56 protein-coding genes and 2 pseudogenes (2 of these 58 running past the window's edge) are annotated in these 55501 nt (G+C 71.4%); 32 read left to right on the forward strand and 26 right to left on the reverse strand.

The features are described 5' to 3' along the window. Positions 1-2623 carry the 5' portion of a bifunctional nitrate reductase/sulfite reductase flavoprotein subunit alpha gene (locus tag OG417_RS29135; protein ID WP_329235134.1) on the reverse strand. It extends 1451 nt beyond the left edge of the window, so the window shows 2623 of its 4074 coding nt (coding positions 1-2623); the start codon lies at positions 2621-2623; the stop codon falls past the left edge of the window. Positions 2624-2852: 229 nt separating this feature from the next. Next, positions 2853-3773 (reverse strand): LysR family transcriptional regulator, encoded by a 921-nt coding sequence (locus OG417_RS29140; protein WP_329235137.1) that lies wholly within the window; start codon positions 3771-3773, stop codon positions 2853-2855. Between the two features lie 70 nt (positions 3774-3843). On the opposite strand from OG417_RS29140, the gene OG417_RS29145 reads away from it, so the two are divergent. The 4 genes from OG417_RS29145 (at position 3844) to rph (ending at position 8763) form a co-directional block, all read left to right on the forward strand. Continuing rightward, entirely contained in the window at positions 3844-4161 is a 318-nt protein-coding gene (locus tag OG417_RS29145; protein WP_329235140.1) for a hypothetical protein, read from the forward strand. After that, entirely contained in the window at positions 4158-4910 is a 753-nt protein-coding gene (locus OG417_RS29150) for an SDR family NAD(P)-dependent oxidoreductase (protein WP_329235142.1), read from the forward strand. The genes OG417_RS29145 and OG417_RS29150 overlap by 4 nt, the downstream gene beginning before the upstream one ends. Then, positions 4907-5902 (forward strand): amidohydrolase family protein, encoded by a 996-nt coding sequence (locus OG417_RS29155; RefSeq protein ID WP_329235145.1) that lies wholly within the window; start codon positions 4907-4909, stop codon positions 5900-5902. The genes OG417_RS29150 and OG417_RS29155 overlap by 4 nt, the downstream gene beginning before the upstream one ends. Positions 5903-6165: 263 nt before the next feature. Continuing rightward, entirely contained in the window at positions 6166-8763 is a 2598-nt protein-coding gene (gene rph / locus OG417_RS29160) for a rifamycin-inactivating phosphotransferase (RefSeq protein ID WP_329262686.1), read from the forward strand. Positions 8764-8844: 81 nt separating this feature from the next. Here the strand turns inward: rph and OG417_RS29165 are convergent, their stop codons facing one another. Next, entirely contained in the window at positions 8845-10092 is a 1248-nt protein-coding gene (locus OG417_RS29165; RefSeq protein ID WP_329235148.1) for an MFS transporter, read from the reverse strand. 102 nt (positions 10093-10194) lie between these two features. On the opposite strand from OG417_RS29165, the gene OG417_RS29170 reads away from it, so the two are divergent. Both OG417_RS29170 and OG417_RS29175 read left to right on the forward strand, forming a co-directional pair. Continuing rightward, complete coding sequence (locus OG417_RS29170; protein WP_329235150.1) at positions 10195-11280, forward strand: helix-turn-helix domain-containing protein; 1086 nt, start codon at positions 10195-10197, stop codon at positions 11278-11280. A 101-nt stretch (positions 11281-11381) separates the two neighbouring features. After that, a complete protein-coding gene (locus tag OG417_RS29175) occupies positions 11382-11999 on the forward strand; it encodes a LysR substrate-binding domain-containing protein (protein WP_329262690.1) in 618 nt (205 codons plus the stop codon). An 82-nt stretch (positions 12000-12081) separates the two neighbouring features. On the opposite strand, the gene OG417_RS29180 is transcribed toward OG417_RS29175, so the two are convergent. Then, entirely contained in the window at positions 12082-12450 is a 369-nt protein-coding gene (locus OG417_RS29180) for a hypothetical protein (protein WP_329235154.1), read from the reverse strand. A 121-nt stretch (positions 12451-12571) separates the two neighbouring features. After that, positions 12572-13480, reverse strand: coding sequence for a LysR family transcriptional regulator (locus OG417_RS29185; protein WP_329235157.1), 909 nt, complete (start codon positions 13478-13480; stop codon positions 12572-12574). A 182-nt stretch (positions 13481-13662) separates the two neighbouring features. On the opposite strand from OG417_RS29185, the gene OG417_RS29190 reads away from it, so the two are divergent. Then, positions 13663-14784, forward strand: a complete 1122-nt coding sequence (locus tag OG417_RS29190; RefSeq protein WP_329235160.1) for an FAD-dependent monooxygenase — start codon at positions 13663-13665, stop codon at positions 14782-14784. 321 nt (positions 14785-15105) lie between these two features. Here the strand turns inward: OG417_RS29190 and OG417_RS29195 are convergent, their stop codons facing one another. After that, positions 15106-15732, reverse strand: a complete 627-nt coding sequence (locus OG417_RS29195) for a TetR/AcrR family transcriptional regulator (RefSeq protein WP_329235163.1) — start codon at positions 15730-15732, stop codon at positions 15106-15108. Between the two features lie 69 nt (positions 15733-15801). On the opposite strand from OG417_RS29195, the gene OG417_RS29200 reads away from it, so the two are divergent. Further along, complete coding sequence (locus tag OG417_RS29200) at positions 15802-17220, forward strand: MDR family MFS transporter (RefSeq protein WP_329235165.1); 1419 nt, start codon at positions 15802-15804, stop codon at positions 17218-17220. Here OG417_RS29200 and OG417_RS29205 read toward each other — a convergent pair whose 3' ends face one another. Both OG417_RS29205 and OG417_RS29210 read right to left on the reverse strand, forming a co-directional pair. After that, a complete protein-coding gene (locus OG417_RS29205) occupies positions 17221-17589 on the reverse strand; it encodes a VOC family protein (RefSeq protein ID WP_329235168.1) in 369 nt (122 codons plus the stop codon). Positions 17590-17657: 68 nt separating this feature from the next. Continuing rightward, positions 17658-18281: an IMPACT family protein gene (locus tag OG417_RS29210; RefSeq protein ID WP_329235171.1), complete on the reverse strand. Its 624-nt coding sequence runs from the start codon at positions 18279-18281 to the stop codon at positions 17658-17660. A 46-nt stretch (positions 18282-18327) separates the two neighbouring features. Here OG417_RS29210 and OG417_RS29215 point away from each other — a divergent pair, with 46 nt between their 5' ends. Continuing rightward, positions 18328-19614 (forward strand): MFS transporter, encoded by a 1287-nt coding sequence (locus OG417_RS29215; protein ID WP_329235174.1) that lies wholly within the window; start codon positions 18328-18330, stop codon positions 19612-19614. A gap of 20 nt (positions 19615-19634) precedes the next feature. Here the strand turns inward: OG417_RS29215 and OG417_RS29220 are convergent, their stop codons facing one another. Genes OG417_RS29220 through OG417_RS29230 form a run of 3 tightly spaced genes read right to left on the reverse strand, consistent with a single transcriptional unit; the run spans position 19635 to position 21886 of the window. Next, positions 19635-20312, reverse strand: a complete 678-nt coding sequence (locus OG417_RS29220) for an SDR family NAD(P)-dependent oxidoreductase (protein ID WP_329235177.1) — start codon at positions 20310-20312, stop codon at positions 19635-19637. Further along, on the reverse strand, positions 20309-21085 hold the full coding sequence (locus OG417_RS29225; protein WP_329235180.1) for an SDR family NAD(P)-dependent oxidoreductase: 777 nt from the start codon (positions 21083-21085) through the stop codon (positions 20309-20311). The genes OG417_RS29220 and OG417_RS29225 overlap by 4 nt, the downstream gene beginning before the upstream one ends. Before the next feature lie 33 nt (positions 21086-21118). After that, complete coding sequence (locus OG417_RS29230; RefSeq protein ID WP_329235183.1) at positions 21119-21886, reverse strand: SDR family oxidoreductase; 768 nt, start codon at positions 21884-21886, stop codon at positions 21119-21121. Positions 21887-21987: 101 nt separating this feature from the next. On the opposite strand from OG417_RS29230, the gene OG417_RS29235 reads away from it, so the two are divergent. Continuing rightward, complete coding sequence (locus OG417_RS29235) at positions 21988-22818, forward strand: helix-turn-helix transcriptional regulator (protein WP_329235186.1); 831 nt, start codon at positions 21988-21990, stop codon at positions 22816-22818. 8 nt (positions 22819-22826) lie between these two features. Here OG417_RS29235 and OG417_RS29240 read toward each other — a convergent pair whose 3' ends face one another. Next, a complete protein-coding gene (locus tag OG417_RS29240) occupies positions 22827-23468 on the reverse strand; it encodes a hypothetical protein (protein WP_329235189.1) in 642 nt (213 codons plus the stop codon). A gap of 10 nt (positions 23469-23478) precedes the next feature. Next, complete coding sequence (locus OG417_RS29245) at positions 23479-24567, reverse strand: DNA polymerase III subunit beta family protein (protein ID WP_329235191.1); 1089 nt, start codon at positions 24565-24567, stop codon at positions 23479-23481. A 112-nt stretch (positions 24568-24679) separates the two neighbouring features. Between OG417_RS29245 and OG417_RS29250 the strand changes: the two genes are divergently transcribed. Continuing rightward, positions 24680-25264 (forward strand): helix-turn-helix domain-containing protein, encoded by a 585-nt coding sequence (locus OG417_RS29250; protein WP_329235193.1) that lies wholly within the window; start codon positions 24680-24682, stop codon positions 25262-25264. Here the strand turns inward: OG417_RS29250 and pip are convergent. Both pip and OG417_RS29260 read right to left on the reverse strand, forming a co-directional pair. Next, the gene (pip, locus tag OG417_RS29255; RefSeq protein ID WP_329235196.1) at positions 25249-26271 is read right to left on the reverse strand and encodes a prolyl aminopeptidase; all 1023 of its coding nucleotides are present in this window, start codon (positions 26269-26271) and stop codon (positions 25249-25251) included. The genes OG417_RS29250 and pip overlap by 16 nt on opposite strands. 57 nt (positions 26272-26328) lie before the next feature. After that, positions 26329-27327 carry a helix-turn-helix transcriptional regulator gene (locus tag OG417_RS29260; protein ID WP_329235198.1) on the reverse strand — a complete coding sequence of 333 codons (999 nt, stop codon included), beginning with the start codon at positions 27325-27327 and terminating at the stop codon, positions 26329-26331. A 151-nt stretch (positions 27328-27478) separates the two neighbouring features. Here OG417_RS29260 and OG417_RS29265 point away from each other — a divergent pair, with 151 nt between their 5' ends. Further along, positions 27479-27940, forward strand: a complete 462-nt coding sequence (locus OG417_RS29265; RefSeq protein ID WP_329235200.1) for a VOC family protein — start codon at positions 27479-27481, stop codon at positions 27938-27940. 68 nt (positions 27941-28008) lie between these two features. Beyond that, entirely contained in the window at positions 28009-28320 is a 312-nt protein-coding gene (locus OG417_RS29270; protein WP_329235203.1) for a hypothetical protein, read from the forward strand. Positions 28321-28366: 46 nt separating this feature from the next. Here the strand turns inward: OG417_RS29270 and OG417_RS29275 are convergent, their stop codons facing one another. The 3 genes from OG417_RS29275 to OG417_RS29285 all read right to left on the reverse strand — a co-directional run bounded on the left by OG417_RS29275 (position 28367) and on the right by OG417_RS29285 (position 30752). Further along, positions 28367-29542 carry a GDSL-type esterase/lipase family protein gene (locus OG417_RS29275; protein ID WP_329235206.1) on the reverse strand — a complete coding sequence of 392 codons (1176 nt, stop codon included), beginning with the start codon at positions 29540-29542 and terminating at the stop codon, positions 28367-28369. Positions 29543-29607: 65 nt separating this feature from the next. Continuing rightward, a complete protein-coding gene (locus OG417_RS29280) occupies positions 29608-30177 on the reverse strand; it encodes a TetR/AcrR family transcriptional regulator (protein ID WP_329235209.1) in 570 nt (189 codons plus the stop codon). 389 nt (positions 30178-30566) lie between these two features. Beyond that, positions 30567-30752, reverse strand: coding sequence for a hypothetical protein (locus OG417_RS29285; protein ID WP_329235212.1), 186 nt, complete (start codon positions 30750-30752; stop codon positions 30567-30569). A gap of 12 nt (positions 30753-30764) precedes the next feature. Between OG417_RS29285 and OG417_RS29290 the strand changes: the two genes are divergently transcribed. The 3 genes from OG417_RS29290 to OG417_RS29300 all read left to right on the forward strand — a co-directional run bounded on the left by OG417_RS29290 (position 30765) and on the right by OG417_RS29300 (position 33322). Next, positions 30765-30947, forward strand: coding sequence for a hypothetical protein (locus OG417_RS29290; RefSeq protein ID WP_329235215.1), 183 nt, complete (start codon positions 30765-30767; stop codon positions 30945-30947). Positions 30948-31226: 279 nt separating this feature from the next. Then, positions 31227-31865 (forward strand): TetR/AcrR family transcriptional regulator, encoded by a 639-nt coding sequence (locus tag OG417_RS29295; RefSeq protein WP_329235217.1) that lies wholly within the window; start codon positions 31227-31229, stop codon positions 31863-31865. After that, positions 31862-33322: an MFS transporter gene (locus OG417_RS29300; protein ID WP_329235220.1), complete on the forward strand. Its 1461-nt coding sequence runs from the start codon at positions 31862-31864 to the stop codon at positions 33320-33322. Before OG417_RS29295 ends, OG417_RS29300 begins: the two co-directional genes overlap by 4 nt. Here the strand turns inward: OG417_RS29300 and OG417_RS29305 are convergent. After that, the gene (locus tag OG417_RS29305; protein ID WP_329235223.1) at positions 33285-33746 is read right to left on the reverse strand and encodes a MarR family winged helix-turn-helix transcriptional regulator; all 462 of its coding nucleotides are present in this window, start codon (positions 33744-33746) and stop codon (positions 33285-33287) included. The genes OG417_RS29300 and OG417_RS29305 overlap by 38 nt on opposite strands. Positions 33747-33915: 169 nt before the next feature. Between OG417_RS29305 and OG417_RS29310 the strand changes: the two genes are divergently transcribed. Continuing rightward, positions 33916-34593, forward strand: coding sequence for a hypothetical protein (locus tag OG417_RS29310; protein WP_329235226.1), 678 nt, complete (start codon positions 33916-33918; stop codon positions 34591-34593). Positions 34594-34604: 11 nt separating this feature from the next. Then, positions 34605-36077 carry an MFS transporter gene (locus tag OG417_RS29315; RefSeq protein ID WP_329235229.1) on the forward strand — a complete coding sequence of 491 codons (1473 nt, stop codon included), beginning with the start codon at positions 34605-34607 and terminating at the stop codon, positions 36075-36077. Positions 36078-36248: 171 nt separating this feature from the next. On the opposite strand, the gene OG417_RS29320 is transcribed toward OG417_RS29315, so the two are convergent. Then, positions 36249-37112: a DMT family transporter gene (locus OG417_RS29320; protein ID WP_329235232.1), complete on the reverse strand. Its 864-nt coding sequence runs from the start codon at positions 37110-37112 to the stop codon at positions 36249-36251. Positions 37113-37163: 51 nt separating this feature from the next. On the opposite strand from OG417_RS29320, the gene OG417_RS29325 reads away from it, so the two are divergent. Beyond that, positions 37164-38051 (forward strand): MurR/RpiR family transcriptional regulator, encoded by an 888-nt coding sequence (locus tag OG417_RS29325; protein WP_329235235.1) that lies wholly within the window; start codon positions 37164-37166, stop codon positions 38049-38051. Here OG417_RS29325 and OG417_RS29330 read toward each other — a convergent pair. Next, complete coding sequence (locus OG417_RS29330; protein WP_329235238.1) at positions 38031-38849, reverse strand: alpha/beta fold hydrolase; 819 nt, start codon at positions 38847-38849, stop codon at positions 38031-38033. The two genes, OG417_RS29325 and OG417_RS29330, sit on opposite strands and share 21 nt — an antisense overlap. A gap of 142 nt (positions 38850-38991) precedes the next feature. Between OG417_RS29330 and OG417_RS29335 the strand changes: the two genes are divergently transcribed. Next, positions 38992-39867: an AraC family transcriptional regulator gene (locus OG417_RS29335; protein WP_329235240.1), complete on the forward strand. Its 876-nt coding sequence runs from the start codon at positions 38992-38994 to the stop codon at positions 39865-39867. A 91-nt stretch (positions 39868-39958) separates the two neighbouring features. On the opposite strand, the gene OG417_RS29340 is transcribed toward OG417_RS29335, so the two are convergent. After that, entirely contained in the window at positions 39959-40333 is a 375-nt protein-coding gene (locus OG417_RS29340; protein ID WP_329262693.1) for a VOC family protein, read from the reverse strand. 155 nt (positions 40334-40488) lie between these two features. On the opposite strand from OG417_RS29340, the gene OG417_RS29345 reads away from it, so the two are divergent. From OG417_RS29345 to OG417_RS29360, 4 genes and pseudogenes are all read left to right on the forward strand, one after another. Continuing rightward, complete coding sequence (locus OG417_RS29345; protein ID WP_329235242.1) at positions 40489-40926, forward strand: hypothetical protein; 438 nt, start codon at positions 40489-40491, stop codon at positions 40924-40926. 19 nt (positions 40927-40945) lie between these two features. Next, entirely contained in the window at positions 40946-41194 is a 249-nt protein-coding gene (locus tag OG417_RS29350; protein WP_329262696.1) for a MarR family transcriptional regulator, read from the forward strand. 221 nt (positions 41195-41415) lie between these two features. Beyond that, a pseudogene (locus OG417_RS29355) lies at positions 41416-42456 on the forward strand (LLM class flavin-dependent oxidoreductase). Next, entirely contained in the window at positions 42453-43055 is a 603-nt protein-coding gene (locus tag OG417_RS29360) for an NAD(P)H-dependent oxidoreductase (protein WP_329235246.1), read from the forward strand. The pseudogene OG417_RS29355 and the gene OG417_RS29360 overlap by 4 nt, the downstream one beginning before the upstream one ends. A 94-nt stretch (positions 43056-43149) precedes the next feature. On the opposite strand, the gene OG417_RS29365 is transcribed toward OG417_RS29360, so the two are convergent. Both OG417_RS29365 and OG417_RS29370 read right to left on the reverse strand, forming a co-directional pair. After that, the gene (locus OG417_RS29365; protein ID WP_329235249.1) at positions 43150-43560 is read right to left on the reverse strand and encodes a phage holin family protein; all 411 of its coding nucleotides are present in this window, start codon (positions 43558-43560) and stop codon (positions 43150-43152) included. Between the two features lie 82 nt (positions 43561-43642). Further along, positions 43643-44080 (reverse strand): SPW repeat protein, encoded by a 438-nt coding sequence (locus tag OG417_RS29370; RefSeq protein WP_329235252.1) that lies wholly within the window; start codon positions 44078-44080, stop codon positions 43643-43645. 258 nt (positions 44081-44338) lie between these two features. Here OG417_RS29370 and OG417_RS29375 point away from each other — a divergent pair, with 258 nt between their 5' ends. From OG417_RS29375 to qcrB, 4 genes and pseudogenes are all read left to right on the forward strand, one after another. Next, on the forward strand, positions 44339-45400 hold the full coding sequence (locus tag OG417_RS29375) for a YVTN family beta-propeller repeat protein (RefSeq protein WP_329235255.1): 1062 nt from the start codon (positions 44339-44341) through the stop codon (positions 45398-45400). 12 nt (positions 45401-45412) lie between these two features. After that, a pseudogene (locus tag OG417_RS29380) lies at positions 45413-45733 on the forward strand (TlpA family protein disulfide reductase); the annotation flags it as partial. Between the two features lie 249 nt (positions 45734-45982). Further along, positions 45983-47506: a hopanoid C-3 methylase HpnR gene (gene hpnR / locus OG417_RS29385; protein WP_329235258.1), complete on the forward strand. Its 1524-nt coding sequence runs from the start codon at positions 45983-45985 to the stop codon at positions 47504-47506. After that, a complete protein-coding gene (gene qcrB, locus OG417_RS29390) occupies positions 47503-49095 on the forward strand; it encodes a cytochrome bc1 complex cytochrome b subunit (RefSeq protein WP_329235261.1) in 1593 nt (530 codons plus the stop codon). The genes hpnR and qcrB overlap by 4 nt, the downstream gene beginning before the upstream one ends. 58 nt (positions 49096-49153) lie before the next feature. Here qcrB and ctaD read toward each other — a convergent pair whose 3' ends face one another. Continuing rightward, positions 49154-50812, reverse strand: coding sequence for an aa3-type cytochrome oxidase subunit I (gene ctaD, locus OG417_RS29395; protein ID WP_329235267.1), 1659 nt, complete (start codon positions 50810-50812; stop codon positions 49154-49156). Between the two features lie 159 nt (positions 50813-50971). Here ctaD and OG417_RS29400 point away from each other — a divergent pair, with 159 nt between their 5' ends. Both OG417_RS29400 and OG417_RS29405 read left to right on the forward strand, forming a co-directional pair. Further along, on the forward strand, positions 50972-51859 hold the full coding sequence (locus tag OG417_RS29400) for an alpha/beta fold hydrolase (RefSeq protein WP_329235270.1): 888 nt from the start codon (positions 50972-50974) through the stop codon (positions 51857-51859). 22 nt (positions 51860-51881) lie between these two features. Further along, on the forward strand, positions 51882-52682 hold the full coding sequence (locus OG417_RS29405) for a MerR family transcriptional regulator (protein ID WP_329235274.1): 801 nt from the start codon (positions 51882-51884) through the stop codon (positions 52680-52682). 58 nt (positions 52683-52740) lie between these two features. Here OG417_RS29405 and OG417_RS29410 read toward each other — a convergent pair whose 3' ends face one another. Then, entirely contained in the window at positions 52741-53151 is a 411-nt protein-coding gene (locus OG417_RS29410; protein WP_329235279.1) for a phage holin family protein, read from the reverse strand. Positions 53152-53500: 349 nt separating this feature from the next. Here OG417_RS29410 and OG417_RS29415 point away from each other — a divergent pair, with 349 nt between their 5' ends. After that, on the forward strand, positions 53501-54010 hold the full coding sequence (locus tag OG417_RS29415) for a DMT family transporter (RefSeq protein WP_329235281.1): 510 nt from the start codon (positions 53501-53503) through the stop codon (positions 54008-54010). Between the two features lie 59 nt (positions 54011-54069). After that, positions 54070-55501: the 5' portion of an MFS transporter gene (locus OG417_RS29420; protein WP_329235283.1), read on the forward strand. Its footprint extends 95 nt past the window's final position; the window shows 1432 of its 1527 coding nt (coding positions 1-1432); it begins with the start codon at positions 54070-54072; the stop codon falls past the right edge of the window.

Genomic DNA, 55501 nt, shown 5'->3' on the forward strand with positions numbered 1-55501 from the left:
ACGTGCTGCTGATCAGCAGCACGTCGGCGGCCGGCAGCGTACGCGGCTCGGCCTCGTCCATGCACAGCAGGGTGACCCGGTGCCCGGCCGCGGTGAGACGCTCGGCCGTCGTGGCGGCGAACCCCTCGGCGTTGCCCGTCTGGGACGCCCACAGCACGGCGATCTCCCGGCCGGTGTCCCCGGCGCCCGCCGGCCGCGGAACCCGCGAGCGCAGACCGGCCAGGACACCGTTCACCCACAGGGCGTGCTCCGGGCTGAACGGCGCCGTCGCCGGCAGGACGGGGACACCCGGCGCCCCCGAGTCCAGACCCTCCAGGAAACCGGCCAGGTAACGGCGCTCGGGCTCGGTCAGAACGGGCCGGGACACCTCCGGCAACCCGAAGACGGCCGCGGCCGAGGCAGCCTCCGCCGAGGCCGGCCCCGCCGCCACGAGCGTCCTGGCGTCACCGTGGGCCGGGCCCGCGGGCGGGGCGGCGACCTTGGCCAGCGACACCGCGCACACCTTGAACTCCGGCTGCAGGGACAGGGGGTCGACCGCGTCGCTGGTCACGGCGTTGATGCTCAGGTACTCCCCGAACAGGTCGTTCCAGTGGAACGGCGCGAAGCAGCACCCGGGCCGCACGCGTTCGGTCACCACCGCCGGCAGCACGGCCCGGCCACGCCGGGAGGCGACCTCCACCTGGTCGCCCTCGCCGATGCCCAGCTCCCGCGCGTCCCGCGGATGCACCTCCACGAACGGGGCCGGATCCAGCTTGTTGAGCCGGGCGACCCTGCCGGTCTTGGTGAGGGTGTGCCACTGGTGCTGCACCCGCCCGGTGCCCAGGACGAACGGGAAGGCCTCGTCGGGCATCTCGGCCGCGGGCATGTGCGGGCGGGCGAAGAACACCGCCCGGCCGCCGGCGGTCGGGAACACCGGCCCGTCACCGTCGCGGTCCAGGTACCGGATCGGGTTGCGGTCGGGGCCGGCGGGGTCCGGGGCGGGCCACTGGACCGGGCCGGCGCGCAGCCGCCGGTAGGTCACCCCGCGCAGGTCATAGCCGGTCGCGGGGTTCCAGGCCCGTTTGATCTCCTCGAAGATCTCCTCGGGGCCGGAGTAGGAGAAGGCGTCCTGGTACCCCATCGCGCAGGCGACCCGCGCGATGATCTGCCAGTCCGGCAGCGCCTCACCGGGCGGGTCGGCGGCCCGCTGCGCCAAGGTGAGGTTCCGCTCGCTGTTGACCAGCACACCCTCGGCCTCGGTCCACAGGGCGGCGGGCAGCACCACGTCGGCGTAGGCGTTGGTCTCGGTGTCGGCGAAGGCGTCCTGGGTCACCACGAACTCGGCCGCCTCCAGCCCGTCGATGACGGTCCTGCGGTTCGCGACCGAGGCGACCGGGTTGGTGCAGATGATCCAGCAGGCCTTGATGTCCCCGCCGGCCATGCGCCGGAACATCTCCACGGTGCCCTGCCCGGCGCCGTCCTCGCGGATGGTGCCCGGCGCCAGCCCCCACAGCCGTTCGGTGAACGCGCGGTCCTCCTCCACCAGCACCGAACGCTGCCCGGGCAGGCCGGGACCCATGTAGCCCATCTCCCGGCCGCCCATGGCGTTGGGCTGGCCGGTCAGGGAGAACGGCCCGCTGCCCGGCCGGCAGATCGCGCCGGTGGCCAGGTGCAGGTTGATCAGGGCGTTGGTGTTCCAGGTGCCGTGGGTGCTCTGGTTCAACCCCATCGTCCAGCAGCTCATCCACGCGCCGGCGGTGCCGATCCACTCGGCCGCGGTGCGGATGTCGCTCTCGGGAATGCCGGTGATCTCGGCGACGGTGGCCGGCGGATAGCCGGCCAGCAGCTCGGGCATCGCCTCCCAGCCCTCGGTACGGTCGGCGATGAAGGCGGTGTCGATGTGCCCGCCCTCGACCAGCAGGTGCAGCAGGCCGTTGAGCAACGCCAGGTCCGTTCCCGGTCTGATCTGCAGGAACAGGTCCGCCTTGTCGGCGGTCGCGGTACGCCGCGGGTCGACCACGATCAGCCTGGCGCCCGCCTTCACCCGCTCCATCAGCCGCAGGAACAACACCGGGTGACAGTCGGCCATGTTGGAGCCGATGACGAGGAAGACGTCGGCCTCATCGAAGTCCTGGTAGGACCCGGGCGGCCCGTCGGCGCCCAGCGATAGCTTGTAGCCGGTGCCCGCGCTGGCCATGCACAGCCGCGAGTTCGACTCGATCTGGTTCGTGCCGATGAAACCCTTGGCGAGCTTGTTGGCCAGGTACTGCGCCTCCAGGCTCAGCTGCCCCGACACGTACAGCGCGACCGCGTCCGGGCCGTGCCGGTCGATCACGGCCCGCAGCCGCCCGGCCGTCGCGGTGATCGCCGCGTCCACCGCGGCCGGAACGGGCTCGGCGCCGCGCTCGGGGCGCACCAGTGCGGTGGTGAGCCTGCCGGGCGCGGCCAGCATGTCCGCGGTCGTGGCGCCCTTGGTGCACAGGCGCCCGGAGTTGGCCGGATGGGACCTGTCACCGGACGCCTTGACCACCGTGCGGCGGCCGTCGGCGCCCGTCGCGACGTCCAGCACCAGGCCGCAGCCGACCCCGCAGTACGAGCAGACCGTCCGCACCTTCGTCGTGGCCTGCGGGTCCCTCCCGGTCAACGATCGGCCCCCTCGTCTCGTCCGACAGCGCGCCGAACGTACGAAACGCCGGTTAACCTCATGTGACGCCGGATGCCGCGAGCCGTTACATCCCGCACACACCCGACGCGCGGCCGATGTGAGAACCGCTGATGACCAGGCGTCCGATGCCCTGAAGGCGGGACCGGTCAGCGGGGATCGAAGGCCTGCCGGTAACGGGCCGAGTTCATTGAGCGTGCCTCGTCCGCCGTCACCGAGCCGCCTCTGCCGGGAGGCGCTCGCCCTGAGGTCCTGGCGGCGCTTCGGGTGCGTCGAGGTCCGCTCGGGTCTCGTGCCGGCGCTGCCTGAGCGCGGCGGTCACGAACGAGGCGACCAGCGGGCGGCGATCCCGTTCGTTCCAGGCGAGTACGAGGCGGCTGGGCGGCGCGTCGGTCACCGGGACGCAGACCACGCCGTCCGGGACCGGTTCGGCCAGCGAGCGGGGCAGTACCCCGATCATCCGGCCCACCCTGATCATGTGGAGCAACTGGACCGCGTCGGCGACCTCGGGTCCGGTGCCGTCGCCCCCGGGGACTCCCTTCCAGCGCGGCAGCGTCTCGCCCTCCAGATCCGACATGCGCGCCGACGCGTGCGCGGCCAGCCGGTGCCCGGACGGGACGATGACCACACGGTCCTCGACGTGCAGCGTCTCGTGGTCCAGGCCGTCGAGATCGTCGAACGGCGCGTAGAGCAGGCCGACGTCGGCACGGCCGTCGCGCAGGAAGTCCGAACGGTCGGCGGGGCCGCTGAACAGGATGTCGACCCGGCGGGCGTCGGGCTGGTGGGCGTACTCGGCCAAGATTCCCGACAGCAGGCCGGCGTCGCCGCCGGGCTTGAGCACGAGCCGCAAGTGGTCCTCGGCGTCGGCGGCGCGCCGGGCGTTCCGGACCGCGGCGCTGACCGCGTTGAGCGCGTGCCGCCCGTGTTCCTGCAACGCCTTTCCGGCCGGGGTGAGCTCGACGTGCCGGCTCGAACGGACGAACAGCGGGACGCCGAGCCGGGCCTCGATCCGCCGGATCGCCTTCGACAGCGCCGGCTGGGCGATCGAGAGCCGGACGGCGGCCCGGCCGAAGTGCAGCTCCTCGGCGACCGCGATGAAGTACTCCAGCTCACGAGTCTCCAGTTCAACCATGCCTGTAGGTTATCGCCGAAGATCGAACCGATCTTGGACACCGGCGGCGTACGCGGCCGAGAATCGCAGCATGATCAACCACACGATGATCGTTTCCTTCGACCAGCCGCTGCCCGACACCGAGCTCGACCAATATCTCGCGGACATCGAACGGGTGATGCTCGACACCGGTTCGGTGCAGTCGGTCCGGACCGGACGCCACATCCCCATCCCCGGGGAGGAGGCCATCCCGGCGCTGATCGCGACCGCGATCGTGCAGGTCACCGTCGCCGACATCGACGCGCTGGCGAAGGGGTTCAGCGCGCCCGGCGTGCACGAGGTCATCGACCGCTGGCAGTCGCGGTACCCGTACAAGGTCGCCTGGGCCAACCACGAGCCGCTGGCATGAACGAAATATCGCGAAAGGTGGGGCTGGTCACCGGCGCCGGCAGCGGGATCGGCCGCGCGACGGCACTGGAGTTCGCCCGACAAGGCGCCGCGGTCGCCGTGCTCGACATCGACGAGAGCACGGCGGCCGAGACCACCGAGCTGATCAGGAAAGACGGCGGGGAAGCGCTGACCGTCACGGTCGACATCGCCGACGAACGCTCCGTGCAGGCCGCCGTCGAGGGCACGGTCACCGCGTACGGCGGCCTGGACTTCGCCGTGAACAACGCCGGCCTGGCCTCGCACCACCGGCGACTCGACCAGATGACTCTGGAGGAGTTCGAGCGCGTCGTCCGCGTCAACCTGGCCGGGACCTTCCTGTGCATGAAATACGAGCTGACCGCCCTGCGACGGCGAGGCGGCGGCGCGATCGTCAACATCGCCTCCAACGGAGGCCTGTACGCGATCCCGACCGCCCCCGCCTACGTGGCCGCCAAGCATGGCGTCGTCGGGCTCACCAAGGTCGCCGCGGTCGACCACGCACCGGACGGCGTCCGGGTCAACGCCGTCTGCCCCGGCCCGACCCTCACTCCCGGGTTCGAGGAGGTGGCGGCCGGCACCGACATGATCGCGCGGCAGACGGCCATCACACCGCTCGGCCGGCTCGCCGCCCCGGAGGAGGCCGCCGCGGCGGCGGTCTGGCTCTGCTCGGACGCCGCCTCCTACATCACCGGAATCGCGATGTCGGTCGACGGCGGGCGGCGGGCATGAGGGTCATCGCGATCGAGGAGCACATGGCGACCGAGGAGTTCCTGCGCGTCGCGCACGGCCTGGACGTCGTGCCGGGCGACGAGACCGAGATGGACCTGATGCGCACCGTGGAAGGTTCTCCTGCGTTTCACGCCCGGCTCGTCGATCTCGATGCCCGGCTGCGGGAGATGGACGCACTCGGGCAGGACATGGCGGTGCTCAGCCTCAACCCGCCCGGCGTCCAGCCCTATCCGGCGGCCGACGCGGTGCCGCTGGCCCGGGAGTTCAACGACGCGCTGGCCGCGATCGTAGAGCGGCGCCCCGGCCGGTTCGGCGGGCTGGCCACGGTACCGCCGCAGGACCCGGCCGCCGCCGCGGCCGAGATCGAGCGGGCCATGGGCCCGCTCGGGCTCAACGGCATCATGATCTGCTCCCACACCGGCGGGCGGTACCTGGACGAGCCGCGGTTCGCGCCGCTGCTGGAGGCGGCCGAGACACACCGGGCACCGATCTACCTGCACCCGCGAGCGCCGAGCATGCTCGCCGCCTACCGCGACTACGGGCTGCCCGGAGCCATCTGGGGTTTCCAGGCCGAGGCCGGGCTGCACGCCATGCGGCTCATCCTCAGCGGCACGCTGGACCGCCACCCCGGGCTGACCATCGTGCTCGGGCACCTCGGCGAAGGCATCCCGTACTGGCTGCGGCGGATCGACAACCGGCACGCGTTCGCGACGCGCACGGCCGGGGCGGCCACGCCGATACCGCGGCTGTCGCTCACGCCGAGCGAGTACTTCCGGCGCAACTTCGTGATCACCACGAGCGGCATCGACGACCCGGACGTGCTCGGGCTGGCCCTGCGCGCGGTCGGCGAGGACAACATCATGTTCGCGATCGATTTCCCGTACGAGGACCCGGCGGCCGCCATGGCCTTCCTGCGGGACACGCCGCTGACCGATGATCAGCGGACGGCGATCGGCCACCGCACGGCCGAGCGCGTGTTCGGTATCGCCTAGACCGGGCCCGTATCGCGATCACCTCACCGGTGATCTCGGTACGGGCCTTCGCGCATTGCCAAGACGGGCCATCGGCCAAATAGGCAGGTGACATCGCCTGTCGGGCCAGAAGCCGGGATGCCGTGGGGTGTGCGGATCGCACCTCTCCCCCCAGTTTCACTTTATAGCAGATCAGCACGCCTCATGAGCTGCGAAAAAGTGCTTCATACTTGCCGCCGTTGCGAACCGAATCGACGAACGATGGGGCAACGGAATTGAGCTACGTGCTGGGTTTCGAGGAAATCGACTCGACGAATGTCGCCGACGCCGGCGGAAAGGGAGCGCACCTGGGCGAGCTCTCGCGGATCGACGGCATCCCCGTGCCGGACGGCTTCTGCGTCACGACGGAGGCCTTCCAGCGGGTCGTGGCCGAGGCGCCGTCGGTCGACACCGCGTTGGACCGGCTGTCGCGCGTGGAACCGGACGACCGCGATGCGATCCGCACACTGAGCGCCGACCTGCGCCGCCTCGTCGAAGGCATCGCCGTGCCCGACGATCTCGAGGCGGCGATCGGTGCGTCGCTCGCCCGGCTCGGGGCGCACGACTCCTACGCGGTGCGTTCCAGCGCGACGGCCGAGGACCTGCCGACCGCGTCCTTCGCCGGCCAGCAGGACTCCTACCTGAACATCACGGGCCTGCCGGCGATCCTGCGGCACGTCCGGCGGTGCTGGGCCTCGCTGTTCACCGAGCGGGCGGTGACCTACCGGCGCCGTCATGGCTTCGACCACCGGAAGGTACGGATGGCCGTGGTCGTGCAGCGGATGGTGTTCCCGGACGCGGCCGGGGTCCTGTTCACCGCGGACCCCGTGACCTCGAACCGGAAGATCGCCACCGTGGAAGCCGGGTGGGGGCTCGGCGAGGCGCTCGTCTCCGGCCTGGCCGCCGGGGACGTCTTCACGGTGCGCGACGACCAGGTCCTCACCACGGCGGTCGCCGCCAAGCCGAGGTCGGTCCAGGCGGCGCCGGGCGGCGGCACCCGGGAGGCACCGGTCGAACCGCGGCGGCGGGAACAGCCGGCGCTGACCGATGCGCAGGTCGTGCGCCTGGTGCGGCTGGGTCGGCGAATCGAGGCGCACTTCGGCCGGCCCCAGGACATCGAATGGTGCCTGACCGGCGAGGACTTCCACATCCTCCAGAGCCGCCCGATCACCACCCTGTTTCCCATCCCCGCGACCGATGACCAGGACGACCACATCTACCTCTCCGTCGGCCACCAGCAGATGATGACCGACGCGATGAGGCCGCTGGGGCTGTCCCTGTGGCAGCTGACGACCCCAAGCCCGATGCACGAGGCGGGCGGACGGCTGTTCGTCGACGTGGTCCCCATCCTGGCGACGCCCGCGGGCCGCGCCCGGCTCCTGCAGACCTTGGGCAGGGCCGACCCGCTGACCCGGGACGCGCTGCAGACCGTCCTGGACCGCCGCGGCTTCCTCCGCTCGCTTCCAGACGACGAGTCCGGCACCCCGCCCGCCGGTGACCCACCCGCGCCGATCGCGACCGATCCGGCCGTCGTCACCCGGCTGATCCGGCGCAATCAGGAGTCCGTCGCCACCCTCCGGCGCGAGATCCAGAAGCTGTCCGGGCCGGCGCTGCTCGACTTCATCCTGGCCGACATCGCCGAGCTCAAGCGCACCCTGTTCTCGCCACAGAGCCACCAGGTGATCATGGCGGCGATGGAGGCGGCCTGGTGGCTCAACGACCGCCTGGAGACGTGGCTGGGCGAGAAGAACGCGGCCGACGCGCTCACCCAGTCCGTCCCCCACAACGTCACATCGCAGATGGGGCTGGCGCTCCTCGACGTCGCGGACACGATCCGACCACACACGGACGTCGTGGCGTTCCTGCGCCGTGTCGTGGACGAAGGCCGGGACGGCGACGGCTTCCTGCCCGAACTGGCCGGGCTGGCCGGCGGACCGGAAGCACGCGATGCCATCCGGGGCTACCTGCAGGAGTACGGCATGCGCTGCGCGGGCGAGATCGACATCACCCGGACGCGCTGGAACGAGAATCCCGCCGCGCTCGTGCCCACCCTCCTCGGCAACATCGACAACTTCGAGCCGGGCGCCGGCAGACGACGCTTCGCACAGGGACTCCGAGAGTCACGACGGAAGGAACGGGAACTGCTGGGACGGCTGCGCGCCCTGCCCGACGGGGAGCACAAGGCCGCGGAGACCAAGCGGATGATCGACCGTGTCCGCACCTTCGCCGGATACCGGGAGTACCCCAAGTACGGCATGGTCAGCCGCTACCTGGCCTACAAGCAGGCGTTGCTGCGCGAAGCCGATCGCCTCGTCCACGCCGGCGTCCTGCGCGAGAGAGAAGACATCTTCTTCCTCCGGTTCCAGGAGTTGCAGCACGTCGTGCGGACGGGCGACGTGGACGCCGAACTCATCGCGGCCAGGCGCGAGGCGTTCCGGTCGCAGGAGGCGCTCACTCCGCCCCGGGTCCTCACCTCCGACGGCGAGGCCGTCAACGGCCGGTACCGGCGTGACGACGCCCCGCCCGGCGCGCTGGCCGGCCTCCCCGTCTCGGCCGGGACCATCGAGGGCCGCGCCCGTGTCATCACCGACATGGCGCGGGCCGACCTCCAGGCGGGCGACATCCTGGTCACCGCCTACACCGACCCCGGCTGGACCCCCTTGTTCGTCACCGCCGCCGGGCTGGTGACGGAGGTGGGCGGCCTCATGACCCACGGTGCGGTGATCGCGCGGGAGTACGGCCTGCCGGCCGTCGTGGGAGTGGAACGGGCCACCCGCCTCATCCGGGACGGGCAGCGGATCCGCGTCCACGGAACCGACGGGTACGTCCAGATCCTCGCCTGAACGCCGACGGCCGGCAATCGCCGCCGCCCCGGGCGTGCACGCCCGGGGCGGCGGCGATGTGGTCCTTGCCGGTCGGCGAGCTCACGAGCCGGCTCGCGCCCGGCGCCGGCGACCGCCGGGCCGTGTTCCTCGGTCCGTCTCGGTGGCAACGGCGGAGGCGGAGATGAGCGTCGCGGCGGTGAGGCCGCCCCAGAGGGCGGCCGGGCCGTGGGGTGCGAGAGCGGTGATGACCGCTGGGGAGACGGCGAGGCCGAATCCCGTGGACAGCTGGAAGCGGGCGAGGGCGCGTCCCAGGACATGGGCCGGGGCGAGGGCGGCGACGAGCGCGGTGGCGCTGCCCGCGTAGATGATCTCGCCGATGGTGCAGACCACGGAGACGGCGGCGACGGCCGGCGTGGCCCAGCCGTGTTCCAGCGAGCCGGCCGCGAGGAAGCCGAGGTAGGAAGCGGCGATCACCACGCCGGCGAGAGCCAGAGCGGTCCGTCGGGAGAGGCGGTGGGACAGCAGGGCGGTGACCGGAACTTGCAGAGTGACCACCAGCACCGTGTTGGCCACGAAGATGGCCGCCGGCCACACCGGGGACGCGTGGAACTGTGTCACCAGGACCAGAGGAAGCGCGATCTCGGGGACGTTGAGGCAGAAGACGTAGATCACGTTGGCGGCCAGCAGCGCACGCATCCGAGGTGCGGGCTCGTCGTCCCGGTCCTCGGCCGGAGCGGCCTCCGCCGGACGTGCGTGCACGTGGACCGACCACGCCAAGGCGGCCGCGGCAAGATAGGCGAGCGCGGTGACGGCTGCCAGCGCCCGCAGCGCGGTGGTGCCGCCGGCCAGGCAAACGGTGGCGAGCAGTGCTCCGGCACCCAGGCCGGCGTTGCGCAGGGCGCGGGCCCCCGCCAGGGCGGTGTCGCGTTCTCGGCCGTGCGCGACCGTGGCCACGAGAGCCGCGTGGGCGGCCGGCCATGCCTGGTTGCCGATGCCGAGGAAGAGCGCCGCCATCGCGAACGGCCAGACGTGCCCCGCCGGGGTGGCCAGCAGCAGCGCCACGCCCAGCGCCCGCACCAGCATCGACGCCGCCACGACCGTGCTGCGTGCGCCCCGGTCCAGCCATCGGCCCACCCCGGGCATGCACACCAGGCCCGTGACGATGCCGGCCGTCATGGCGGTGCCGGTGACCGGCGCGGACAGCCGCAGTACCGTCACGCCGTAAAGCAGCAGAAAGGGCCGCAGCAGGCCGGTGCCGAGCGCGTCCACGGCCAGGGCGACGGCATAGCGGGGGCCGCCGGAGGCACGGACGAGGGCACGGGGCTGAATTCTGGTGATGGTCGCCATGGCCTCAGACGGTGCGTTCGGCCGCCGGGGCGGGGCACGTCGGTTGACGCACATCGTCAATCGACGCCGTCGCCTGGTCGTCCGGGCGGTGATGATGAGGGAATGACGTTGAGGATCGACATCAGCGGTCTGCCGTCCGAGCGACTGCGGTTCGCCGCCTCCCCTCTCGCCGAGCTGACCGCGATGCTGCACGTGCTGGCCGAGCCCGGTCACCATCCGCAGTTCGCCGGCTGGGCCGGGGACGTCTGGGCCGGGCTGCGGCCGGAGCTGGCCGAGCGGCTCAGGGAGGCGGAGTTCCTCTGGCGTTCCTCACAGGCCGACTTCCTGATCCCCGCGCGGCCCCGGCCGACCCTCGCCGAGGAGCTGGACGACGTGGACCGGATCGACGACGAGGCGTATGTGACCGCCGCGCTCGTCACCACCTGCGGCAGCAACCGGGTCCACTTCCGCCGGGCGTCGCCGCTCACCGATACGACCGCGCGCGAGCGGGCGCTGGACGTGGCCCAGGCCCGCGGCGCGCTGCAGGAGGCCTTCGCGGAACGGCTGCTCGCGGACCCGGCCGCGGTGCGGGCGCGGGTACGCCACACCCTCGAAGAATGCGCCGAGGCATTCTTCGACGGCGCCTGGGCGGGCGTCGCGGTGCAACTCGCCACCGATCTGCGCCTGAAGAACGAACTGCTCAGGCGCCAGGGCATCGGAGCGGCACTTGCCTCGGTCTCCGGCGCGGTCGCCCTGGCACCGGACGGCGAATCCATCATCGTGGACAAGGTGCAGGACAAGGCGACCGCCGCACGTGGCGCCGGGGTCACCTTCATCCCCAGCGTCTTCGGCCGCCCGCACCTGGTGGCGGTCCACGCGCCCGGATGGCATCCGGTGGTGCAGTACCCCGTCGCCGAGCAGAGTCCGGCGGAACCGGTCTCTTTGGAGACGGTCACCCTCCGGCTGGAGGCGCTCGCGCATCCGGTACGGCTGCGGCTACTGCGCACCCTGGTCCGCGGCCCGCACACCACCGCTGAGCTGGCCCACTTCTGGGAACTCTCACCCCCGGAGGTGTCCCGCCACCTTGCCGTCCTGCGCCGTGCGGGCCTTCTCACGGCCCGGCGGGACGGCCGTTACGTCCGGTACACCCTCAATCTGGCTGATCTGTCGGCGTTGGGCGCCGACCTGCTGGCGGCCGTACTGCGCTGAGCGGCTGCGGTCCGTCAGAACGCGGGCGACCACCGTCTTCGCGGCATCATCCGGCTCGGCAGCCCGTCATTAACTCTGCGGCTGAGCTGAACCTGGCCGAGCTGGACCGCGCCTTCACGATCCAGTGCCACGACGCGCTCGCCACATCGCTGGGACCCGTGCCGGTCGGCCGGATCCAGGAGCAGGCGCCCGGCGTACGGTTGCGTGTGCTGGCCGAGCACTCCACCGACACCGACGATCTCCGCCAGGGCCGCGTCGACCTCGAACTCGGCGGAGACCGGCCGAGCCTGCCCGAGTTCCGATCCGAGACTCTCGGACACGACCCGCTCGTCGTGGCGATGCGTCCGGCCCATCCGTGCGCGGACGGCTTGGACCTGCACTCCTACGCGGCGCAGCCGCACGTGCTGGTCTCCCGGCGAGGCCGTCTCACCGCACCGATCGACGACGTGCTGGCGGCCGAAGGGCTGCGCCGGCGAGTGGTCGCGGCGGTCGCCATGGCCCTGCGAACAGCCGGCCGCCGCGACGTGCTGGTCACCAGCACCGAGAATCTCAGCCGCCCGCTCATCGAGGCGTTCGGGCTGATCACCCGGCCACTGCCGGTGGAGTCGCCGCCGGCGGTGATCAACTGCAACCGGCACCAGCGTTGCGACTCCGACCCCGCCCACGCCTGGCTCCGTGACCAGGTGCGGGCATCTCTCGCGGAGATCGTCACCGGCTAGCGGTCCAGCGGCAGGGCGACCGTGCCGGGGAAGCGGGGTGTCTCGGCCTCGTCGAGCATGGCCGCGGCGACGGTCTCCCGGCTCACCTTCGCGCTGAGGTCGAACGGGGGCGCGGCCTCCAGGCCGACCGTGCGCCGGGTGCGGCTCTGCGGCCCCATGTCGAGTACGCCGGCGTGGAAAACCGTGCCCCGGCGGCCAGGACGGTGTTGTCGGCCTTGACCTTGTCCGCGAGCCGGTCGCCCAGCAGTTTGCCGAGCACGTCCGCTCCCTCGCCGGCGGCGTCGGCCGACTCGCCCGTGCCGTAGGCGCCGAGCCAGGTGATGCGCCGCGGTCCGGCGGCGACGACCGCCTTGGCGCCGGCGAGGAGAGTTCCCGCCTGCTCCGCGCCGAGTCCGGACAGGACAACGGAGTCCGCGTCGACGACCGCGGCGATGCCGGCCGGATCGCTCACGTCGCCCGCGACCTTGCGCAGCTAATGATTTACCGATTGCAATCGGCAGGAGTATCGCGACCGGGCTCGCCCCACCGCAGCGCAAGACTGGACGGTGCCGGATGAATGCCGTAGCGGACGATCAACCATCGCCACCGGCCGCGGTCATGATGTGACGGATGCGCTTACGCAGCAACTGGTGCGTACGGTCGTGGTGGTTGCGGGGATGCCACGCCATGCCGATCGACGCGTGCGGCAGGGTCAGGGGGATCGGGAAGGTGCGCAGCCCGAGGGTGTCCAGCATCGACCGGCCCAGCCGCGCCGGCGCGACGCAGACGACGTCGGTTTCGCGGGCCAGGTACAGCGCGCTCGCGAAACCGGGGACCACGGCGATCACGCGCCGGCTCAGGCCCAGGTCGGCGAGCTGCTCGTCGATCGGGCCGTGCGCCCGGCCCCGCCGGGACACGACGACGTGATCGGCCGCGGCGAACCGCTTCGGCGTGACGGTCTTCACCCTCGCGAGTGGATGGTCCGCGCGCACCGCGCCGATCAGCGTCTCCGTGAGCAGTGTTTCCGAGTGGATCTCCGGGGCGCCCGGGCGGACGACCCCGATCTCCAGGTCCACGAGCCCGTCCCGCAGGGCCGGGGTGTCCTCGAGGTTCTCCGGCCGCAGCCGCAGCGAGATGCCGGGCGCCTGGACCCGCAGGTCGTCGATCAGGGACGGGATGAACGTCGTCGACAGCATGTCGGCCACCTGCAGGTCGAACATGCGCACCGCGGTGCGTGGATCGGCGGCGTGCGACGGCGTAAACAGCGCTCGCGCTCGGGCGGCGACATCGTGCACCTCACCGCGCAGCTCCAGCGCGCGGGGTGTGGGCACGAGATCGCGTCCGGCCCGCACGAGAAGCGGGTCGTCGAACGCGCGCCGCAGGCGGGCCAGGGCGCGGCTCATCGCCGGCGCCGAGGTGTGCAGCCGGGCCGCGGCCCTGGTCACGCTGCTTTCGGTGAGCAGCGCGTCCAATGCCTCGATGAGGTTCAGGTCGTAGTCCACCGACCGATTATCAGCAGCGAAATAAGTGTGTACCAAGCTTGCACTGGAGTGAATCGGCTCGCGTCCCTACCGTCGAACCCACGGGACGACACGAAGGAGGACGCAATGGACGTCCGTACGTGCCCAGCACGTCACCACAGCGTTTGTGGCCGTGGTGCGAGCGCGGCCGGGGGCGAGATCTGATGCGGTCCGTGGTGATCGGCGCCGGGATCGTGGGCCTGACCAGCGCGCTGGCCCTGCGGCGCGCCGGTGCCGACGTGGTGATCTACGAGCACGCGCCGGAGATCCGCGCCGCCGGGGCCGGGTTGGGACTGTGGGCCAACGCCTTGGCGGTCTTCGACGAACTCGGCATCGGCGCGCAGGTGCGGGCGATCGGCAAGCCCGGCGAGATGTACTTCCACGACCCGGCCGGGCGGCTGCTCGACACCCCGGAGTTCGGCCCCGAGGACCATCGGTTCCTGCTGGTGCACCGGGCCAGGCTGAACGACCTGCTGGCCGACGCCGTCGGCCGGGAGAACATTCGCCTGGCCGCCGGGTTCGCCCGCTACGAGGAGCACGCGGACCGTGTCACGGTCCGGCTGACCGATGGCGGCGAGGACAACGCCGACGTGCTCATAGGCGCGGACGGGGCGTACTCCACGGTGCGCGGGCAGTTGGTGCCCGCCGCCCCCGCGCAGGAGCACCCCGGCCATCACGCCTGGCGGGCGGTCATCGCCGACCCCCGCGTCCCCCTGGCCGAAGACCGGCTGATCCTGGGCCCTCACGGCTGCCGCGGCGGGTACGTGCGCACCTACGGCGGCGGCGTCTACTGGCTGGTCAACCAGTTCAACGCGCCCGAGCCGACCGGCACTCTCAAGCAGCAGGCCCTGGCCCGGGCCGCCCACCTCGAACAGGGACAGCGGAACCGGATCCTGACCGAGCTGATCGCCGCGACGCCCGAGGAGATGATCCTGCACAACCAGATCATGCTCGTGCCGCCGCTGCCGCACTGGGTCTCCAGGCGTGTCGTGCTGGCCGGGGACGCGGCCCACGCGATGTCGCCGCACATCACCGCGGGTGCGACGCTGGGCATCGAGGACGCCGCCCTGCTCGGCCGGCTGCTCACCCCCACCAGTGACGTGCCCGCGGCGCTGGCCGCCTACGAGGCCGACCGAATCCCCCGCTACGCCCACGTCGCGGAGCTGTCGGCCGCGGTGGAGCACGCGCCCACACCGCAGGAGTTCGCACGGCACTACGCCGCGTTCAGCCACTGGATGATCACCTCGGCGACGGCGACATCCGGCGAGCACCAGGTGCGGTCATGACCTTCACGATGGAGGTGGGCGCGTCGCTCGGGCCGTCGGTGGCTCAGCCGTCGAAGTCGGTCCAGGGGATGCCGAGCCGGCTCAGCGACCGGAGAACGCCGCGATGTACCGCGCCGACACACGCTGAGGTGTTCCCGTGCCACTGGTCCGTCGCCTCGGCGATCACGCGCAGGTGGACCGGCCGCGCGTCCGAGCGCTGGTTCCAGCTCCATTCAGGAGAGTCCGGGGGATGCCCGAACAGGCGGACTCATTCGGGTTCACGGGCACGCGACGGCCCCTAACGCCGTTGCGGATCGCGCCCTGTGCGCGGACAGGGTTCGGTCAGCGGGCGTACGCGCGCAGGAAGACGCGTGCGCCGGCGGTGGCCAGGCGGTCGATCTCCTCCTGGTCCAGGCGCACCGTGCCGTACCAGGAGCGGGCGTTGACCGGGCCGGTGACGAGCAGGCCCAGGAACTCGGCCGCCTCCAGCGGATCGGGGACCTCCAGCAGGCCCTGTTCGCCCAGTTCGGCCAGCCGGTCGGCCAGCGTGCGCTGGACCGGGCGGTCCTGCGGCGCGGTGTGGATCAGGTCCGGGAAGTGGGAGGCTTCGGCGATCATCAGGCGCACGACCGCGGCCCGTTCGGCCGAGCGGGCCACCTCCGTGGCGAACGCGCGGGCGAACTCCGTCAGCGCCTCCTCCACGTCCGTGACCTCGCCCAGCGTACGGTCCAGCAGGTCGCCGAAGGCCGTCGCCTGGGCCGCCGCGGTCTCGCGCACCGCCGACAGGAACAACGGTTCCTTGCCGCCGTAATAGTCATAGATCGTGCGCTTGGAGACCCCGGCGGCCTCGGCGATCGCGTCGACGCTGGCGCGCGCGTACCCCTCGCGGACGAACACCTCCAGCGCCGCCCGGATGATCGCGGCGCGCTTGGCGGGCGACCCCGGGCGCAGGGCGGTCGTGTCGGGCACGGGTCCCCTTTCCTCGGCTACACCGTGCAGTGTAGGCGAACTACACTGCACGGTGTAGTGTGCAGCGTTATGACCGACACCACATCCCATACGCGGCCCGCCCGCCTGGATCCCGCCCTCCGCCGGCTCGGGATCACCGTCATCGTCGGCACCGTCACCGCGATGCTCGACATGACGATGGTCGCGGTCGCCCTCGCCGGCCTCACCGGCGCGTTCCACACCTCGGTCACCACGATCCAGTGGGTCAGCACCGCCTACCTGCTGGCCATCGCGACGGTCATCCCCGTCACCGGCCGGCTCGCCGAACGCTTCGGCGCCCGCGCCATGTGGAGGTTCGCACTGGTGGTCTTCCTCGTCGGCTCGGCCTTGTGCGGCGCAGCCTGGTCCGCCGGCGCCCTCATCGCCTTCCGCGCCCTGCAGGGCATCGGCGGCGGCATGATCGTGCCGCTGAGCATGATGATCCTCGCCCAGGCCGCGGACCCCGGCCAGCGCGGGCGCGTCATGGCCCTGGTGGCCGTGCCCGGGCAGCTGGCGCCCATCCTGGGTCCGCTGATCGGCGGCCTGATCATCGACGCCGGGAACTGGCGCTGGATCTTCTACGTCAACATCCCCATCGGCCTGCTCGCCCTGCTGCTCGCCCGGCGTGGCCTCCCGGCCGCCCCGCCCCGCGAAGCCGGCACGCGCTGGCTGGACCTCACCGGCCTGGTACTGCTGGCGCCCGCGCTCACCCTGACCCTGTACGGGCTGTCCGCCCGGACCGCGCGGATCCCGCTGCTGGCCGCCGGCGTCGCGCTGCTGGCCGGGTTCACCGTCCACGTGCTGCGCAGGCGGCGGGTCGCCCCGCTGCTGGACCTGCGCCTGTTCGCCCACCGGCCCTTCGCGGCCGCCTCGACGCTGAACTTCCTGTCCCGGCTGTCGGTCTTCGGGGTGATGATCCTGATGCCGCTGTACTTCCAGCAGGTCCGCGGCCACGGCGCGCTGACCGCCGGGCTGCTGCTGGCGCCGCAGAGCCTGGGCACGATGCTCGCCCTGCCCGTCAGCGGCCGGCTCACCGACCGGATCGGCGCCCGGCCCGTCGTCCTGGCCGGCATCGCGGTCACCACCCTGGGCACGCTCGCCTTCACCCAGGTCGGCCCGCACACCGGCGGATTCCTGCTCGGCGCGGTGCTGCTGGTGTGGGGCATGGGCGTGGCGGCCGTCGCCGTCCCGGTCTCGGCCGCCGCCTACGAGGGGCTCGCACCCGCCCAGATCCCCGGCGCGACCAGCGCAATCACCACGGTCCAGACGGTCGGCGCGTCCGTCGGCGCGGCCGTGCTCACCGCGATCCTGCAACACCATCTGGCGCACCATCGCGACGCGCCGTCCGCGGCGTTCGCCGCCGCCTTCTGGTGGGTGCTGGCCTTCACCGCGCTGACCCTGCTGCCCGCCCTGCTGCTGCCGCTGCGCCGTGCCCGGCCCGAACCCGCGCCGGACACGGCGGACGCGTGACTACGAGGCGCGAACGCACAGGCAGAACGGGTGCCCGGCGACGTCCAGCAGTACACGCCAGCGGTCACCGTCCGGCTGCGCGTCCGGCCGGGTCGCGCCGAGCTCCCGGCAGGCCGCCTCGGCCTTGTCCAGGTCGTCGACGTACAGGTCGAGGTGGTAGCGCTTGGGCGTGGACTCCTCCGGCCAGCCCGTCGGGGCGAACCCCTCGACACGGCCGAAGCCGATGGCGGTCCGGCCGTCGCTGACCATGGCGTACTCATCCTCGCTGTGGGTGATCTCCCAGCCGAAGACGCCGTGGTAGAACTCCGCGAGCGCGCGCGGGTCGGCGCAGTCGAGGTTGACCATGGCGAGTGAGGCGATGGCGGTCATCGTTGATTTCCCTTCGTCGGTGGAACGCCTCCATGCTCCCGGCCATACCTGACAGCTTCTGGCAACAATCAGGAGATCGGTGCGTCCACATAGCCGACCGGGCCCCGCCGGGTCTCCGCCCGCCCGCCGGCGGCCGAGGCCACCCACGCCTCGAACTCCGTCAGCTCCTCCTCCGGCACCAGCACGTCCAGCTCGGCCCGCACGCCGTACCGGGACCCGGCCGGGGTGTAGGCGGAGGCGTGCAGGTCACGGCTCAGCCGCCCGGCGAGGGCGTGGTCGGCCACCACCGTCACCGTCACCACCGCACGCCGCTCGACCACTCCGACCCGGTCGATCGTCTCGGCCACGACCTGCCCGTACGCGCGCACCAGACCGCCGGCGCCCAGCTTGACGCCCCCGAAGTACCGGCTGACGACGGCGACCGTGCCGGTCAGCTCCCGGCGCGTCAGCACATCGAGCATCGGCAGCCCCGCCGTGCCGGACGGTTCCCCGTCGTCGTTGCTGCGGGTAAGGTCGCCGTGCTCGCCGAGGACGTAGGCGGTGCAGTTGTGGGTCGCGTCGTGGTACGTCCTGCGGCGCCCGGCGATGAAGTCCCGCGCCTCCGCCTCGGTGGTGACGCGCGCCAGCGCGCAGACGAACCGCGAACGCCGGACGTGCAGTTCGTGCTCGCCAGAGTGCGTGATCGTGCGCATGTCGCACCCACCGTACGGGACCGATGCGATATCGAAGGGATGAGGCATGCCCCGGCGCCGCCGCTTCGTGCTGGACATCACCCCGCTGCGTGAGTCGGCGGACTTCCGCCGCCTGTGGGCCGGCTCATCCTTGTCGATCGTCGGCGGGCAGATGACGACCTTCGCGGTGACCCTGCAGGTCTACCGCACGACGCACTCCTCGGCCGCGGTCGGCGCGGTGGGGCTGGCCTCGGGACTGCCGCTGATCCTGCTCGGCCTGTTCGGCGGATCCTTCGCCGACGCGGTCGACCGCCGCCGCCTCGTCCAGGCCACCAACACCGGCTCCGTCGTGGTCTCCGCGCTCCTGGCCGCCCAGGCGTTCGCCGGCCTGCGGGCGCTGTGGCCGCTGTACGCGCTGGTGGCCGCCCAGTCGCTGCTCGGGGCGGTCGGCGCGCCCGCGCGCCGCACGTTCGTGCCGCGGCTGCTGCCCGCCGGCCAGGTCGCGGCCGGCGTCGCGCTGAACCACCTGTGCTTCCAGGTCGGTCTCATGGCCGGTCCGGCGCTGGCCGGTGTTGTCACCGCCGCCGGCGGCCTGCGGCTGTGCTACCTGGCCGACGTGGTCAGCTTCAGCGGCACCCTGTACGCGCTGGCCCGCCTGCCCGCCATGCCGCCGCAGGGCGGTGCCTCCCGGCCCGGGGTCGCAGCCGTCGTCGAGGGACTGCGGTTCATCCGCCGGCGGCCGATCCTGACCGGCGTCTTCCTCGCCGACCTCGACGCGATGGTCCTGGGCATGCCGTTCGCGCTGTTCCCCGCCCTCAACGCCGCCCACTTCGGCGGTGCCGCCCCCACCCTGGGGCTCATCACCGCCGCGCCCGCCGTCGGCGGGCTGTTCGGCTCGGCGCTGTCCGGCCCGGTCGCGCACGCCGTCCGCCCCGGCCGGGCCCTGCTGGCGAGCGTGACGGTCTGGGGCGCGGCCATCGCCGGGTTCGGCCTCGCCCGCACGCTGTGGCTCGGCCTGCCGCTGCTCGTCCTCGCGGGTGCCGCCGACACGACCAGCGTCATCGTCCGCGCCACGATCGTGCAGCTCGCCACGCCCGACGGGTTCCGCGGGCGGGTCGGCGGCGTCGACTTCGTCATCGGCGCCGCAGGGCCCCAGGTCGGCAACTTCCGCGCCGGTGCCGTCGCCTCGCTCACCTCCCCCGCCGTCAGCGCGGTCGGCGGCGGCATCGCCGTCCTGCTGGGCGCCGGCCTGCTCCGTCTCGCCGTACCCGCCCTCACCCGCTACACCACGCCCGCCGACGAGCCGGACGAGCCGGACGAGGCGCTGGACGAGGCGCCGGAGGAGGCGCGCTGAACCTCGGCCGGTGTCCCGGCTCAGGTCAGGACGGTCACCGTTTCCGCCGGTGAGGCGTGCCGGCGCCAGAGGTGCTCGGCGACGTCGCCGGGTTCGTGGGCGAGTCCCGGCCCCACGGCGCCGACGATGGTGACGCGGCCCACGTTGATCCCCCGCTGCGGCAGTGCCCGGGAGAGCAGGTCGACGTAGCTGCTCAGCCCCGCGTAGGCGACGGCGCTGACGGCACGCTCGGGGCTGGGGCGTACGGCGGCGCCGCCGGTGGTGAACAGCAGCGTGCCCGAGCCGCGGTCCAGCATGCCCGGCAGGACCGCCTGGACGACGGCGGTGGCGCCCACGACCGTGAGCGCCAGGGCGCCTTCGACGTCTTCGGCCGTGGTGTCCACGACGGGCCGGATGAGGCGGATGTCGGGCAGCGGGCTGAAGCAGACGACGTCGGGCACCCCCAGGGTGGAGGTCAGCTCGCCGAGCGCCCGGGCGATGTCGCCGGGGTCGGTGATGTCGCCGGTGACGGCGGCGGCGGTGTGCCCGTTCTTGCGCAGGTCGTCGGCGATGGCATGGAGACGGTCCGGGTCGCGCGCGATGAGCCCGGCCGGGTGGCCCTCCCGGGCGAAGCGGCGGGCCACCGAGGCCCCGATCCCCGGGCCCGCGCCGACGACGAAGACGGGCCCGCCGCCGTGCCGGCCGGTTCGCGGGCTCACTGGGCCGTCCATCCGCCGTCGACGGCCACGAGTGCGCCGGTGACGAAGCTCGCGGCGTCGGACACGAGGAAGGCGACGGCCTCGGCGACCTCTTCGGGCCGTCCGATCCTGCCGATCGGGTGAGCGTCGCCGAACGAGGCGAGCATCTCCCGGCCGTTGTCGACGACGCCCTCCATGATGTCGGTGTCGATGACCCCGGGGAGCACGGCGTTGGAGCGGATGCCCTTGGGGCCGCCCTCGACGGCGAGCACACGGGTGATCTGAGCCAGGGCGCCCTTGGAGGCGGCGTAGGCCGTCTGCGTGGCGAAGGCGACGACCGAGGAGACGGAGGCGATCGAGACGATCGCGCCGCCGCCACCGGCCTCCATCACCCGGAAGGCCTCGCGCGCCTGGACGAAGTTGCCGCGGGCGTTGACCCGCAGGATGCCCTCGAAGTCCTCGACGCTGGTCTCGGTGATCGGTTTGTTCAGGGTACGGCCGGCGTTGTTGACGAGGATGTCGAGCCGGCCGAACCGGTCGGTGGCCGTCCGCATGGTCGATCGCGCGAAGTCCTCGTCGGCGACGTCGCCGACGAGCGCGGCCAGGTCCGGATCGCTCGCGGCGAACTCCTCGACGGCCGGGGAACGATCGGTGACGACCAGGCGGGCGCCGCGGTCACGCAGCAGGGTGGCCGTGGCGTGCCCGATGCCCCGCGCGGCCCCCGTGACGACGGCGACCCTTCCGGTGAGGTCCCAGGAGGCCGGGACGGCGGGGCGGTCAGGGGTGATGGTCATGGATTTCTCCGTTTGTTGTGGAACGAGAGGCGGTCAGCGTTGCCGGGCGGGCCGCAGGACGATCTCGTTGACGTCCACGTCGGCCGGCTGTGCGAGGGCGTAGGAGACGGCCCCGGCGATGGCGTCCGGTTCGATGGCATGGGCCCGGTAGACGCGCATGGCCTGCGCGGCTCCGTCCTCGGTGATGGAGTCGGCGAGTTCGGAGGTGACCACGCCGGGAGAGATGGTCGTGACGCGGATGGCGGGGTCGCTCTCCTGGCGCAGTCCCTCGGTGATCGCCCAGGCTGCGTACTTGGTACCGGAGTAGACGGCGCTGGTGGGCACGACCTGGTGCGCGCCGATGCTCGCGACCGTGACGAAGTGGCCCGAACCCTGAGCGGTGAAGTGGGGCAGGACCGCGGCGATCCCGTGCAGCAGCCCGCGGATGTTCACATCGATCATCCGGTCCCACTCATCGACCAGCAGGGAGTCGAGCCGCGACAGGGGCATGACCCCGGCGTTGTTGACGAAGACGTCGATCCGCCCGTGGCGATCCCGGGCGGCCTCGGCGAACGCGCCGACGTCGCGGCGGTCCGTCACGTCGAGCCGCACCGGATCCAAGGTGCCGCCGGAGCGGGCGCTCGCCCGCGCGGTGCGTTCGGCCAGCGCCCGCAGGCGGTCGGTACGCCGCGCGCCGGCGATCACATGGTGTCCCTCCTGCGCGAGCCGGGCGGCGACGGCCGCGCCGATGCCGCTGCTGGCTCCGGTGACGAGGACGACCTTGCGGCCGTCCGGCGTCATCGCTTTCTGATTCGTCGGCATGCCCTCGACACTGGCCCAGGCCGGGCGGCCGCGGCAGGGCGCGGTCTTCCTGGGAGTAACGCACCCACGAAGCGCCCGGCCCTTCTCCGTACGATGGCGTCATGACACGCTCCGACCTCGGCGCCTACCTGCGCGCCCGGCGGGCCCGGGTCACACCGGCCGAGGCCGGCCTGCCCAGCGTCGGCCACCGGCGGGTCCCCGGCCTGCGACGTGAGGAAGTGGCCCTGCTGGCCGGCGTCAGCGTCGACTACTACGTCCGGCTCGAGCAGGGCCGGGAACGCACGCCGTCGGCGCAGGTGATCGACGCCCTGACCGCCGCCCTGCGCCTCGACGACGACGGCCGCGAGCACCTGTTCCGCCTGGCCGGGCTCAGCCCGCGCGCCCGGGTCGCCGCCGTACCGGACCGCGTCGACCCGAGTCTGCTGCAGCTCATGGCCGCCTGGCCGGACAATCCGGCCATCGTCTACAACCGCGCCTACGACGTGCTCGCCTCCAACGCGATCGCCGACGCGCTCTTCCACGACTGGGCGCACTCACGCAACCTCATGCACGTCGTGTTCACCGACCCGGCCGCGCGCACCTTCTACCGCGACTGGCACGAGGTCGCGCGCAACTCGGTGGCCGGCTTCCGGCTCGGCTACGGCAAGGCGCCGCACGACCCGCGGATCCGGCGGGTGCTGGCCGAGCTGCTCGACCAGAGCCCCGAGTTCGCCGAACTGTGGGCCCATCACGACGCCCGCGGCAAGGCACTCGAACGCAAACGCTTCGACCACCACGACGTCGGAGCGCTGACGCTGACGATGCAGACCTTCGACGTCCGTTCCAGCCCCGGGCAGGAGCTCGTCGTCTACCACGCCGAACCGGCCTCCGAGAGCAGCCAGGCCCTCGCGCTCCTCGGCTCCCTGGCCGCCACCGCACGCCAGGCGACCTGAGCGCTCGGTCAGGCCGCGGCGCCGAGCGAGCCGATGACCCGGCCGAGAGCCTCCTGCTCCTGCTCGGGCAGCCACCGCGTCGCGTGCAGCGTGTGCAGTGCGGCGGCCAGCCGGGCCCGGTCCTCCTCGGTCCCCAGATCGCCCAGATAGGCGGGTAGGACCAGCCCGAGCGCCCGCAGGTCCTCCCGCGCGCACAGCCGGATCAGCAGGTCGTACAGCCCGCCGTCGGCCGCCCGCCCGGCCTCGCGCAGCCCGTCGGCGATCGTGAAGCGGAGCCCGTCGGCGTACGGGCCCGGCGGCGCGTCGTCCAGGTGCGCGGCCGCGAGCGTGAAGTGCCGCCGCGCCTCCTGCGGGTCGCCCAGGTCCCGGTGGGCCTTGGCCAGGTTCAGGTGCAGGGAGGGGTAAAAGCCCGTGACGCGCTCGTCGCCGACCCGGTTCGCCCGGTCCAGGCACTCCTGGTTCCAGCGGAGCGTCTCCCGTGGTGTCGGCTGGTGCCGGGCCAGGTAGTGCGCGGCGACGCACGCCTCGTAGTCGTCGGCGGCGGTGCGCCACGCCTGCTCGAACAGCTCGCGTGCGTCGGCGTCGCGGCCCTCGGTCTCGGCGCGCATGCCCTCGGCGCACAGCCGGACGACGGGGTTCTGCGGATCCATGTGTCTCTCCTCACGTCTCGCGGTGGTGACCGGCCCGGCGGAGAACCGGCATGACCAAGGTGGTGAAGCTGCCCTGGTCGGCGGAGCGGACGACCACGGGCGAGACCGGGTCGCGGACCTCCAGCAGGACGTCGGGTCCCACACCGGCGTCCAGGGCCGCGACCAGGACGACCGGGTCGAAGGTGATGGACAGCGGCGGCCCGGTGCGGATGGCGGGCACGGTGGCCGCGGGCGGATCCTCGCCCACCACGCGGATGCGGTCGTCCTCGGCGTGCAGGGTGACGGGCCCGCCGGTCTCGGCGAGCCGGTCCCGCAACGCCACCCGCCCGGCGATCAGCCGGTGCCGTACGGCGGGCCGGTCCTCCAGGAGCACCCGGTAGTCGGGGAACGTTCCCTCGACCGCCGGCAGCGTCCGTACCCCGCCGCCGTTCTCCCGGACCCGCGCCGCCTCCGAGCCGTCGAGCTCCACCTCGACCTCCGCGTGGCGTACGGCCCAGGCGGCGGCCTCCTTCATCGCCGCCGCGTCGACGACGACCCGGCCCGGCCCGCCTTCGATGAGATCCGGCCGCAGCGTGCGCACCGCCAGGCGGTAACGGTCGGTGGCGGCCAGGCGGATCTCCTGCCGGTCGAGCTCGACCAGCACCCCGCCGAGCACCGGGAACTCCCGGGCGACCGCCGGGTCGGCCACCGCGGGCGCGACCTGGCGCACGGCGCTCGCCAGTTCCGCGCCGCCCACCCGCGCCCGGGACACCGAGGCGCGCGGCGACAGGTCGGCCAGGATCGACTCGATCGCCGACCGTGTCGCCGCCGCCGTCTCCCGTGCCCGCTCCAGGTGCTCCCGCAGTACGGCGCGGGCCTGCGACCGGGTGCCGTCCAGCACCGTCGTGGCCTCGGTCAACGGCAGGCCCGCCTTCCGCAGCCGCCGTACGAGGACGGCGCGGGGCTCCTGTCCGGGGTGGTAGTACCGGTAGCCGGTCGCCTCGTCGACGAACGCCGGCCGCAACACGCCGCAGTCGTCGTAGAACCGCAGCGCACTCGGCGCCAGCCCCACCCGGTGCGCGAAGGCACCGATGCTCACGAGCCCCTCGGAGTCGTCCATGAGCGAGATTGTCGGGGTTCAACCTGCTTGAAGGTCAAAACGGGCCTGGTTCCCCACACATCGAGTGACAAAGCTCTTTGCCAAAAGCGCAAAGGGTGGGCAGAGTGAACGGATGAGCGAGGAGCTGGACGCCGTGCTGGCCGCGGTCGGACCACGGCTGCGGGAGCTGCGACGCCGCCGCGGAGTCACCCTGACCGCCCTGTCGCAGACCACCGGGATCCCCATCAGCACCCTGTCCCGGCTGGAGTCGGGGCAGCGCAGGCCCGGCCTGGAACTGCTGCTGCCGCTGGCCAGGGCCTACCGGATGCCGCTCGACGAGCTCGTCGGCGCGCCCGCCGCCCTCGACCCGCGGGTACACCCCCAGCCGTTCAATCACAACGGCATGACCGTCATCCCGCTGACCCGCAAACCCGGCGGGCTGCAGGCGTTCAAACAGATCCTCCCCGCCGGCCTGGCCGACGGCGAACCCGATCCCCGCTCGCACGAGGGATACCACTGGCTGTACGTCCTCAACGGGCGGCTGCGCCTCGTGCTCGGCGACCAGGACCTCGTCCTCGCCGCCGGTGAGGTCGCCGAGTTCGACACCCACCTGCCGCACTGGTTCGGCAACGCCGACGCGCGGCCGGTGGAGTTTCTGAGCATTCTCGGCCCCCAGGGTGAACGCTTCCACGTCAGGGCCCGCTACCGGCCCGCCTGATCTCCCGATGACTCCACCGCGATCACGGTCTCGTGTCCGCCGTGCCGAGGGTCCGCGGCGAACCGGTCGAGGGCCGCCAGGACGTGGCCGCGCGTCGCGTCACCGCCCAGATGGCCCGCGTCCTCGACGACGATCAGCTCGGCGCCGGGCCAGGCGCGGGCCAGTTCCCAGGCCGTCTGGAGAGGGCCGCCCAGGTCGAACCGCCCGTGGATCAGGACGCCCGGGATCCCGGCCAGCCGGTTCGCGTCGCGCAGCAGGGCGCCCTCCTCCAGCCACGCTCCGTGGGAGAAGTAGTGGGAGCAGATGCGCACCAGCGCGAGCCGCGCCGAGGAGGGCCGGTCACCGTACGGTCGGGAGGCGCCCTTCGTCTCGCCGGACAGGACCGTGTCCTCCCAGGCGCACCAGTCGGCCGTCGCCCGCTCGCGTACGGCGGCGTCGGGGTGCTCCATCAGCCGCGCGTAGGCCGCGACGACGTCCCCGTCGCGGGGTGTGCCCGGAGCGCCCGCGAGGAAGCGCTCCCACTGCTCGGGAAAGAACCGGCCGACACCTCGGTACAGCCAGTCGGTCTCCGAGCGCCGGGTGGTGGTGACACCGGAGATGACGATCTCCGACACGCGTCCGGGATGCCGCTCGGCGTAGGCGAGGATGAGCGTGGAACCCCACGAGCCGCCGTACAGCAGCCACCGGTCGATGCCCAGATGCCGCCGGAGCCGCTCCATGTCGGCGATGAGGTGCTCGGTGGTGTTGTGCCGCATGTCGGCCGCGGGATCACTGGCGTGCGGGGTGCTGCGGCCGCAGCCACGCTGGTCGAACAGGACGACGCGGTACCGGTCCGGATCGAAGTACCGGCGCATCCAGGTGCCACAGCCGGACCCGGGTCCGCCGTGCACGACGAGCGCGGGCTTGCCCGCCGGGTCGCCGCAGGCCTCCCAGTACACGAGGTTGCCGTCTCCCACGTCGAGCATTCCCTGGTCGTACGGTTCGATCGGCGGATACGGCTCACCCATGTCGGAAGGTCCTCCCGTCGTGCCGGAAGCGGTTTTCGGCGCCGGCCTGGTCGCGGCTCACGACTCTGCCATGTCCGGCACCGGTGAGACCGCCGCACCGGCCGACAGCAGTCGCTCCGCCAGCGCGCGACAGCGTCCCCTGAGCTCCGGAGGGTCGACCACCTCGAAGTCGTGTCCGAGCAGGAGCACGTGCATGAGCACGAAGTCGAGGCTGCCGGCGCCGCTGAGCACCTCGCACAGCTCGTCGCCGCGCCGTCGTACGACGGCGGCCGACGCCGGGATCTGCGCGCGTACCGTGTCGGCCGGGGCGTGCACGAGGAAACGCGCCCGGTGCGGGTAGACCCGGCTCGCCACGTTCTCCTGCACGTACGTCGCCGCGTCGGGCGCCGCGCGCGGGCGGAACCGCCACGTCCGCGCGGACACGTCGCTCATCCGGTCGACGCGGAAGCTGCGCCAGTCGTCGCGGTCGAGGTCGTAGGCGAGGAGATACCAGCGCCGGTCGGAGGCGACCAGGCGGTAGGGCTCGACCCGCCGCCGTCGCACCTGGCTCCCGGACGGGTAGCCGAAGCCGGCCTCGACCTCCTCGCGGCAGGCTCTGGCCAGTGTCGTGAGCACCTCGGGGTCGACCGGCGTGCGTCCTCCCCCGAAGGACTCCACCGAGCCGGAGAGCGCACGCACCTCGTGCCGCAACCGCGCCGGCAGCACCTGGTCGAGCTTGGTCAGCGCCCGAAGCGCCGCGTCGCCGGCTCCGGCGACGCCGCCACCCGCGCCGGCGAGCAGCGACACCACGGTGGCGATGGCCTCCTCGTCGTCGAGAAGCAGCGGCGGCAGGTCCTGCCCCGGGCCGAGCCGGTAACCGCCGCCGACGCCCTGGCCGGAATGGATCCGGTAGCCGAGCGTGCGCAGCCGCTCGACGTCACGCCGTACCGTGCGCGGCGTGACCCCGAGCCGGTCGGCGAGCTCGGGGCCGGTCCAGCCCTGGCGCTGCTGCAGCAGCCCGAGCAGGGTGAGCACCCGCTCCGTCGTCCCCCGCTCGTCACCGCCGGCCGTATCCATGGCACCCACCCTGCCAGAAAGCGGACCGATCCTGTCCGCCCTCGGTGCCAGGGTGCGTTCAGGGACGCGGACGCGCTCGGCCGGCTGTGCGAGGCCCGCCGCCGCGCGACCCGTGCCCGCACATGAGACCCGCCACGAATGGAGCAACCCGATGAGCCGCCATGTTCAGGTCACCTTCGACGCCCACGATCCGCGGGCGCTGTCGTCCTTCTGGTGCGAGGTGCTCGGCTACGTCCACCCCGGCCCGCCCGGTGTCGACCTGCCCGAGGGCGCCGACCCGCTCGCCGCGTGGGACGAGTTCCTCGCGCGGATCGGCGTGCCGGCGGAGCAGCGCGACTCGAGATCGGCCATCGAGGATCCGGAGGGGAACGGCCCCCGGCTGTTCTTCCAGCAGGTGCCGGAGGACAAGACCGCCAAGAACCGCGTCCACCTCGACATTCGCGTGGCCCCCGGACTGCGGGCAGAGCAGCGGATGGCGGCCCTGGAGGCCGAGTGCGACCGACTCGTCGCGCTGGGAGCGACGCGCGTACGGCGCTGTGAACCCGCTCCCCCGATGAGCGCCGGCTTCATCGTGATGACCGACCCCGAGGGCAACGAGTTCTGCCTGGATTAGATCCGTATGGCTGTGACCATAATCAACGCTCACCTTGCTCCCGATGCACGCTAGGACAAGATCGGACCATGCAACCTCTTCCGCAGAGCCGGGTCAACGAGTGGCACGTTCTGATCGAGGAGTCCATCGGTGGTGGTGGTAGTGGTGACGGCAGCTTCCGTGTGACGGCGGTCCTGCCGATCGGACCCGACGTCGAGCAGGCTCGCGCCGTGGCGGCAGACAGGGCATTGCGGCATCGGCCGGCCGCCCCATTGCGCCCCAAGGGCCGATGGGTGTTCCAGCTGAGTCCCGATAGCTGGCTCGTCGACGTGAAGGGCGCGAGACGCCGATTTCACTTCCGTGTCTCAGTAGCCCTGCTGACCGCTGTTGCCGACTCGTGACCGAAGAGCACATGAGAGGCGCCGGCGCCGGGCCGCGGGGAGCAGCTCAGGGAACCGGGAGGGCGAACGCGCCGCCGGAGCCGAACACGAGCCGCGCGAAGTTCTCGGCGATGCGGCGGTGTCCCGCGGCGTCGGGGTGGACCTCGTCGGGCAGCGGGAGTTCGGCGTGGTCCGTCTCGCCGTACAGGTCCCGGCCGTCGAGGTAGTGCAGGCCCGGGTCGTCGGCCGCCCGCCGTTCGACGATCCGGGAGAGCTCCTCGCGGATGATGTTGAGCGTCAGGCGCCCGGCGGCGCGTTCGGCCGGGTCGCCCGTGGCCTTGAACCGCACGGTTCCGCCGTCGAAGTCGGGCACGAGGGGGCCGGGGGTGTCCTCGTGGACCGGACACAGGATGGCGGAGGCCACCAGCAGCGGCGTGTCCGGATGCCCCTCGCGGATGGTGTCGAGGAAACCGTGGACCGCGGGGACGAAGGCGCGCAGGCGCATCACGTCGGCGTTGACGACGTTGATGCCGATCTTGACGCTGATCAGGTCCGCGGGGGTGTCCCGCATGGCGCGGGCGGTGAACGGGTCGAGCAGCGCGCTGCCGCTGAACCCGAGGTTGACCAGCTCCACGCCGCCTCGGGCGGCGGCCAGGGCCGGCCAGATGGTCGTCGGGCCGGCGGCGTTCGAGCCGTGGCTGATGGAGCTGCCGTGGTGCAGCCACACCCTGCGCCCGCTGTCCGGCACCGGTTCGACCGGGGCGTCGGTGCGCAGGGCGATCAGCTCGGTGACCTCCGTGTGCGGGAGCCAGATCTCGACGTGCTTGTCACGCGCGGGCAGATCGGTGAACCGGGCGGTGCCCGAAGGCCCCTCGCGCAGCTCGACGGACCCGGTGATCATGTCGGTCGTACGGAGCCGGCCGCCGGCAACCGTGGCCTGGGTGGTGAGCCGGCCGTCGACCAGCAGGTCGTACACCCCGTCCGCCGGTGTCGGCAGATTCCGGTAGGCCCGCTTGGTGGGCAGCGTGTCCAGCTCGACGGCGGTGGCCCGGGTACGGAACACCAGCCGTACGCCGGACGGCGTGGCCTCGGCCACGGCCAGCAGCTCGTCGGGGATCTGCCGGCGCGCCCGCGCGGGCAGCCGGTGCGGCAGCAGCCCGTACGCGGTGTGCTCCACGTCGAGGGCGCCGCGCAGGAGGTCTTCGGTGATGGGTGTGGTGACCCAGTGATGCTCGGTGTTCATCGCCTCAGCCTGTCGATCAGGTATTCCGGGTGGTCGAGATGCGCGACGCGGCGCGCCCCTGGTGGTCAGGACGTGGTGCCGGTCCGCAACAGGGCGTCGAGGGAGTTCACGATCCAGGACCAGGATTCCTGCGGGTCGACGGCGGTGTGGCTGAAGCCTCCGCCCATCTCCAGGCTGACGTAGCCGTGGAAGACGCTGCCGAGCATCCGGACCGCGTGGGTCTGGTCCGGCTCGGTCAGGTCATAGCCGCGCAGGATCGCCCGTGTCATCTGTGCGTGCCTGACGCCCGCGCTGGAGGCCGCCGTCTCGGGGTCGAGCCTGAGCTGCGCGGCGGCGTAGCGGCCGGGATGTTCCCGGGCGTAGTCGCGATAGGCGTCCGCGAAGGCGGCCAGCGCGTCCTTGCCGGCACGCCCGGCCAGCGCGGCGGAGACCCGGTCGGCGAGCTCCTCCAGGGCGAACAGGGCGATCCTGGTCTTGAGGTCCTGGGAGTTCTTCAGGTGCGAGTACAGACTCGCGACCTTGACGTCGAACCGCCGGGCGAGCGCCGAGACGGTCACCTGGTCGAAGCCGACCTCGTCCGCCAGCTCCGCCCCGGCCCGGATCAGGCGTTCCGTGCTCAGTCCCGCGCGAACCATAACGATTCTCCCATCTGCCGAAAGATAGTATGTACATACCTAATAGTCTTAGGCAAACTCCGAATACGCGGAGGCCGGACGGGAGGGGGCCTCGCCGGGGCGGCGCCGCCGATGGCGGGCCGTCAGGCGCCGAGGCCCGGGTGAACCGGCCGCCGCCGGGGCGGCGCACGGCAGGCCCGAAGTGGCCGCCGTAGCCGATGGTGTCCGGGCGGCTCAACTCCTCGACCAGGCGGCGGTGCCTCCGGATCATTCGGGGTGGGTGACCCGGACCGGTGAATGCAGAGCCTCATCACCCGCACCCTCATCCGCTGGCCGCCCGAGGGTATTTTCGTGCCGTCCGGGAAAGCGGCGGTGAGCGGCCTACTCGGCGAAAATTCGCGGGCCGCCCCTCAGCCGCTCTGCCACGCCTTGAAGCCGGGCCCGTTCAGGACGACGACCTCGGGGTCGCGTTCCTTTCCCACGTCGACACGGTTCGGCACTCCCGGTACGAGTGCCACGGTGAAACCCGCGGCGTACAGCACATTCGCCATCGCGCGTTCCATGACCCCGGTCGCCGCGCGTTCGAGGCGCACCATGGGGTGATCAGGATGATCGATTCCCAGGGAACCGGCCTCACCGTCGAAACGCGTTTCCGCGCACCAGCTCACTTTCACATGGCCGCCGTACGTGGAAATGTGATAGCCGCCGGCATGGCTGCCCTCGGGTATGCCGATGAGCCTGAACAACTGGCGGATATCGCGGGCGAGCGCCTCGGCCCTGTCTCCACGTGAGGGGGTAGCCATGGCCGGAACCGTACCGCCGCAACGAGAACAGAAGCGACGCAGGCGGCCTTTCCATCAACTCGTGTCTTCCGGGCCGCCGGTTTCCGGTGAATGGCCGACCCGATTGGTAGCCGAGTAGCGATTCTCGGTGACCCACCGAAACCTTTACCGACGCCGTGATTCCGCGTACGGCTCCTTCAGGGCCACGCCCAACGCCGCGACCGTACGGGACCGGGCCGCGCTTCGCACAGTTGACGGAGTGAGTACTCACTCCGTACGCTGACCGGCATGACAGAGAACTCTTCCCCTCAGCCGTCCCGGCGCCGTGCGCCGGCGATGGAGCCCGACCAGCGCCGCGCGATGATCGTCGCCGCGGCCCTCCCCCTCGTTATCGAGTTCGGCGCCTCGGTGACGACGGCGAAGATCGCCCGGGCCGCGGGCATCGGCGAAGGCACGATCTTCCGCGTCTTCCCCGATAAGGACACCCTGCTCGCGGCCTGCATGGCCGAAGCCGTGCGCCCCGACGACATCGTCGCCCACCTGGAGTCGATCGCGCTGGACCAGCCGCTGGCCGAGCGGCTCACCGAGGCGGCCGACGTGGTGCGCGGCCACATGGCCCGCATCGGCGCCGTCGCCGGAGCCCTTGCGGCGGCCGGACGACTGGAGCGCCCGACCGCCCCCAAGCCAGGCCAGGGCGGCCGTCTCCCCGACCGGGAAGCCGGCCTGGCCAGACCCCGCGCGGCCCTCGCCGCCCTGTTCGAACCCGACCGGAAGACGCTGCGGCTGGCTCCGGAGCGGCTCGCGGACGCCTTCCAGCTGCTGCTGATGTCCGCGGGCCGGCCGGGCGCTCCCGACCCGCTGACCAACGAGGAGCTCGTGGACCTCTTCCTGCACGGCGCGCTCGCCGCGTCCGGAGAGGCCGGATGACCGCGCCCGAGATGTACGACGACCTCGCGTCCCGCCGCCGAACCCTGATCACCTTCGCCCTGCTCGGATGCGCCTTCCTGGCCATGCTGGACGGAACGGTCGTCGGCACCGCCCTGCCCCGCATCGTCGAGCAGGTCGGTGGCGGGGCCTCCTGGTACGTCTGGCTCGTCACCGCGTACCTGCTGACCTCCTCGGTCAGCGTGCCGGTCTACGGCCGCTTCTCCGACCTTCACGGCCGCCGCCGGCTGCTGATCGGCGGGCTCGCCGTCTTCCTGATCGGCTCGACGGCCTGCGGTCTGTCCGCCTCCATGCCGGCGCTGATCCTCTCCCGCGCCGTGCAGGGGCTGGGCGCCGGAGCCCTGCTCACTCTCGGCATGGCCCTGATCCGCGACCTGCACCCACCGTCCCGCCCGCAGGGACTGATCCGCATGCAGACCGCCCTGGCCGCCATGATGGTCCTGGGCATGGTCGGCGGCCCGATCCTCGGAGGCCTGCTCGCCGACCACGCCGGCTGGCGCTGGGCGTTCTGGCTCAACCTGCCCCTCGGCCTGGCCGCCGCCGCGGTCCTCACCCTTGCCCTGCCCGACCGCCGTCCCGCCGCCCCGCCCTCCGGCCGCCTCGATGCGGCGGGCATCGTTCTTCTCACCGCCGGGCTCGCTCTGGTCCTGACCGGCCTCAGCCTCAAGGGCAACACGGCGACCGGCCGGTCCTGGGCCGACCCGGCCGTGATGGGCTGCCTGCTCGCCGGCCTGGCCCTGCTGGCGCTGCTCATCCCGGTCGAACGACGCGCGGCCGTCCCCGTCCTGCCCCTGCGCCTGTTCGGGCGCCGCACCTACGCGGCCTTGCTGACCGCCGGGTTCTTCTTCCAGGTCGCGGCGCTGCCCGTGGGGATCTTCCTACCGCTGTACTTCCAGCACGTCCGCGGCTACTCCGCCACGGTCTCCGGCCTCCTGCTGCTCCCGCTGCTCATCGGCATGACCCTGGGCAACCGCCTCACCGCCACCGCCGTCCTGCGCAGTGGACACGTCAAACCGGTCCTCCTGACCGGAGCGGCACTGCTCACCGCCGGTACCGCCGCCTTCTTCGCCCTGGGGCCCGCGACGCCCTTCGCGCTGACGTCCGTGTTCCTACTGGCCGTCGGGCTCGGCACCGGTCCGGCGATGGGCGGCCTGACCATCGCCACACAGAACTGCGTGCCCCACGCCGACATGGGCACCGCCACCGCGAGCTCGGCCCTCACCAAGCAGATCGGCGGCGCGTTCGGCCTGGCCTGCGCCCAGACCCTGATCGGTCACTCCCCCACAGCGCCCACCGCACCGGCCATCGGCTCCACCATCGCCTGGAGCGGAACCGTCGCCGGGCTCCTCGCCGTCGCCGCGCTGCTCCTCACGCGCGACATCTCCGTTCCCTCGCCCGGAATCAGTGCTGTGCGTCGACGAGTTTCGACAACAGGGTGATGAATTGACGCCGCTGGGCGGCCGTCAAAGGCGCGAGGAACTCCTCCTGGATGCCGTCGATGACCTTGTCGAACTCGAGAAGCCGTTCGACGCCTGCCGGGGTGATCGTGACGATGTTCCGGCGCTTGTGTGCGGGATCGGCCGAGCGCTCGACCAGGTTGCGTGACTCGAGCTTGGTCAAGGCGGCGGTCACATCGCTGCGGTCGATCCCGGTCCTGCGGCCGAGCTCGGCCTGACTCGCGGGCCCCCACTCTTCCAGCGCGGCGAGGAGCCGGTAGTGGTAGCTGCGCAGTCCGCCGCCATGGGCATCGAAACCGGCGCCGAGCAGCCCCGAGACGTGGGTGTGCGCCCGGCTGATCAGCCAGGTCGCGCGTCCTTCGAGCCGGGCCGGAGTGCGGCCGGTGTCGTGATGGGGCGTGGGCACGCGTCAACCGTAGCAGTTGTGGGCTGTACCAACACTCGCTATGTTGGTCGCACCAACATTGACATCGTGCTCAATCGCGCCGATGTCACCCACCCCACGGAGCGGAGACCCGGCCACCCCGCCGATCCGCGGCCGGTCTCGAAATCCGCCGCCGCAAGGAGATCTGACAGTGAACACCTCACCGAAGAACGAGCCCGAACGCGTTCTCGTCATCGGCCGCAGCCCCAGCGTGCTCCTCGCCACCGTCGACATCTTGCGTGCCAAGGGCTATTCCGCCGACACCACGAACCAGTTCGACCAGGTTCTCGATGACTACGACGTCACCGATCTCGACGTCCTGGTCTTCGGCGGCATGGTCCCCGCCGACACGAAACGACGACTGCGCGCGGACATCTCCGAACGCAACCCGCACGTGAGCTTCGTCCAGGGCCTGGCCGGCATCGCCGGCCTCATCGCCGCCCAGGTGCAAGCCGCCACCTCGGCCGAGGCCCCGGAAGGCGGCGGGGTCGTCTACGACGCCGCACAGCGCTCGGTGCGACTCACGCTCGACGATTCCGCCACCGTCACCGTCGAGGCCTGGTGGCACACATCGTTCGTACCCCCGCAGCCCAAGAGCGCGTCGATGCACGTTTTCGACGGCCGACTCGACGCGGGACCGCACACCATCCCACTTCCGGCTCAGGTGCCGTCCGAGGCGTCCTTCGCCGCCGTCACGGTCGGCTCGTCCGTCCGCGTGTTCACCGTCGGCCCCATGCCCGATGCCGTCACACGGCTGGCGCCCACCTCGGCCGACGACGATCGACTTCCCCAGGTCAGCCGGGTCGCGACAAGCGGCGACGACCGGTAAGGACCCCCGACATGCCACAGTACGAAGAAGGCGCGACGGGCGCGTCCACGGCGGTTGCGGATCCGGTTCCGAACCACCGGCTCGGCATCGCCACGTGGGTCATCGCCTTCGCACGGTTTCTGGTCGTGCTCGACGGCACGATCATGATCGTCGCGCTCCCGAGCATCCAGAGCGCGCTGAAGATCTCTCCGTCGGAGCTGAACTGGGTGATCAACGCGTACTCGCTGACGTTCGGCGGGCTGATGCTCATCGCGGGGCGGGTCGGCGACGTCTACGGTCGCAAGCGGGTCTTCAGCGTCGGCCTGGTGCTGTTCGGCGCGGCCTCGCTGCTCGGCGGGCTGGCGCCCACCGGCGGCGCACTGATCGTGTTCCGCGCCGTCCAGGGCATCGGAGCGGCGATCGCCACCCCCGGCGCGCTGTCCCTGCTGGTCGCCACCTTCCCCGAAGGCAAGCCCCGCACCAGGGCCCTGGGCCTGTACGGCGGGATGACCGGGCTGGCCTCGGTCATGGGCCTGATCCTGGGCGGCGTGCTGACCACCTACGCCGGCTGGCGCTGGGTGCTGCTGGTGAACGTCCCGGTCATCATCGGGGTCCTGCTCGGTGTCAACGCCCTGGATGAGGGCGAGCCTGCCGAGCAGGCGAAGATCGACATCCCCGGGGCGATCACCGCAACCCTTGGCGCCGGCTCGCTGGTCTATGCGGTGGACCGGGTCGGCGAGCACGGCTGGAGCGACGCCATGGTCGTCGGCTGTCTGATCGCCTCGGCCGTCCTGCTGGTCGCCTTCGTGGTCATCCAGCGCACCGGCCGCACGCCGATGATCCCGCGCGAGGTGGTCAGTGACCGCGGCCGGGTCGGAGCGAACATCGTCACACTGCTGATGGCGACGGGCAGCTTCGCGACGTACTTCTTCCTGACCCTGTACATGCAGCAGGTTCTGGGCTACTCCGCGCTGCGCACCGGCCTGATGTACCTGCCGCTCGCCGTGGGCTTCGGCATCGCGGCCGGCGGCGTGGGCCCGCGGCTGCTCGCCCGCACCTCGGAGAAGGCGGCCCTGTCGCTGGCCTTGGCGCTCGCCGCCGCGGGCACCGCCTGGTTCAGCTTCCTGACGGCACACTCCAGCGTCTACGGGATGATGATGCCGGCGTCGCTGGTCACCGGCCTGGGCCTGGGCGCCACCGTCGTCGTCTCCACCGGGATCGGCGTCCGCGGAATCGACAGCTCCGAGGCCGGCATCGGCTCCGCGCTGCTCACCGCCGGCTCACAGATCGGCGGCGCGCTGGGCCTGGCGGGGCTGGCGACCGTCGCGGTCACGACGACCCGGCACGCGGCGAAGGGCACGGCGCTGTCGGACGCGCTGGTCCACGGTTACACGGCAGGCTTCAAAATCGCCGTCGGGCTGTTTCTTCTCGGCATCGTGGTCTCCCTGCTCACCATCACGCCATTCGTCCGGCCGCGGGGCTCAGCAGCACAACAGCCGAGGTGACCGGGGGCGGTGCTGGTGGTCTCGCGTAATCGTTCAGCGCTTATCCGTGGGCAGCGTGGTCTTGGGGGGTCAGCGCGAGCACCTGAGCGACTCGGGCGGAGGAGCAGGGGCCCCACAGCGTACGGACCTGCGCCGTGAGACGCGGTGTACGCCCGTGGCCGAGGGCGTGTCTCAGCCCACGGCGATACCCACGATCCCGGACAACACGATCGCGGCCCCCACGAGCCGGCGCACCGGATTGGGCTCGCCGAGCACGCGCCACGCCACGAGACTGCCGATGACGATGCTCAGCTCACGGACCGGGGCGACCACGCTGACCGGCGTGGTCCGCATCGCGAACAGCACCAGCAGGTAGGCCAACGGCGACAGCACCGCGACGACCAGCGTCTCCCGCCAGTGAGCACGCCACAGGCGAGCGACCTCGCGCCTGCGGGCGAGCGCGTACGGCGTGAGCATCGCGCTCTGCCCCACGCAACCGGCGGTGAAGTACAGGATCGGCGGTATCGCCGAGGCGCTGACCGAGCGGTCGTCCCACAGGGTGTAGCCGGCGATCGCCGCGCCGGTCAGCACGCCGTAGACCACGCTGGCGAGTCGCCGCCCGCCGCCGCCCGCGGCCGGATTGAGGCTGATCACGCATACCCCGAGCACGACGGCGGCGACCCCGAGCAGCCCGACCACCCCCGGATGCTCCCCGAGCAACAGCACGGCGACGACCACCGACAGCAGCGGCCCGGTGCCTCTGGCCAGCGGGTACACCACCGACATGTCACCGACCGCGTAGCCGCGTTGCAAGATCACGCCGTAGCCGACGTGCAACACCGCCGTGCCGGCCGCGGCCACGACCCACCACCACTGCGGCCGCACATTCTGAACGAACAGGTTCCCGATCGCGACGGGCAGGCAGAGCGCCGCCGAGATCGTGTAGTAGCACCAGACGAACACCGCCCCGCCGGCGCCGACCCGCTTGGCGGCGAAGTTCCAGGCGGCGTGCAGGGCGGAGGCGCTGAACAGCAGCCCGAGCGAGACGACGTGCACGCGGCGGCCTTCCTGGAAATCCGATTTCCAGTTGAAGTTATCATGAGAAACATGGTTTCCAATACCGGTGCCGGCGGGCACGTGGACGTCGCCGGGGGCCTGCGCGCCACGATCGCGACCCTGTTGCCCGGGCTGCGGCCCAGCGACGCGAAGGTGATGCGGCTGGTGCTGGAGGACTCGGCCTTCGTGCAGTCGGCGACCACCGGGGAGGTCGCCGAGCGAGCCGGTGTCTCCCCGGCCACCGTCGTACGGGCGGCCCGCGCCGCGGGGTTCGAGGGGTTCGGCGACCTCAAGCGCGCGCTGGTGAAGGACCTCGCCCTGCTGCGGTCCGGCTCGAGGCCACCCGAGGAGCTGACCGGCACGTCCACCGTGGACGAGATCTGCGAGCTGGTGCTGGCCAGTCACGCCGACACCATCGGCGCGATGCGCGCGACGGTCGACCCGGAGGAACTCGGCCGTGCCGCCGCGCTGCTGGCCTCCGCCGAGACGATCCTCGTCTTCGGCGTGGGGACGTCGGCCGCACCCGCCGCCGACGCCGCCTACCGGTGGACCGCCATCGGATGCCGGGTCAGCGCCCCGCGCGACGCGCGCACCGCGCAACTCCAGGCACGACTGCTGAAGCCGGACTCGGCGCTGGTGGTGATCAGCCACTCCGGCCACAGCGCCGAGACGCTCACCGTCGCCGACGCCGCGTCGAGCGCCGGTGCGAGCGTCGTGGCGATCACCAGTTTCGCCTCCTCACCGCTCGCGGACCGAGCCACCGCGCTCCTCGTCGCGGGCGGCCCCGACCTCGGCCTGCACCTGGCCGCGTCGAGCAGCCGGCTGGCCCACCTGGCGGTCGTCGACATCCTCCACGTCGCGATCAGCCTCGCCGACCCGGCGCGGGCCCAGCACGCGCTCGGCGTCGCCGCCGACATCTCACAGGCCCTCAGTCGCTGAGCTCCGAACCGCCGTGAGGAGGTCGCCGATGGCGGTCGCGACGGCACCGGGGGCTTCCGCGGGCAGCAGGTGGCCGGCGTCGGGGACCGTGGTCAGGGTCGCGTGCGGGATGTGGGGCAGCAGGTGGTCGCGCAAGACGCGCGGCGGCTCCACCACGTCGTTCTCCGCGGCCAGCACCGTCACCGGGACATCTATGTCCCGTACGGCGTCTGTGATGTCCTGCGCGATTCCGCGCAGCGGCCACTCGTGCCGTGCCTCGGCGCCGGCGGCGAGGCTGTCGCGCACCGCGGTGGCCCGTACGGTCCCGGGCAGCGGCGTGGCGGTCAGGACGTGGTCGAGGGCGTGCTGCACCGTCTCGGGCGAATCGTAAGCGTGTGACAGGCCCTGCCGGTACTCCTCGGTCACCGTGGCGGGCGGCCGCGGCGGCGCGGGCGCGACGAGCACCAGGCCGACCAGCCCGGCCGGCCGGCGGGCCGCGAAGAGCTGGCTCACCTTGCCGCCCATCGAGTGGCCGACGAGGACGAACGGCCCCGGCACGCGCGTCTCGACCACACGGGCGAGGTCGTCGGCGAGCCGGCCGAGGTGGTAGGGCCCGGGCAACGCCCGCGAGGTGCCCCAGCCGCGCTGGTCGAAGCGGACCGTCGCCTGCCCCGGCGGCAGGTGGCCGAGCACGCCGTTCCAGGTGTCGGCCGAGCCGCCCCAGTAGTGGACGAACACCAGCGCCGGTCCGGTACGGCCCCCGACGCGCACGTCGAGAGCCCCGCCCGCCACGGGAACCGTCGTTGTCGTTTCCGTCATCATCGCGTCCTTCCCCGTCGGCTGCGGAAGGCGGCCTCCGCCGTCGCGCCGTAGCCGTGAATCGATAACCTGCCTGCCAGGCTCAGCCGTGACAGTAGGCGCGGGCGAGGCCCACTCCTTGGCGGAAAGGAACACGTTCGTTGTGAAAAACGGACACAGCGCCGTACGGCAGCTGCGCTATCTGCCCGCCGTCGGCTCGGCGTACGGGGTGGAGGTCCTCAGTTTCGCGGCGCTGCGCTCGATGGACGTCCACCGCCGCCGCGTACGGCCGCAACGCCCCGACTTCCACGTGTTCGCGCTGGTCGGCTCCGGCACCGGCACCCACGAGGCGGACTTCCACAGCTACCGGCTGGGGGAAGGCGGCGTCGTGTGGATCCGGCCGGGCATGGTGCACCGCTGGAGCGACGTCGACGCCTGCGACGGCCCGCTGGTCCTCTTCCGGCCCGGCTTCCTTCCCGGCCTCACCGCGTCAGAGGCCGCCGCGTCGGCGTGCTGGCACCTGGACCGGCAGCGCCTGTCCCTCGCCCTGCTCGCGGCCGAACATCTCGGGCGCGAGCACGACGCAGCGGTGCGGACACCACACCTGGCATCTCCCGCGCTGCTCTCCCACCTGCTGGCGGCACTGATCCTGCGCACACTCCCCGGCACTCCGCCCCCGGCCGGCGCGACGAGCGCCGGCAGCCGGCACACCGAGGTGTTCCGCGCCTTCCGTGCCGCCGTCGAGGAGCACTTCACCGACTGGCACCACGTGACCGACTACGCGCAGGCACTGGGCTATGACGTGCGCACCCTCACCCGGGCGACGCGTGCCGCCGCCGGCACCGGCGCCAAGGCGTTCCTCGACCAGCGCATCCTGCTGGAGGCCAAAAGACTGCTCGCCCACACCGACCTGCCGGTCGGCGGCTGCGCCCGGCGCCTCGGCTTCGGGGACGTCGGCAACTTCACGACGTTCTTCCGGCGCCAGGCCGGCACGCCACCCGCCGTCTGGCGCGCCGCGTACCGCCCGGACAGCGCCTGACGTCCTTCACGGGCGCCGCTGCCGTGAAACGACACGTCGTCGCGCGTGCTCTGAGGACGTGGTTCCGGCGTTCGCCGGTCCGAGCCGATGCTCAGCTCAGGCGGGCGCGCAGGAGACAGAAAACGTTGCCTTCGGGATCGGCCAGGACGTGCCAGGGCTCCTCACCGGTCTGGCCGATGTCGGCCGGACGCGCCCCGAGCTTCAGGAGGCGTTCGAGCTCGGCGTCCTGATCGCGGTCGGTGGCGTTGACGTCGAAGTGCAGCCGCAGGCCGACCGCCTCGGGCTCGGTGACGGGAATGAAGATCAGAGTCGGCTGCAGTCCGCCGAACCCTTCTTCCGGTCCGACCTCCACCACGCCGTCGTCGCCGGTCTCGAGCACGACGAAGCCCAGCGCCTCGCACCAGAACGCCGCCAGCCGTTGCGGATCCCGGCACTTGATCACCAATTCGGAAATGCGAGAAGCCATGATCGGCACCCTACGGGCATCGACCGCACGCGGCCAATGCTCAACCGACTCAGAGGTCGCGACGCGGTGGGCACCCGGCGTCGCCGGGGCCGGTTTCGGCCGATCTGAGTATTCCTACTCTCGTCGGGCCGCGGTCGGCGTTCCACCATTCCCCTGTGACGGATGAACGCGCGCAGAAACGCGGAACGGCGCACCCCGCGGTAGGCCTGATCGTCGGTCTGCTCACTCTTGCCTGGCTGGGCGGGACGATCGGGTTCATGGCGGCCGTCGTCCGCATCCGATTCTGCCTGGAGGACTGCGAGATCGATCCGCACGACGCGATCGGCTCCGACCGGCTCCTTCTCGCCTCGGTCGGCTGCGCGGTCGGGTTCCCGCTGCTGGCGACCGTGATCTGCGGGTCGTTCGGCCGGAAGGTCGCCGCCATCCTGTTCGTCGTCCTGGGCGTGCTGCCAGGGGTCGCCTATGCCGGTACGGCGGGCATCGCGGCTCTGCACGAGATGCGGCAGCTCCAGGTGCACCGGCCCGCACCACCGCCGCCGGCGCCCTACTGCCCCTGCTTCAGCGGCGGACGCTGCGACTGTCCTGGCGGCTGACGGTGGTGAGTTGCGCCTGATGTCCACCGGCGGGTTCACACGTCTCGCCGACCGCCTGGAGCGCCGTGGGCTCATCGAGCGGCGGCGGTCAGCCGTCGACGGCCGCGGTTTCGAGGTGACCCTGACCCGGGAGGGGCGCGCCCTGTTGCGCAAGGCCTGGAGCCGGCAGTACCGCGACCTCCACAGGCTCTTCCTCGACCGGCTCGACGATGACGATCTCCGCCGTCTTGCCGACATCTGGGACCGGCTGGCGGTCGAACCGCAGTAGTTCACCCGGCCCGTCGTTCAACCCCGGAACGACGAGCTCGAACGGGCCGCTCCCCCGGGCGTTCACGGCACGGTTCGTCCGAAGCGTCGGCGCGATCCTCCTCACGCGGACAGGTACGGCGGGGAATACCTGCCTGTGCAGATAACTTTATGCCGATGTGCCGCGGGTGAGGGACCCGGCCCGGCAGAGAGGAACGACAGATGACGTTCGAGATCGGGATCATGACCTTTGGCGAAGTGACGGAGGATCCCATCACAGGGCGGCGGCCATCGCCGCGCCGGCGCGTGCGGGAGACGATCGAGCAGGCGCGGGTCGCCGACGAGGTGGGCCTCGACGTGTTCGGCGTCGGCGAGCATCACCGCACCGACTTCGTCGGGTCGGCGCCGACGATCCTGCTGGCCGCCGCGGCCGAGGCGACCGAGCGCATCCGGCTGACGAGTTCGGTCACCGTGCTCGGCTCGGAGGACCCCGTACGCGTCTAGGAGCAGTTCGCGACGATCGACCTGCTGTCGGCCGGCCGTGCCGAGATCATCGCCGGCCGTGGCTCGTACACCGAGTCCTTCCCGCTTTTCGGATACGACCTGAAGGACTATGCGGATCTCTTCCGCGAGAAGCTCGACCTGCTGCTGAGGATCCGCGAGCAGAACCCGCTCACCTGGTCCGGGCGCTTCCGCGCTCCCCTGGTCGCCGCCGACATCGCACCCCGCGCCGACGGCGACACCATCCCGATCTGGGTGGGGGTCGGCGGCTCGCCCGCCTCAGCGGTCAGCACCGGCACGCTCGGACTGCCGATGGCGCTGGCGCTCCTGCTGGGACCGGTGACCTTCCACCAGCCGACCGTAGAGCTGTACCGCGCGTCCGCCGAGAAGGCCGGGCACGACCCGGCCGCGCTGCCGATCAGCATCAACGCGCACGGGTACGTGGGGCGTACGAGCCAGGAGGCGCGGGAGACCATGTATCCCTATTTCGCGAAGGGGATGATGGAGAACAACCACCAGCGAGGCGCGGGCTTCCAGCTCTCCCGGGCCGCGTTCGACGCGCAGGCGTCGCCGGGATCCGGCCTGCTGGTGGGCAGCACGCAGGAGGTCATCAACAAGCTGCTCACCTACCACGAGCTGTACGGCATCAACCGCGCCATCATCCAGATGGGTTTCGGGGGGATGCCGCAGAAGGAGCACCTCGAGGCGATCGAGCGGCTCGGCACCGAGGTCGCGCCCGTCGTACGCCGTGAGACCGCTGCGACCGCGGGGGTGCCGGCATGACCACGGCCCCATCCGTCATCGGCGCAGGTCCGGCCGCATCCGCGGCCGGACCGGCACTGCGAGTCGTGGTGGTCAACGGCAGCCCGAGCCGCCCGTCCAAGACGATGGGCCTCGTGGACGTCGTCCTCGAGACGCTGGCGGGGATGCTCCCCGTCGAGACGTCCCGGATCGACGTCTACGCGCTCGGCGAGGAGTTCACCGGGGCGGTCGAGCGCGACGACGTCACGCCCGGCGTCGAGGCCACTCTCCGGCTGGCCGAGAACGCCGATCTGCTGATCGCCGCGATACCGGTGTACCGGGGCTCCTACCCCGGGCTGTTCAAGCACTTCTTCGATCTCGTCGATCAGTACGCGCTCGCCAACAAGCTCGTCATGCTCGTCGCGACGGGCGGGGGCGAGCACCACGCGCTCGTCCTGGAGCATGCCCTGCGTCCGCTCTTCGCCTTCTTCCAGGCGTTGACCGTCCCCGTGGCGATCTTCGCCTCCGCCGGCGACTTCGACGGAACCGTCCTGCTCAACCCACGGGTCCACGGCCGGATCCAGCTGGCCCTGACCGACGTGAAGGACCTGCTGCACGCCCGAGCCACGGGCGCACCCTGACCAGGAACCACACGCCCCCGGACGGGGTGCCGCCACGCGGACGTCACCACGGCGTCCCCGCTCTCGCACCTGCGCCCGGGGCGGTGGCGACCGGCTATGCCCTCGCGCCCTCCGCGACCGCCTGGGCATCGGCCCTCACATGTGCGGCGGCCTCCTCCGGCACCAGCGGAAACGCGCGGCGCAGTTCCCGCCGGCCGAGCAGAGCCAGCGCCCCGCTCGCCGACAGCAACCCGCCGCCGACGAGCAGGGCCGCGGCCCACGGCGGGAGTTCGCGTGCGACCGCGGCGATCACCCCGGCCACGACGGCTCCCGTACCGTACGCCGCGAGCGCGCCCGAGCCTCCCAGCAGCATCGTCCCCATACCGGCCCGGGTCGCCTTGGTCATGAGCTCGTCCCGGACGAGCCGGACCTCCTGACGCACGAGCTGGGACGTCTGCTCGGTCAGCCGCTCGAGCAACTCCGCGATCGTCATGTCGGCCGGCCGCTCGGATCCCGACTCACTCATCGCCGGCTCCTCTCCAACTCTTTCGCGCCATGGCCCGGGTGGGGCCTCACGAAGGTGTGTCCGTGAGGCCCGGTGGTCCCGGCTACCGCATCGCGGTGGCCGCACGGGCTCGGCCGCGACGGTGCCTGGCCATCATCGCGACGGCCGCAAGCCCCAGAGCGAGGGTGACGAAACCGACCGCGACATTGTTGGCGACGATGCCCGCCCGGGCGCCGTGCCCGGCGGAGACCACCCAGGACGAAATGATCATCCAGACCCCGAGCGGAACGATCAACCACGCCAGCCCGCGCGTCCGCTCCGGAACCAACGCCAGGCCCAGACCGATCACGGCGAGCGCGATGCCGATGATGAGGTTGTTCACCGTGTTCATGTTGCCGGTGTGAAAATGGATGACCCACGGTGAGATGGCCAGGTACAGACCGGTCATCAGGACCAGACCCTCGAGCATCTCCATCCGGCGGCCCTCGACCAGCCGTGCGTAGCGTTCGCGCATCTCGGCTGCGTCGGGATGCCCTGCCATCCCCGAAGAATGGCGAGAGTAACCAGCCATTCCGATCGCCTTCTTCCAAAAGGAGATGAGCCCCCTGACTCATCCTCGCCATCATCTCTCCTCACCCCATACCCCGGATCGGTGGAGTGACCAGGGCGTACGTGGTAAGTACGGGCAGGGCCGCCGGGCGACCGCCGCCGCGAGACGATCGCCGTGGTCTTTGCCTGCCACCTTGTTTGCGCTGCTCGGCGAGAGGCAAAGCGTACGATTATGGACCCGGGAGAGCCGATGGCGGATGCGTTCGGGCCGGGTCTGCTCCATCGCGTCCTGACCCAGCTGCCCGTGGGCATGGGGCCGGAAGCGATCGCGATCGACACGCGGCGACGCCGCGCCTTCGTGGCGTGCGCCCGCAGCGACGCGGTCACCGCTCTCGACCTGGAGCGGCATACGACGATCTGGCAGGCGCCGGTGGGACGGGAGCCGATCCCGATCATCTTCGACGCCCCGACCGAGCGGTTGTTCACCGCCGACGCCCGGTCCGACACCGTCACCGTGCTCGACGCCCGTACCGGCGAGCGGCTTACCCAGATCCCTGTCGGCGCCTACCCCGCGGGACTGGGGTACCACCCCGGCCTGCGGCGGATCTTCTGCGGCGACACCGCCGCGTCCACGATCAGCGTGGTCGACGTCGACCGGCTGATGCCGGTCGGGACGATCCCCGCCGAGCTCGGTGCGGGCAGTATCGCGATCGACCTGCGGCGTGGCCGGGGGTACTGCGCGAACTTCATGGCCGCGTCGCTGACGGTCTTCGACGCGGCCACGCTGCGGCCGCTGGGGCGCATCGGTGTGGGGCGCGGGCCCTGCAAGGTCGTCGCCGACGCGGTCACCGACCAGCTGTATGTGGCGAACTCCCTGGAGAACATGGTGATGCGGATCTCGCTCGCGGACGGGCGAATCCGTGACCGGATCCCGGTGGAACGCGCCCCGGTGGGCCTGACCACCTCCGGCGACGGCCGCCACGTGTACGTGTGCAATCGAGGAGCCGGCACGGTCAGTGTGCTGGACGCCCGCGACGGCTCCGAGACGCACCGGATCGCGGTCGGGCGGGGCCCCGGTGACTGTGCCGTGGACCCGGTGACGGGCCGGCTGCTGGTCTCGAACGCCGGCAGCGGAACGCTCACCGTCGTGGACCGGCCCTGGCTGGCCGGCCCGGACCGGCCCGCCACGCATCCGGCGGTCGGGCGGCGCCTTCCCGACTTCGCGCTGCCGGACCTGCACACCGGCCGGATTCGCACGACACGGGAGTGGGCGGAGAAGAAGTACGTGATCAACTTCTTCGCCAGCTGGTGAGGCCCCTGTAACGCGGAGGCGCCGGTCATCGAGGAGCTGCGCCGCCGTACGGCCCGGTCGGGGCTGGAGATCATCTGCATCAACGTCTGGGAGAGCGTCGACGCCCGCGGTGAGGCACTGCACTTCACGCAGGTGTGGCAGATCGACGGCACGGTGCTGCTGGACGAGACCGGCCAGTACGCGAGCCGGCTCGGCATCCGCGGCATCCCCACGAACGTCCTCGTCGACGAGCACGGCATCGTGCGTACGGTGGGCGTGACCGAACCGGCCGAGCTCAACGCCGCCGTGGAGGAGCTCCTCGCTCCGGCCCGGCTGCGGGAAGCCGGGCCCTGACCTCGGCGAACGGGAAAGGCTCGGTACCCGAGGAGGAAAAATCCCCTGACGCGCCGGCGACCTCGCCGGGCGCTCGCACCGCCCGCGAAAGCCCCGCGGGAGCGGCGGGCCGGGAAGCCGCGCCGTCTCGCCGTACGCGCGGCTCTGCCGCACGCGGGCTTCGATTCAATGTCGGGGGATTCGGGTAGCAGGCTGCTGTGCGATGCGGGCGGCATCGCCGATCGGGGTTCGGCCCAAGCGAAGGATCTGATGCGCACCCTACTGGTCCAACCGAGCGGCCTGATGTACTCGGAGATCTTCCTTCGGCTGGAGCCGTTGGGCCTCGAACGGGTGGCGGCCGCGGTCCGCGCCGCGGGCCACGAGGTACGGCTGCTGGACCTGCAGATCTTCTCCCACCGCGCCCTGTACCGGCAGCTGCGCGAGTTCGAGCCGGAGGCCGTGGGGTTCGGCCTGAACTATCTGGCGAACGTCCCCGAAGTGCTGGATCTGGCCAGGCAGATCAAACGCCTGACGCCGCGCTGTTTCGTGTTCGCCGGCGGGCACAGCGTGTCCTTCATCGCCGGGCACGTGATCGAGCAGGCCGACGGTGCGCTGGACGCGGTGCTGCGCGGTGAGGGCGAGGTCGCGACGCCACTGCTGCTGGCCGCCGCCCGCGACGGCGGGCTCACCGACGTACCGGGCGTGGTGACCCCCGAGGGCACCTGCCACAAGCCGCCCCTGCTGCTGGACAGCCTGGACGAACCGCGGCCGGCACGCGATCTGACCCGCCGCCGCGACAAGTACTTCATCGGCGTACTCGACCCTGCCGCGTCGATCGAGTTCACCCGCGGCTGCCCGTGGGACTGCTCGTTCTGCAGCGCGTGGACGTTCTACGGGCGCAGCTACCGGAAGGTGTCACCGCAGGCGGCCGCGGAAGAGGTCGCCTCGATCCGCGAGCCCGGGCTGTTCATCGTCGACGACGTCGCCTTCATCCGGCCTGAGCACGGCGACGCGATCGCCGCCGAGCTGGAGAAGCGGAAGGTCAGGAAGGAGTACTACCTGGAGACGCGTGCCGACGTCCTGCTACGCCACCCCGAGGTGTTCCGGCGCTGGCGGCGGCTCGGCCTGAACTACATGTTCCTGGGGATGGAGGCCCTCGACGAGGACGGCCTCGACCTGTACCGCAAGCGCACCAACCCGGACCAGAACCTCAAGGCCCTGGAGCTGGCGCGGGGAATGGGCCTGACCGTCGCGGTCAACCTGATCGTGGATCCGCGCTGGGACGCCAAGCAGTTCCGCCTGGTGCGCGAGTGGGCGCTGTCCGTGCCGGAGATCGTCAACCTCACCGTGATGACGCCCTACCCCGGCACCGAGATCTGGCACACCGAATCCCGCAAGCTCACCTCGCGCGACTACCGGCTCTTCGACATCCAGCACGCCGTGGTGCCCACCGCGCTCCCCCTCCAAGAGTTCTACCGTGAACTGGTCAAGACCCAGTCGGTGATGAACCGGAAGCACCTCGGACTGGCCGCCGCGGCCAAGACGCTCGGCCTCATCGGCCGCCGGCTCCTGCGCGGGCAGACCAACTTCGCCACCTCGATCTGGAAATTCCACTCCGTCTACAACGCCGACCGCCAGTACGGGGACCACCTGCGGGCGGTCCGATACGAACTCCCGCTGCCCGACCGCCGTCTACTCGGCTCTTCCGACCGGCGGGACCTCTACATCCACCAGCGGCCGCCCCGCCCCGCCACGTCCGCCGACGAACGGCACAACGGGCCGGAGAGACTGTGAACAAACGCGCCCTGATGGTCGATTCCGAGCGTGCTCTGGACGAACGGCTGGGCAGCGCGGCCTTCCTGCGACGCAACATCCGCAAGGTCTTTCCCGAGCAGTGGTCCTTCCTGCTGGGCGAGATCGCCCTGTACTCCTTCATACTGCTGGTCCTCACCGGGGTCTTCCTGTCGCTGTTCTTCAAACCGTCGGAAGAGGACACCGTCTACGACGGGTCGTACGCGCTGCTCCGCGGAGCAAAGGTGAGCGAGGCGTACGCCTCGACCATCCATATCTCCTTCGACGTCCGTGGCGGACTGCTGGTGCGGCAGATCCATCACTGGGCGGCGGTCCTGTTCGTCGCCGCGATCTGCGTGCACCTCATGCGGATCTTCTTCACCGGCGCCTTTCGCAAACCCCGCGAAATCAACTGGCTGATCGGCACCACGCTGTTCGCGCTGGCCGTGGCGGAAGGATTCGGCGGCTACTCTCTGCCGGACGACCTGCTGTCGGGCACCGGCCTCCGCATCTTCCAGGGCATCCTGCTGTCCATACCGATCGTGGGGACATATCTGAGCTTTTTCGTCTTCGGCGGTGAGTTCCCCGGGCACCAGTTCATCCCCCGCCTGTTCACCGTCCACATCCTGCTGATCCCCGGAATCCTCATCGCCCTGATCACCGCCCACTTGATGATCATCTGGCACCAGAAGCACACCCAGTGGCCGGGGCCGAAGAGGACCGGCCACAACGTCGTCGGCTCCCCGACCTTCCCGCAGTTCCTCACGCACACGATCGCGTTCCAGCTGTACGTCGCCGGGCTGATCACCCTGCTCGCCGCGTGGCTGCAGATCAACCCGATCTGGCTGTACGGGCCCTACCGGCCCAGCGTGGTCTCCTTCGGCTCACAGCCGGACTGGTACGTCGGGTTCCTGGAGGGCTCCCTGCGGCTCATGCCACGGATCTCCTGGAGCTTCGCCGGGCACACGATCGCCTGGAACGCCCTCGTGCCCGCCGTCCTTCTCCCCATGGCCTTCTTCACCCTCATCGCGCTCTACCCGTTCTTCGAACGGTGGGTGACCGGAGACCACCGGCCGCACCACCTGTGCGACCGCCCCCGCAACGCCCCCACCCGCACCGCCCTGGGCATGGCCGTCATCACCTGGTACGGCAACCTGTGGGCCGCCGGCGGCAACGACGTCATCGCCAAGGTCTTCAAAATCCCACTCGAATACACCACCTGGTTCTTCCGCATCGGCTTCTTCGTGTTTCCTGTGATCGCCTTCGTCGTCACCCGGCGCATATGCCTGTCGCTGCAACGCTCCGACGCCCAGGCGGTCGAGGAGGGCGTCGAAAGCGGCATCATCAAACGCCTGCCCACCGGGGAGTACATCGAAGTTCACGATCGCCCGAGACCCGAGCAGGCCATGATCGCCCAAGCCGTACATCCCGACGAGCTCGTCAGGCCGCTCCCCCGGCACATCATCCCGCTGCCCACGCCGAACCGGATCATCGCGCAGATCCAGGCCCGCCTGAACCAGGCCTACACCAAGTACGCCGCCGAGACACCCACGCCCGAAGAGCGGCGGGAACTGGAGAAACGTCCCGACTGACCGGACGGTCCGGCGGTTCCGTCCGGCGACCTCGCCGGCGGGGCGAACACGCCGATGCCTATTCTCCGGTTCCGCTCTGGAGGTACGGATAGCGCTGGTCGATGGCCGGCCGCTCAGAGCGGATCCGGGCGAGGGAATGGAAGTTGTGCCTGGGCGGCGGGCACGACGTGGTCCACTCCAGGGACGCCCCGAACTCCCAGGGGTCGTCCACGTCCACGGTGGGCGCCCTGCGGTGGGTACGCCAGACGTTCCACAAGAACGCGAACGTGGAGGCGCCGAGGATGAAGGCTCCGATCGATGAGATCATGTGGTAAATGGCGAAGCTCTTCGGGTAGTCGAAGTAACGCCGGGGCATCCCCATCGCTCCGAGCCAGTGCTGGATCAGGAAGGTCATCTGGAAACCGATGAACAACGTCCAGAAGTGAACCTTCCCCCACTTTTCACCGAGCATCTTTCCGGTCATCTTCGGCCACCAGTAGTAGAAGCCGGCGAACGTCGCGAACACGACGGTGCCGAACAGCACGTAGTGCATGTGCGCGACGACGAAGTAGGAGTCGGTGAGGTGGAAGTCCAGTGACGGAGACGCCAGGATCACCCCCGTCAGGCCGCCGAGCAGGAACGTGACCAGGAACCCGACGGCGAACAGCATCGGAGTGTCCATCCGCAGGTGCCCCCGCCACATCGTCCCCGTCCAGTTGAAGAACTTGATCCCCGTCGGGATGGCGATGAGGAACGACATGGACGAGAAGAACGGCAGCAGCACCTGGCCGGTCGCGAACATGTGATGAGCCCACACCACCATGGACAGCCCGGTGATCGCGATGGTCGCACCGACCATGCCGATGTATCCGAACACCGGTTTGCGGGAGAACACCGGGATCACCTCGGTGACGATGCCGAAGAACGGCAACGCGACGATGTAGACCTCCGGATGGCCGAACCACCAGAACAGGTGCTGCCACAGCATCGGGCCACCGCTGGAGGGATCGTACACGTGCGCGCCGAGCTTGCGGTCGGCCTCGACGACGAAGAGCGCCGCGGTGAGCACCGGGAACGCCATCAGCACCAGGATGGCGGTGAACAGGCTGTTCCAGGTGAAGATCGGCATCCGGAACATCGTCATGCCCGGTGCTCGCATGCCGATGATCGTGGTGATGAGGTTGACGCTCGTCATGATCGTGCCTGCACCGGACAGGATGAGACCCATCGCCCACAGATCACCGCCGACGCCCGGCGAGCGGACCGAACCGGCCAGCGGCTGGTAGGCGAACCAGCCGAAGGCCGCCGCCCCGTCCGGAGCGATGAAGCCGGCCAGCACGATGAGGCCGCCGAACGCGAACAGGTAGTAGCTCAGGGTGTTCATCCGGGGGAAGGCCACGTCGGGCGCGCCGATCTGCAGGGGCACGAGCACGTTGGCGAACCCGGCGAACGTCGGGGTGGCGAACAGCAGCAGCATCACCGTGCCGTGGATGGTGAACAGCTGGTTGTAGGTGTACGCGCTGACGAGATGCAGGCCCGGCCGTACCAGTTGTGCCCGGATGAGCATCGCCATCAGGCCACCGGCGAGGAAGAAGGCGAAGGACGTGGTCAGGTAGAGGTATCCGACCATCTTGTGGTCGGTCGTCGCCAGGACGTCCCCGATCCGCCGGCCCAGCGAGTGCCGGGCGAGAACCTCCCCTGTGGGCGTCCGGCTCCCCTGCTCCTCGACTGAATCCATACCGTCCTCCCCCGCGGACGCCGAACGGGGGACCGGCCACTGGAGGTCTTTCCATCCACGCATGCGCGAAAACAAACTCCTGGCCGTGCCGCCGTCGCGAACGTCACGTCGCCGTGGAGGTTGACCCTGACGCAGGGTCAACGTTCCAGCATGGTCGGCATGACCAGGAAGACCGGTGCGACGGGCTTCGCCGGAGCGCACACGCCGTACGGCGGCGACGGGCAGCAGAACGGGAGAGGCGACAGGACGATGCGGCACTTCACGGTCCGCCATGACGGCGTGGACATCCCGGTGACCCGCGGCGGCCGGGGACGACCGCTGGTCCTGTGCCCGGGGCTGAACTCGACCCAGGCCGACCTGCGCGAGCTGACCGAGCTGTTGCGGCGCGACCACGACGTGGTCACCTTCGACCTGCGCGGCCACGGCTTCGCCTCGGACGCCGACCGGTACTCCTTCGAGGCGTTCGCCGGCGATCTGGCCGCCGTGCTGGCGGAGCCGGGACTGGGTCTGGACGCGGCGCCCGTGCTGGTCGGCTACTCGCTGGGCGCGGATCTGGCCGTGCGCTACGCCTCCGAACATCCGGGCGGCGTCGCCGGACTCATCCTCATCGACGGGGCGAACCCGGTGCCCGAACCGTTCATCACCGAGGACGTGCTGCCGGAGTTCCGCGCCATGTGGGAGGACATGGCGACGCGGCAGGAGGCGGAGCGGGGCACCGCGCGTCAGGTGCTGCTCACCGCCCGGGAGATTCTCGACCTGAACGTCGAGATCGATGCGGTGCGGTCCGGGATCCTCGAGTGGTACCGGAAGATCGACCGGCCCATCAGCATGGTCATGTCGACCTCGATGGCCGGCGACGGCGACGAAGGACACGCGCCGCGGCTCAATCGGAACTGGCGTGCCGGCGTCGAACGGCTTGTCCGCGAGCAGCCGCACATCGCCACGTTCTGGCTCGATGCCGACCACCGACTGGTCTTCACCCACGCCCCGGAGATCGCCCGGATCATCCGGAGCGCGGCCGGCGCGGCCGGCCGGGCGACTCCTTGAACGCCCGTAGGAGACTGGTGCGATGCTGACCATCGGTGAGCTGGCGTCGTACGCCGGAGTGACGGTGCGCGCGGTGCGGCACTATCACGCCAAGGGGTTGCTGCCGGAGCCGCAGCGGGACCGCTCCGGCTATCGCAGGTACGACGCCGGCGCCGTGATCGAGCTGATCAAGATCCGGACCCTCGCCGAGGCCGGGGTCCCGCTGGCGCGGGTGCGGGAGCTGCTGCAGGCCGGCGAGGAGGAGTTCGCCGCGGCGGTCGCGGACATCGACCGGCGGCTGCGGGCCGAGATCCGGCAGCGGCAACGTCACCGGTCGCAGATCGCCCGGCTCGCCGCCGGGGACAACCTGGCGCTGCCGGCGGAGGTGGTCGAGTATCTCGACCGGCTGCGGGCGCTCGGGCTCGACGAGCGAATCGTCCAGGTCGAGCGCGACGGCTGGATCCTGCTGGCCGCGCACTCCCCCGAGCGTGTCCCGGAGTGGATCTCGCGCAAGCGGGAGCAGATCGCCGACCCGCGGCTCATCGCCTTCTACCGCACCCTGGACCAGGCTCTCGACCAGGCCACCGACGATCCACGGCTGGTCGAGCTGGCCGACGTGCTGGCCGCCTACATGACGCAGATGGCCGAAGAGAAGGGCGAGGACTATGTCGACGACGTCGACGTCGAGCCGACGATGGTCAGGCTGATGGACGCACTGGCGTTCGACACCGTGCCGCCGGCCCGCCGGCTGATCGAGCTGCTGAAGAGGCGAGGCTGGAGCGGCTGGACCAAGCTCGAACGCGTGGGCCCTCCACGGGCCGCCGAAGGGACGGACCAAGCGTGAAGCCGGGCGACATCCTCGTAGTCCTAGGGGCGCAGGGCCTTCAGGGCGGCGTCGACGGCTACTTCCCGGCGCCCTCGGTGATCGCCTTGGCGTCGGCTTTCACCCGCTCGGAGGTGTCCTTGGACACCAGCGGGAACGCCCGGCGCAGCTTTCGCCGGCCCATCAGGGCCAGTACGCCGCTCGCCGACAGCATCGCACCGCCGACGATGAGCGCCGCCGCCCACGTCGGCAGTTCGGTCGCCACGGCGGCGATCACCCCGGCGACGACCGCGCCGGCGCCGTAGACCGCCAGCGCCCCGGCACCGCCGAACAGCATCGCGCCCATGCCCGCGCGGCCGGCCTTGGTCAACAGCTCCTCGCGTACGAGGGTGACCTCCTGGCGCACGAGCCGCGACGTCTGACTCGTCACCCGCTCCAGCAGCTCGGCGATCGTCATATCACCCGGCGGTCTGCGTTCTGGCTCGGTCATCGATGTTCCCCGCATCCTGCCCCTGAGCCTGACCAGTCCGTGTCGCCGGGCCGGGGCCGACGTGACGACGCCGTCCCAACGGACCTACCCGCGACTGGTTAGCCCGTGGTTCATGGGCACGGCAGCGGACGATCAAGTGAAGCTCGTTCCTCCACTGCCGTACACGCCGGGGCCACGGTGCCGGCGCTTGGGTGTTGGCGCAGGCGGGAAGCGTGAAGGCAGGACGGCGGGGGCGGTGGCTTCGCCCTTCGGGGAAGAAGAACGGCCAGTGGGCCGAGGCGCTTGTCGGCGGCGCGGTGACCGACCGAGGCGGGTCCCCCGGAGGGCTGGATGATCTTCGCTATCGCGCTTGCAGCAGCGGGCTATGGAGCCGGCCTCCGCCCGGTGGCTCGCGGCCGGGGCGGTCGTGCTGGTCGCGGTCGTGCTCGTATGGGCCGGTCGGGGGTCGTCGCTCCAGGTCAAGGCGATGCTGCTGGCTTCGGCCGCCGGAATGCTGTTCGGTGTGCAGGACGCGCTCACCCGGGGTCTGCTGCTGAGACTCGAGCACGGGCTGAGCGCGATCGCCGCGAGCTGGCAGCCGTACGCTTCGGTGATCGTCGCGATCTGCGGTCTGCTGCTGGCCCAGTCGGCCTTCGACGCCGCGCCGCTGCGGGTCTCCCTGCCCGCGGCGACCGCGGCCGAGCCGCTGACGGGCATCGCGCTGGGCGTGGTGGTCTTCGGCGAACGTCTGCGGCTCAGCGCCGGCGCACTGGCCGGGGAGATCACCGGTCTGGCCATGATGGTGGGCGGCATCGTGATCCTGGGCCGGTCGCCGTATCTGGTCAAGCGCGCGAACGACGCGCCGGACCCGGGGATCTGATCACGCTCGTTTGACCTGCGTGCCGGTGTGGGAGAAGACCTCGCGGAAAGGTCTGGTCCATGGCGGCGTCGGCGGAGCATCGGTACATCGGCCTGCTGCGCGGCGCGGTCGGCTGGGCGAAGTCGCGGCTGCTGGCCATCATGGGAGGCCCGGCGCGCTTCCAGGTGATCGCGATCCTCGCCTCCGTGCTCGCACTCGACGCCGCCGACAAGGGCACCATCGGCGCCGTCGCGCCGGAGCTCAGCACCGGCCTGGGCATCTCCGACACCCAGCTGGGGTCGCTGACCGCGGTCTCCTCGGGGATCGGCGCGGTCGCCGCTCTACCCGTCGGCGTGCTGACCGACCGGATCAACCGGGTCAGGCTCCTGGCGGCGAGCATCGTCGTCTGGTGCGCCGCCATGGTGGCCGGTGGTCTCGCCGGTTCGTTCCTGTGGCTGCTGCTGTCCCGGCTGGCGCTGGGTGCGGTCAGCGCGACCGCCGGACCGACGCTCGCCTCCCTGGTCGGCGACTACTTCCCGCCCGCGGAACGAGGCCGCATCTACGGCTTCATCCTCAGCGGTGAACTCCTCGGCGCGGGATTCGGGCTGCTCATCGGCGGCAATCTGGCGCACCTGCTGAGCTGGCGGGCGGCGTTCGGGTTCCTCGCGCTGCTGGGGCTCGCCCTGGCCTACGTGATCACGCGGAGCCTTCCCGAACCCGCGCGCGGCGGGCAGAGCCGGCTGCGACCCGGCGAGACCGAGCTGGAGCCGGACGCACAGGCCCACGGAGAACCTCCCGGTGGCGAGCAGGGCACGGCCTCGCGGCGGGACGATCCGGCACGGTCGAGGTTGGAGACGCGCGGCGTCCAACCCGACCCCGACCTGGTCCTGCGGCGTGATCCTGCGCGGTTGTCGATGTGGGCGGCGGCGCGCTACGTGCTGCGGATTCCCACGAACGTCGTGCTGATCGTGGCTTCCGCGCTCGGCTACTTCTTCTTCTCGGGCCTGCGGACGTTCGGTGTCGTCTTCGTCATGCGGCACTACGGCCTCACGCATGCGGTCGTCAGCGGCTTGGCGCTGGTCATCGGTGCCGGGGCGCTGGCGGGCGTGCTGACCGGCGGGAGGGTGGCCGACTGGCTCATCCGCCGCGGGCACATCAGCGCCCGCGTGCTCGTGCCCGCCGTGGCCTACCTGCTGACCGCCGGCCTGTTCATCCCCGGGCTGCTCACCACCGGGGTGGCCGTCGCGGCACCGGTGTTCGTGGCCGCCGCCGCTTCGCTGTCCGCGGCGAACTCACCGCTGGACGCGGCGCGGCTCGATGTCGTGCACTTCCGGCTGTGGGGACGTGCCGAGAGCGTTCGTACGTTCCTGCGCATGGGAGCAGAGGCGATCGCCCCGGTGGCGTTCGGTTTCACGGCCGACCGGCTGGGCCATGGCGGCAAGGGAGGCGCACGCGGCCTGGAGTACGCGTTCCTGGTCATGCTGGCGCCGCTGATCGCGAGCGCCGCGATCC

The sequence above is a fragment of the Actinoallomurus sp. NBC_01490 genome, from assembly GCF_036227085.1.
In the GTDB taxonomy this organism is placed as follows: domain Bacteria; phylum Actinomycetota; class Actinomycetes; order Streptosporangiales; family Streptosporangiaceae; genus Actinoallomurus; species Actinoallomurus oryzae.

Bases quoted from the DNA above. Each gene is read 5' to 3' on its own strand.
- OG417_RS29140 (WP_329235137.1), bottom strand. From the start codon at position 3,773: ATGGTTGAACTGGAGACTCGTGAGCTGGAGTACTTCATCGCGGTCGCC.
- OG417_RS29145 (WP_329235140.1), top strand. From the start codon at position 3,844: ATGATCAACCACACGATGATCGTTTCCTTCGACCAGCCGCTGCCCGAC.
- OG417_RS29150 (WP_329235142.1), top strand. From the start codon at position 4,158: ATGAACGAAATATCGCGAAAGGTGGGGCTGGTCACCGGCGCCGGCAGC.
- OG417_RS29155 (WP_329235145.1), top strand. From the start codon at position 4,907: ATGAGGGTCATCGCGATCGAGGAGCACATGGCGACCGAGGAGTTCCTG.
- OG417_RS29165 (WP_329235148.1), bottom strand. From the start codon at position 10,092: ATGGCGACCATCACCAGAATTCAGCCCCGTGCCCTCGTCCGTGCCTCC.
- OG417_RS29170 (WP_329235150.1), top strand. From the start codon at position 10,195: ATGACGTTGAGGATCGACATCAGCGGTCTGCCGTCCGAGCGACTGCGG.
- OG417_RS29190 (WP_329235160.1), top strand. From the start codon at position 13,663: ATGCGGTCCGTGGTGATCGGCGCCGGGATCGTGGGCCTGACCAGCGCG.
- OG417_RS29200 (WP_329235165.1), top strand. From the start codon at position 15,802: ATGACCGACACCACATCCCATACGCGGCCCGCCCGCCTGGATCCCGCC.
- OG417_RS29205 (WP_329235168.1), bottom strand. From the start codon at position 17,589: ATGACCGCCATCGCCTCACTCGCCATGGTCAACCTCGACTGCGCCGAC.
- OG417_RS29210 (WP_329235171.1), bottom strand. From the start codon at position 18,281: ATGCGCACGATCACGCACTCTGGCGAGCACGAACTGCACGTCCGGCGT.
- OG417_RS29215 (WP_329235174.1), top strand. From the start codon at position 18,328: ATGCCCCGGCGCCGCCGCTTCGTGCTGGACATCACCCCGCTGCGTGAG.
- OG417_RS29225 (WP_329235180.1), bottom strand. From the start codon at position 21,085: ATGACCATCACCCCTGACCGCCCCGCCGTCCCGGCCTCCTGGGACCTC.
- OG417_RS29230 (WP_329235183.1), bottom strand. From the start codon at position 21,886: ATGCCGACGAATCAGAAAGCGATGACGCCGGACGGCCGCAAGGTCGTC.
- OG417_RS29235 (WP_329235186.1), top strand. From the start codon at position 21,988: ATGACACGCTCCGACCTCGGCGCCTACCTGCGCGCCCGGCGGGCCCGG.
- OG417_RS29240 (WP_329235189.1), bottom strand. From the start codon at position 23,468: ATGGATCCGCAGAACCCCGTCGTCCGGCTGTGCGCCGAGGGCATGCGC.
- OG417_RS29245 (WP_329235191.1), bottom strand. From the start codon at position 24,567: ATGGACGACTCCGAGGGGCTCGTGAGCATCGGTGCCTTCGCGCACCGG.
- OG417_RS29250 (WP_329235193.1), top strand. From the start codon at position 24,680: ATGAGCGAGGAGCTGGACGCCGTGCTGGCCGCGGTCGGACCACGGCTG.
- pip (WP_329235196.1), bottom strand. From the start codon at position 26,271: ATGGGTGAGCCGTATCCGCCGATCGAACCGTACGACCAGGGAATGCTC.
- OG417_RS29260 (WP_329235198.1), bottom strand. From the start codon at position 27,327: ATGGATACGGCCGGCGGTGACGAGCGGGGGACGACGGAGCGGGTGCTC.
- OG417_RS29265 (WP_329235200.1), top strand. From the start codon at position 27,479: ATGAGCCGCCATGTTCAGGTCACCTTCGACGCCCACGATCCGCGGGCG.
- OG417_RS29270 (WP_329235203.1), top strand. From the start codon at position 28,009: ATGCAACCTCTTCCGCAGAGCCGGGTCAACGAGTGGCACGTTCTGATC.
- OG417_RS29275 (WP_329235206.1), bottom strand. From the start codon at position 29,542: ATGAACACCGAGCATCACTGGGTCACCACACCCATCACCGAAGACCTC.
- OG417_RS29280 (WP_329235209.1), bottom strand. From the start codon at position 30,177: ATGGTTCGCGCGGGACTGAGCACGGAACGCCTGATCCGGGCCGGGGCG.
- OG417_RS29285 (WP_329235212.1), bottom strand. From the start codon at position 30,752: ATGGTGCGCCTCGAACGCGCGGCGACCGGGGTCATGGAACGCGCGATG.
- OG417_RS29290 (WP_329235215.1), top strand. From the start codon at position 30,765: ATGATCGATTCCCAGGGAACCGGCCTCACCGTCGAAACGCGTTTCCGC.
- OG417_RS29295 (WP_329235217.1), top strand. From the start codon at position 31,227: ATGACAGAGAACTCTTCCCCTCAGCCGTCCCGGCGCCGTGCGCCGGCG.
- OG417_RS29300 (WP_329235220.1), top strand. From the start codon at position 31,862: ATGACCGCGCCCGAGATGTACGACGACCTCGCGTCCCGCCGCCGAACC.
- OG417_RS29315 (WP_329235229.1), top strand. From the start codon at position 34,605: ATGCCACAGTACGAAGAAGGCGCGACGGGCGCGTCCACGGCGGTTGCG.
- OG417_RS29325 (WP_329235235.1), top strand. From the start codon at position 37,164: ATGGTTTCCAATACCGGTGCCGGCGGGCACGTGGACGTCGCCGGGGGC.
- OG417_RS29330 (WP_329235238.1), bottom strand. From the start codon at position 38,849: ATGACGGAAACGACAACGACGGTTCCCGTGGCGGGCGGGGCTCTCGAC.
- OG417_RS29340 (WP_329262693.1), bottom strand. From the start codon at position 40,333: ATGGCTTCTCGCATTTCCGAATTGGTGATCAAGTGCCGGGATCCGCAA.
- OG417_RS29350 (WP_329262696.1), top strand. From the start codon at position 40,946: ATGTCCACCGGCGGGTTCACACGTCTCGCCGACCGCCTGGAGCGCCGT.
- OG417_RS29360 (WP_329235246.1), top strand. From the start codon at position 42,453: ATGACCACGGCCCCATCCGTCATCGGCGCAGGTCCGGCCGCATCCGCG.
- OG417_RS29365 (WP_329235249.1), bottom strand. From the start codon at position 43,560: ATGAGTGAGTCGGGATCCGAGCGGCCGGCCGACATGACGATCGCGGAG.
- OG417_RS29370 (WP_329235252.1), bottom strand. From the start codon at position 44,080: ATGGCAGGGCATCCCGACGCAGCCGAGATGCGCGAACGCTACGCACGG.
- OG417_RS29375 (WP_329235255.1), top strand. From the start codon at position 44,339: ATGGCGGATGCGTTCGGGCCGGGTCTGCTCCATCGCGTCCTGACCCAG.
- hpnR (WP_329235258.1), top strand. From the start codon at position 45,983: ATGCGCACCCTACTGGTCCAACCGAGCGGCCTGATGTACTCGGAGATC.
- ctaD (WP_329235267.1), bottom strand. From the start codon at position 50,812: ATGGATTCAGTCGAGGAGCAGGGGAGCCGGACGCCCACAGGGGAGGTT.
- OG417_RS29400 (WP_329235270.1), top strand. From the start codon at position 50,972: ATGACCAGGAAGACCGGTGCGACGGGCTTCGCCGGAGCGCACACGCCG.
- OG417_RS29405 (WP_329235274.1), top strand. From the start codon at position 51,882: ATGCTGACCATCGGTGAGCTGGCGTCGTACGCCGGAGTGACGGTGCGC.
- OG417_RS29410 (WP_329235279.1), bottom strand. From the start codon at position 53,151: ATGACCGAGCCAGAACGCAGACCGCCGGGTGATATGACGATCGCCGAG.